The sequence below is a fragment of the Rhodococcus opacus B4 genome, assembly GCF_000010805.1.
GTDB classification, from domain to species: domain Bacteria; phylum Actinomycetota; class Actinomycetes; order Mycobacteriales; family Mycobacteriaceae; genus Rhodococcus_F; species Rhodococcus_F opacus_C.
In genome coordinates this window covers 4,403,894-4,461,226 of sequence record NC_012522.1, presented here as the reverse complement: position 1 = coordinate 4,461,226, position 57,333 = coordinate 4,403,894, and the positions used below count along the sequence as shown (strand labels likewise).

Here is a 57,333-nt window from a genome sequence, read left to right as displayed (position 1 = left end):
GTGAACCCAAGGGCACACCCTGGCATCCGCACCGCGGCTTCGAGACCGTCACCTACATGATCGACGGCATCATGGAGCACCAGGATTCGAACGGCGGCGGTGGAACCATCGGTGGCGGCGACACCCAGTGGATGACCGCGGGTGGCGGCATCCTGCACATCGAGACCCCGCCCGAGCATCTGGTGACGAGCGGCGGCCTGTTCCACGGCGTCCAGTTGTGGGTGAACCTGCCGCGCGACAACAAGATGGCCGCACCGCGCTACCAGGACATCACCGGCGCGAAGGTGGCCCTGCTGTCCTCGCCCGACGGCGGCGCCCTCGTTCGCGTGATCGCCGGCGACGTGGACGGTCACCACGGTCCCGGGTCCACCTACACGCCGATCAGCCTCGTCCACGCGACGGTCGCGCCGGGTGCGAGCCTGACGCTGCCGTGGAACCCCGAGTTCAACGCGCTCGCCTACGTCCTCGCGGGCGACGGCCTCGCCGGCTCGGAGCGCCGCCCGATCCGGATGGGCCAGACTGCCGTCTTCGGACGCGGTGACACCCTGACGATCGCCGCGGCCGACACGCAGGATTCGCGGACCAAGTCGTTCGAGGTGTTCGTCCTCGGCGGCAAGCCGATCCGCGAGCCCGTGGCGATGGCCGGACCGTTCGTGATGAACACCAGAGCCGAGGTGCTGCAGGCGTTCGAGGACTTCCAGGCCGGCCGGCTGGGTTCCGTTCCCGCAGCGCACGAAACGCTCGCCTGACCCCAGGTGAGTGGCAAAGCGTGCGCGAGCACACTTTGCCACTCACGTGCGGGAGAACCTGCGCGGCAGCGGGTTCGGTGCGCGATCAGGGCGGTCCGGTCAGGGCAGAGAGATCACGGGCGCCGAATCTTCGCGTCGATGCGGTGGATGCGCAGGTCGTGCGGCGGGATCCGGAACGTCTCGACCACCCGGACCGTCGCGAGGGTGCGGCCGAGGAGTCCGGCGTCCAAGAGGTAGTCGACGGTGACGTCGTCGCCGTCGACGGTCCACACGCAGTCGCGGATCGCCCGGATCACCCGGTACTGCGGACCGCCGGACAGGCTTCGGCGCAGGTGATTTCCGGAGAAAGCCGTCTTCAGCCCCATCTCGTACCGAACCGCCCGGGGTTCGATGGGCACCGAGTTGCCGTCGTGGCTGAGCAGCGCGTCCAGGTAGGCCCGGGCGACATCGACCTGTGTGTTCATCTCAGTAGTCGAACACTTCGGCCGCGGCGAGCACCAGCGTTTCGGCGTCGACGCAGCTCGGTGCGGACGCCGCCACCGACGCCGTCAGCCGGTTACCGATCTTGTCCCGTTCGCTCGCCGGGCTCGACGGCAGGTTCGTGTCGAACACCGCACCCGGATAGAAGTAGTAGTGGCACGACAGCGCGTCCCGGAAGAACGTGAACGGCTTGCCGTCGAGTTCGACTGTTTCGGGGCCGCCGGCCGGCGAGGGTTCCGGCGACAGCGCCAGTTGCACGGACGCCTCGGCGCCGCCGCCGAGGGTCAGGAGACACTCGTAGGGGCGGCTGCCCGGGGTGAACGTCTCGACGCCCCGCCCGGACAGTTTCTCGACCACCCGGCACGGGTCCTGTTGCGCGAGAGGAACATCCGACAGCCCGGACGTCGAGGACCTCAGCCTGCCCACGACCGAGCCGAGCACCGTGCGCGCTTCGGCGCAGTCGTCGCCGGCGGCGGAGTCGCCAGTTCCGCCCGCCCCGTCGAGGTACGACACGTGCCCCCAGCGCCTCGCTGCCACATCGTCTCGCACGTCTGGTACCGGCGGCAGCGCGAAGTAGAGGGTGCACGTGCCCGGGAGCGCGCCGACCGCGGGACGCACCTCGATCCCCGACGTCGCCTCCCCCGCACCGGTTTCTTCCGTGGGTTCGCGTTCACCCACCGTCACCTCGACCCAGACGGGATTGGTGGCGGTGCCGCGGGGAGGCACCAATTCGGCGTGGCACGTCGACAGGTCGCCGACGGGCCCGTACGCGGTGACCTGCCCGAACGAGGCGACCAGCTCCCGGTCGAGCAGTCCACACGGCGCGAGGTCGCGCGCCGCGGCGGCGACGGCCAATTCCGCGCGGGTGTGCTCGCTGACCGGCAGGCCGTAGATCGGCTCACCTGCCCCGGCGACGCTCGGCGCCCCCGCGACGACGCCGGAACATGCCGCCAGCAGCATCGCAAAACCCGCGGCCACCAGCGGTGATACCACCGTCGCGCTGCGGCCCACCGCTCTCTCCTCACTCGGACTTCGAACCCCGGCACGCGAACGACGGTGCCCGGAGTACAGTGCTGAGTATGCAGCGCGCACTCCTCCTTGGTTGCCGCGACGGGGTCTGATCCAGACTGGCTTCCCGTCGCGGGGTTTCTCGTGCGCCGGTCGACACAGCCGTTGGACTCCCGACAGTCCACATCGAACCTGGAGATCAATCCCATGTCCCCCGCTGACGCCTTCACCTCCGGAACGCGCACCATCACGCCGCCTTCCAAGCCTGCTCCCTCCGATCAGCCGATTTGGAACACGCAGAAGAATTCGTCGATGCCGACGTTCCGCTACCGCTCCTTCTCCGAGGAAGTGGAGCCGGTGTCGCTGCCGGACCGCACGTGGCCCGACAAGATCATCGACCGCGCGCCGCAGTGGTGCGCCGTCGATCTGCGTGACGGCAACCAGGCGCTGATCGACCCGATGAGCCCCGCCCGCAAGCGCCGCATGTTCGAACTGCTGGTGCGGATGGGATACAAGGAGATCGAGGTCGGCTTCCCGTCGGCGAGCCAGACGGACTTCGACTTCGTCCGCGAGATCATCGAGGACGGCGCGATTCCGGACGACGTCACCATCCAGGTGCTCACGCAGTCCCGGCCGGAACTGATCAAGCGCACGTTCGAGGCCTGTGAGGGCGCGAACAAGGTGATCGTCCACTTCTACAACTCGACGTCCGTGCTGCAGCGCCGGGTGGTGTTCAAGGCCGACCGCGAGGTGATCAAGAAGATCGCGACCGACGCGGCGACCCTGGCCCTCGAAGAGGCGAAGAAGTACCCGGACACGCAGTGGCGCTGGGAGTACTCCCCCGAGTCGTACACCGGCACGGAACTCGAGTACGCCAAGGAGGTGTGCGACGCCGTCACCGAGGTGCTGCAGCCGACGCCGCAGAACCCGGTGATCCTGAACCTGCCCGCCACCGTCGAGATGGCGACGCCGAACGTGTACGCCGACTCCATCGAGTGGATGCACCGCAACCTGGCCCGCCGCGACTCGGTCATCCTGTCGCTGCACCCCCACAACGACCGCGGCACCGGTGTGGCCGCCGCCGAGCTGGGCTACCAGGCCGGGGCCGACCGCATCGAGGGCTGCCTGTTCGGTAACGGCGAGCGCACCGGCAACGTCTGCCTGGTCACGCTCGGGCTCAACATGTTCACCCGCGGCGTCGACCCGCAGATCGACTTCTCGAACATCGACGAGATCCGCCGCACCGTCGAGTACTGCAACCAGCTGCCCGTCCACGAGCGTCACCCGTACGGCGGCGACCTCGTGTACACGGCGTTCTCCGGCAGCCACCAGGACGCGATCAACAAGGGCCTCGACGCGATGAAGTTCGACGCCGACTCGCAGGACGCGGACGTCGACGACATCCTGTGGGCGGTCCCCTACCTGCCCATCGACCCGAAGGACGTGGGCCGCACGTACGAGGCCGTGATCCGCGTCAACTCGCAGTCCGGCAAGGGCGGCGTCGCGTACATCATGAAGGCCGACCACGGGCTGGTGCTGCCGCGTCGCCTGCAGATCGAGTTCTCGCAGGCTGTCCAGCGGATCACCGACGGCGAGGGCGGCGAGGTGTCGCCCAAGGAGATGTGGGACGTCTTCCACGAGGAGTACCTGGCGCCGATCACGCCGCTCGAGCGGATGAAGCAGAAGGTCACCGCGGCCGAGGAGGACGGCGGCACCGACTCCATCACCGCGACGGTGAAGGTGAACGGCAAGGAGCACGAGATCTCGGGCTCGGGCAACGGCCCGCTCGCCGCGTTCGTCGACGCGCTCGCCACGATCGACTTCGACGTGCGCGTCCTCGACTACTCGGAGCACGCCATGTCGGCGGGCGACGACGCGCAGGCCGCCGCCTACGTCGAGTGCGCCGTGACCGCTCCCGACGGACGGAACACCGTGGTCTGGGGTGTCGGCATCGCGACGTCGATCACCACCGCGTCGCTGCGCGCCGTCGTCTCGGCGGTCAACCGGGCGCACTGACCGCTTCCGCACCACCGCTGCCGCAGGCGCGCCTCCCGCGCACCTGCGGCAGCGTCGTTTCCGGCCGCAAAAATCGGCTCCCTCGGGGTCTCGGGGAACTACCCTGGTAACGGAGTCCACACCGGACCCGAACCGCCTCGGACCCTTCGGGGGGCGTCGTGAATCTGGCATTTCAACAGCATCGTCCGGTCCGTCCGTATCCGGCCCGGCGCCGCCCCAAGGGCAGCTTCTTCTACAAGATGATCACGACGACGGATCCCAAGGACCTGGGGATCCTGTACCTGATCACGTCGTTCGCCTTCTTCATGGCCGGCGGTCTGATGGCGCTGCTGATCCGCGGCGAACTGGCCGTCCCGGGCCTGCAGTTCCTGTCGAACGAGCAGTACAACCAGCTGTTCACGATGCACGGCACGATCATGCTGCTGCTGTATGCGACACCGATCGTGTTCGGGTTCGCCAACTACATCCTGCCGCTGCAGATCGGCGCCCCCGACGTCGCGTTCCCCCGTCTCAACGCGTTCAGTTACTGGGCGTTCCTGTTCGGCGGGACCATCGCGATCGCGGGCTTCATCACTCCGGGAGGCGCCGCGGACTTCGGCTGGACCGCGTACTCGCCCCTGACGAGCACGCTGCACTCGCCGGGCGTCGGCGCCGACCTGTGGATCATGGGGCTCGCGCTGTCCGGTCTCGGCACCATCCTCGGCGGCGTCAACATGATCACGACGGTCATCTGCCTGCGGGCGCCGGGGATGATCATGTTCCGGATGCCGATCTTCACGTGGAACATCTTCGTCACCAGCATCCTGATCCTGGTGGCGTTCCCGATCCTCACCGCCGCGCTGATGGGGCTGTTCGTCGACCGGCACCTGGGCGGGAACCTCTACGACCCGGCGACCGGCGGCGTGCTGCTGTGGCAGCACCTGTTCTGGTTCTTCGGTCACCCGGAGGTCTATATCGTGGCGCTGCCGTTCTTCGGCATCGTCACCGAGGTCTTCCCGGTGTTCAGCCGCAAACCGGTGTTCGGGTACAGCGGGCTCGTCTACGCGACGATCGCCATCGCGGCCCTGTCGATCGCCGTGTGGGCGCACCACATGTACGCGACCGGCGCGGTGCTGCTGCCGTTCTTCTCGTTCATGACGTTCCTGATCGCGGTGCCCACCGGGGTGAAGATCTTCAACTGGGTCGGCACCATGTGGAAGGGTCAGCTGACGTTCGAGACACCCATGCTGTTCTCACTGGGCTTCCTCATCACGTTCATCTTCGGCGGCCTCACCGGCGTCATCCTCGCGAGCCCGCCGCTTGATTTCCACGTCACGGACAGCTACTTCGTGATCGCCCACTTCCACTACGTGCTGTTCGGGACGATCGTCTTCGCCACGTACGCCGGCATCTACTTCTGGTTCCCGAAGATGACCGGACGCATGCTCGACGAACGGCTCGGCAAGTGGCACTTCTGGACCACGTTCACCGGTTTCCACGGCACGTTCCTCGTCCAGCACTGGCTCGGCGCGGAGGGGATGCCGCGCCGCTACGCCGACTATCTGCCCTCCGACGGCTTCACCGTCCTCAACTCCGTGTCGACGGTGTTCGCGTTCGTCCTCGGGGCGTCGACGGTGCCGTTCGTCTGGAACGTCTTCAAGAGCTACCGGTACGGCGAGGTGGTGACGGTGGACGACCCGTGGGGTTTCGGCAACTCCCTCGAGTGGGCGACAAGCTGCCCGCCGCCGCGGCACAACTTCACCGAGTTGCCGCGCATCCGCTCCGAGCGGCCGGCGTTCGAGCTCCACTATCCGCACATGGTCGACCGGATGCACCGCGAGGCGCACGTGGGCCTGCGGGGCGCGGTGGCGCACGCGACCGAACCCGTGGCCGTCGAACCGAAGGTGAACCCCCAGTAACTTCCGTGTGAAAGTTCCCGTCTGCGAGAACATCTCGACAAACCGGACGAAACCGACTCCGTGACAACGAGTTGCAGGTAACTCGCCGAAGGATGCCCAGTTCGACGGAATTCCGGCTTCCTTACTCTCTCGTAGGGTCGACACGCAAGTCCTTGAAGACTTGACAAGCCCGATCGGGCCCTCGCAGAAGTTACGCGCGGGTACATATTTTCGACGTTATGCTCGCATTCCCCGAGCATCGGCCCCGCAATGACGCAGGGCCGACGATCGCGTTCGGGGGCGCCCCTGGAGGTAGTCAAGCGGGTTGTGCAGGGGTGCACGTGTCCGCGAAGGCGGCACCCAGTCCTCGGCGGACATGGCCTTGGCCATCGAAACACTCTGCGGATCAATGAGTTTTACGGAAACGGAGCGATAACAGATGTTCAAGCGAATAGCGATAGTGAACCGCGGCGAGGCCGCCGTCCGCCTGATTCGTGCGGTGCGCGAACTGAACGCCGAGCACAACTACGGCATCCGCACCATCGCCCTGCACACCGAGGCAGAACGTCGCGCGATGTTCGTCCGGCAGGCCGACGAAGGTGTGTGCTTGCGCACAGTCAAGACCGGCACCGCCTACCTCGATCACGCCGAGCTGGCCCGCGCGCTGCGCGAGAGCAAGGCCGACGCCGTGTGGGTCGGCTGGGGCTTCGTCGCCGAGGATCCCGCGTTCGTCGAGGTGTGCAACCAGCTCGGCATCACGTTCATCGGCCCGCCCGCCGAGTCGATGCGACTCCTGGGCGACAAGGTCGAGGCCAAGCTCCTCGCCGAGAAGGTGGACGTGCCGGTCGCGCCGTGGAGCGGTGGCCCCGTCGCCACCCGCGCCGACGCCCGCCGTCACGCCCAGGCCATCGGCTACCCCCTCATCATCAAGGCCCGCTCCGGTGGCGGTGGCCGCGGCATCCGCAAGGTGTGGTCGGAGGACGAGCTCGAGCTCGCCCTCGAGCGCACCCAGGGCGAGGCGCAGCGCTCGTTCGGTGACCCCGTCGTCTTCATCGAGCGGCTGGTCACCGATGCCCGCCACGTCGAGGTCCAGGTCATCGCCGACCAGCACGGCAACGTGTGGGCACCCGGTGTCCGCGACTGCTCGATCCAGCGGAAGAACCAGAAGGTGATCGAGGAGTCGAGCTCCCCGCTCCTCACCGCCGAGCAGTCGAACAACCTGCGCGCCGTCTCCGCCGACCTCGTGCGTGCTGCCGGATACCACGGCGCCGCCACGGTCGAGTACCTGTACCAGCCGGAGCAGAAGTCCTTCACCTTCCTCGAGGTCAACACCCGACTGCAGGTGGAGCACCCCATCACCGAGGCCACCACCGGCATCGACCTGGTGAAGCTGCAGATCCTCGTCGCGAACGGCGAGCGCCTGGTCGGCGATTGCCCGCCGGAGTTCGGTCACGCCGTCGAGGCACGGCTCAACGCCGAGGACGCCGCCAACGGGTTCGCTCCTGCCCCCGGCGCCGTGCAGCTGCTGAAGTTCCCGCTCGGCTCCGGTCTCCGTGTCGACACCGGCATCGCCCAGGGCGACGTCATCCCGCCCGACTACGACTCGATGGTCGCCAAGGTCATCGCCTGGGGCCGCGACCGGCCCGAGGCCCTCGCCCGGCTCCGCACCGCGCTCCGCGAGACCACCGTGGTCCTGCAGGGCGGCACCACCACCAAGTCGTTCCTTCTCGAACTGCTCGACCGCGACGAGGTCATCTCCGCGTCCGCGGACACCGGCTGGCTCGACCGCACCGGCGTCGGCAGCGTCAACACGCCCACCAAGGTGGCCGACGTCGCGCTGATCGCCGCCGCCATCGACGTCTACGACGCCGAGGAGAAGCTCGAGCGCGAGGCCTTCCTGTCGTCGGCCCGCGGTGGCCGCCCCCGCGCCGGCCACGCCATCGGCCGCAAGGTGGAGCTCAGCTACCAGGGTCAGGCCTACGGCCTCACCGTCACGCAGGTCGGTGCGCACCGCTACCGCGTCGACGGCGACAGCCCCGACGTCGAGGTCGAGGTCGACCGGCTCAGCGAGTTCGAGAGCCGCCTCGTCGTCGGCACCCGCCGCCACCACGTCGTCTCCGTCGCAGGCCGCGCCCAGTACCTCGTCGAGGTCGACGGCATCAGCCACCAGATCAGCCAGGACGAGGCCGGCGTCGTCCGCGCCCCCGCTCCCGCGGTCGTCGTCGCGGTCCCCGTGTCCGTCGGCGACGAGGTCGAGGCCGGCGACACGCTGGTCGTCCTCGAGAGCATGAAGATGGAGACCGCCGTCCGCGCACCCGTCGCGGGCCGGGTCCGTGAAGTTCTCGCGATGGTCAACTCGCAGGTCGATGCCGGCACCGCACTGCTGCGCGTCGAGGAGACCGCGGAAGAGTCCGCCGCTCCGAAGTCGCCGCGCGTCGAGTTCGAGGTCGCCGCGCCCGCTTCCAAGGGCGACGTCCGCACCGACGCCCTCGAGCAGATCGACGCCCTCGGCGCGCTGCTCACCGGTTACGACGTCAGCGCGAAGCGGGCCGGCGTGCTCCTCGCCGGGTACGAGAAGCTCCGCGCCGAGATCGCGGGTGACGCGGATCTGGTGCAGGCGGAACTCGCCCTGCTGAACACGTTCGCAGACATCTGCGAGATCGGCCGCAACCGGCCGACCGTGGCCGAGGAGGACGGTGACGAGCGCGTCCACAGCCCGCGCGAGCACTTCCACACCTACCTCCACACCCTCGACGTCGAACTCGAAGGTCTGCCGGAGTCGTTCACGACCCGGCTGTCGCGGGCGCTGCGTCACTACGACGTCACCGACCTCGAGCGCACCGGCGAGCTGGAGGAGGCGGTCTACCGCCTGTTCCTCGCGCAGCAGCGCATGGACAACCAGGTTCCCGTCATCGCCGCCCTGCTCGACCGGTGGCTGAACGACGGCAACGCTCCCGGCCGCGCACCCAGCGGACTCGGCGAGGTCCTGGACCGGCTGATCATCGCCACCCAGGTCCGTTACCCGGTGATCGGCAACGTCGCCCGCAACGTGCGGTTCCGGTTCTTCGACGAGCCGCAGATCCGCAAGGCCCGCGAGCAGGTGTACGACGGTGTCCGCGGCAGCCTCGAGTACCTCGCCGAGAACCCCGGCGCCCCGGACTACCAGGAACGCCTCGAGGCCCTGGTCGCCACCCCGCAGTCGCTGACCGAGCTCCTCGGACAGCGGATCGCGCGCAAGAGCACGACCGTCGGCCCGCTGCTCGAGGTCGTCACCCGGCGCTACTACGACATCCGCACGCTCGAGGACGTCACCGCCTTCGAACGTCACGGACGCCGTTTCGTCACCGGCAACTTCGACCTGCTCGGCGAGCGCCTGAACCTGGTCTCCGCCGTCGCCGAGTACGCCGAACTGCCCGGCGCGCTCGACGAGATCGGTGCCGTCGCCTCGGAGAACCCCGAGAACCTCGTCCTCGACCTCTACCTGTCGTGGACCGCGCCGCCCGCCGGCCCGGACACCATGTCCGAGGACCTGCGGAAGGCACTGACGGCGCTGCCGCTGGCCGCGACCTGCCGCCGCGTCACGGTGTCCGTCTTCGGCGGAACCGACGTGGACGTTCGCAAGTTCACCTACCGCCCGGACGCAGGCGTCCTCGCGGAGGAGAAGCTGATCCGGGACATGCACCCGCTCACCGGTCAGCGACTCGACCTGTGGCGCCTGAAGAACTTCGACGGCACGCGCCTCCCCGCGTCCGCCGAGACGTTCCTGTTCAACCTGGTCTCGCGCGAGAATCCCACCGACGAACGCCTCATCGCGCTCGCCGAGGTCCGCGACATCACGCCGGTCCGCAACGAGGACGGCCAGGTCATCGGTGTTCCCGCCGCGGAACGCGTGCTGCAGTCGTGCCTCGACGGCATCCGCCGGGCGCAGGCCACGCGCGGCAGCAAGCGCAAGCTCGACGCCAACCGCGTCGTGCTGTACGTGTGGCCGAAGATCGACGTCCCCGTCGAGGACCTCGAGGCGTTCGCCCGGGTCGCGGCACCGCTCACCGCGGGCGCCGGCCTCGAGGAGATCACCGTGATCGCCCGCCTCCAGGGCGAGCCCGGCACGGAGTCGCGGGAGAAGGCTCTGCGCTTCTCCTACCGCACCGGCGCCGGCGTGGTCGTCAAGGTCACCGAGCCGCCGACCGAGCCGCTGCAGCCGCTCGACGCGTACACGCAGAAGGTCCGCAGCTCCCGCGCCCGCGGCACCGTCTACCCGTACGAGCTGATCCCGCTGCTCACCGGCCGCGACGGCAGCTTCGTCGAGCACGACCTGGACGAGTCGGGACAGCTGGTGCCCGTGGAGCGTCCGTACGGGCAGAACAAGGCCGGCCTCGTCGTCGGTCTGGTCACCGCCCGCACCGACCGGCACCCCGAGGGCATGACCCGCGTCGCGCTGTTCGGTGACCCGACGAAGGCACTGGGCACCGTCGCGGAGGCCGAGTGCGCCCGCCTCGTCGCCGGTGTCGACCTGGCCGAGAAGCTGGGTGTCCCGGTCGAGTGGTTCGCGCTGTCGTCCGGCGCGACGATCTCCATGGACAGCGGCACCGAGAACATGGACTGGGTCTCCCGCGGTCTGCGTCGCCTCATCACGTTCACGCAGGACGGTGGCGAGGTCAACGTGATCGTGGCCGGCATCAACGTCGGCGCGCAGCCGTACTGGAACGCCGAAGCCACGATGCTGATGCACACCAAGGGCATCCTCGTCATGACGCCGGACAGCGCCATGGTGCTCACCGGCAAGAACTCGCTCGACTACTCGGGTGGCGTCTCGGCCGAGGACAACTTCGGCATCGGCGGCTACGACCGCGTGATGGGCCCCAACGGTGAGGCGCAATACTGGGCGCCGAACCTGCCCGCCGCGTGCGAGATCCTGTTCGCGCACTACGACCACGCGTACGTCGTTGCCGGAGAACGCTTCCCGCGCCGGGCACAGACCAGCGACCCGATCGGGCGCGACGTGCGGTCCTTCCCGCACATCCACCCGTCCAGCGACTTCACCACGGTCGGCGACATCTTCTCCGCGGAGACGAACCCGGAACGCAAGAAGCCGTTCGACATTCGCACGGTGATGCGTTCGCTCGTCGACCAGGACCACACGGTGCTGGAGCGGTGGGCTGACATGGCGGACGCCGACACGTCCGTCGTGTTCGACGCACACCTCGGCGGATACCCGGTGAGCGTCATCGGCATCGAGTCGCGGGCCATCGCCCGCAAGGGCTGGTCGCCGGCCAACGGTCCCGACCAGTGGACCGCGGGCACGCTGTTCCCGCAGTCGTCGAAGAAGACGGCCCGGGCGATCAACGCCGCCAGCGGCAGCCGGCCGCTCGTGGTGCTGGCCAACCTGTCCGGTTTCGACGGATCCCCGGACTCGCTGCGGCACATCCAGCTCGAGTACGGCGCCGAGATCGGCCGCGCCATCGTCAACTTCGACGGCCCGATCGTGTTCTGCGTCGTCTCCCGCTACCACGGTGGCGCGTTCGTGGTGTTCTCCGGAGCACTGAACGACAACATGGAGGTCCTCGCGGTCGAGGGCTCGTTCGCCTCGGTCCTCGGTGGCGCCCCCGCCGCAGCCGTCGTGTTCACCCGTGAGGTCAACTCGCGGGTGGCGGCCGACCCGTCGATCCGGGAACTCGAGGCCAACCTGGCGGGCGCCCAGAACGACGCCCAGCAGGCTCACCTGCGGGTCGAGCTGGCAGCCCAGCAGGCCGCGGTGCGCAACGAGAAGCTCGGTGAGGTCGCGGCCGAGTTCGAGGCCGTGCACAACATCCAGCGGGCACAGCGGGTCGGTTCCGTCGACGCCGTCATCCCCGCCGTGGAGCTGCGTCCGTACATCATCGGTGCGGTCGAGCGCGGCATGCGCCGGGCGGTCGAAGCCGGCAAGTAGTCCCCACCCGAACGGCCGCGGCACCTACCGGTGTCGCGGCCGTTCGGCGTTTCGCGGGGGTGCCGCGTTGTGGGGCTTTGGACGGCCCAATGTCACCGCGGTCTGGTCACACTGCACCGATGTCACATCGGGCGCCGCATTTCACCTGTTTCGGATGACGCGGACGCTCCGGCCCGGTGCGATAGTCAGCGCAGAGTGAATTCGACTGTGAATGGAGCGCTGCAATGGACTCTTTCTGGGACTTTCTCTGGGTGATCATCGTCACCTTCGGCTTCGTGGCGTACCTGATCCTGTTGTTCTCCATCATCACCGACCTGTTCCGCGACCATAAGACGTCGGGCTGGGTGAAGGCGATCTGGATCGTCTTCCTGTTCTTCGTCCCCCTGCTGACCGCGCTCGTGTACCTCATCACCCGGAGCAAGAGCATGGCCGAGCGGTCGATGGCGGCCGCGCAGGAGGCGAAGCAGGCGCAGGACAGCTACATCCGGTCCGTCGCGGGCAAGTCCTCGGCCGAGCAGATCGCCGACGCGAAGGCCCTCCTCGATGCCGGCACCATCACGCAGACGGAATACGAAACGCTGAAGGCGAAGGCGCTGAGCAGCTGAGCGTCCGTTTTCACCGGAAGGCCCGCCCACTCGGCGGGCCTTCTTCCGTTTCCGGCCCCTTCACTCCGCGATCCGGGCCGCGACGTCCCGGAACGCCTGCAGCACGGTGGCGACGGCGGGAACGTCGTCGGCTGCGGGCCTTCGCGCCAATTCGTAGATGCGGGCGGCGCGCACCCCCGCGAGGGGAAGCTGGACCACCGAGCGACTGGTCACCGCGTGCCGGGCCAGCAGGGCCACGCCGTGACCGCCGGCGACGAGTTCCTCGATGACCCGGAAGTCGTTGATGCGCATCGCCACGTGCGGCTGCACACCGGTCGCGGCGGCCACCGACATCAGCACGTCGTCGACGGGAAACCCGCCGCGCACGCTGATCCACCGCTCGTCCGCCAACTGGTCCGGGCGAACCGCATCCTGTCCGGCGAGCGGGTGGCCGGGCGGCAGGATCAGGTCGATGGGTTCGCGCATCAGCGGCTCGGCCGTCACTCGCGGGGAGGACGTGTCCGGGGCCCGCTCGTCGCGATGGGTCAGCACCACGTCGTAATCGGCGAGAAGGGCGGGGACCGCGGCGGCCGGGAGGTCCTCGTCGCGCGCCTGCACGTCCACCCCGCTGCCCGCGAGTGCGTCCAGCAGTCCCGGCAGCAGCAGCGCGGCGCCGGACGGGAACAGTGCGACCCGCACCCGCCCGCGCGGCGACCCGCGGTAGGCGCTCATCTCCGCCGCCGCGCGATCGAGGGCGGCCACGACGTCGTCGGCGCGGACGACGAGGGCCTGACCGGCGTCGGTGAGCCGCAGCCGGCGGCCCGCCGGTTCGAGCAGCGTCACCCCGGCCTCCCGCGAGAGGATCTTGAGCTGCTGCGACACCGCCGACGGCGTCATCGACAACGCCTGTGCGGTCGCCGCCACCGTCCCGCGGTCCGCCAGCTCGCGAAGCACACGCAGCCGGGTCGCGTCCATGTAGCAAAACTACATCGATGGTGCACTTTTATGCGCTTGTCCTGATTGTTTCCGGCCCTCACGATGGAATGCATGACCTCCCGCGACCGGCTGCTCGGACTCACCGTCGTCGTCCTCTGGGGGCTCAACTTCCTCGCCATCCGCGCCGGCCTCGACCACTTCCCGCCGTTCTTCTTCGCGGCGCTGCGATTCTTCGTCATCGCGATCCCGGTGATCCTGTTCGTTCCCCGTCCGCAGGTCCCGCTGAAGTGGCTGCTCGTGTACGGCCTCGGGTTCGGCGTCGGCCAGTTCGCGTTCCTGTTCTGGGCCATGCACGTCGGGATGCCGACCGGACTGGCGTCGCTGGTGCTGCAGTCCTCGGCACCGTTCACCGTGGTCCTCGGCGCGGTCCTGCTGCGAGAGCGCCTGCGGCCGACGCAGGTCGGCGGACTGCTCGTCGCGATGGCCGGGATGGCGCTCATCGGCTGGGACCGCGCCCAGCACGCCGCACTGCTACCGGTCGCCCTGACGCTGCTCGCGGGACTGTCGTGGGCGGTGGGCAACATCGGCAACCGCAAGGCCGCGTCCGACCAGCCGATGCGCCTGATGCTGTGGATGTGCGTCATTCCGCCGCTGCCGATGCTGGCGCTGTCGTTCGCGGTGGAGGGCCCGTCGGCCGGCTGGGACTCCCTGACGTCGTCGTCGGAGGGCACCGGCCCGCTCGCCCTCGCGGGCCTCGCCTACATCGTGATCCTCGGCACGGTCGCGGGCTCGGGTCTGTGGACGGCGCTGCTCAGCCGCTACCCCGTCGGCACGGTCGCGCCGTTCACCCTGCTGGTCCCCATCGTCGGGATCGGGGCGTCCTGGCTGGTGCTGCACGAGGAGCCGAGTGTCCTGTCGCTGATCGGCGGGGCCGTCGTCATCGCCGGTGCCGCCGCCACCCAGGTGAGTGCCAATGTGCGTCCGGGCACACTTTCGCACTCACCTCCGCCCGCGCGAGTCGGCGTCTGACCTGACCCTGTGCAAAACTCGCGGAGTGAGTACTGGAACTGGGATCACCACGCGCGGCAAGCTCGCCCTGCGCGCAGCGGCGGCCGCCTCCTGGGCGTCGCAGAAGGCAGGACGCGGCAAGGGATCGATGATCGGCGGCCTGATCGCCCTCAAGATCGACCCGACGCTGATGGAACAGCTCGGCGCCCGGCGACGCACCGCGGTGATCACCGGCACCAACGGCAAGTCCACCACCACCCGGATGACCGCGGCGGCGCTCTCCACGCTCGGTGAGGTCGCGACCCAGGCCGACGGCGCCAACATGGACGCCGGCATCGTCGCCGCACTGAGCACCCGCGTCCACGCGCCCCTCGCCGCCCTCGAGGTCGACGAACTCCACGTCCCGCATGTCAGCGACGCCGTCAACCCCGAAGCCCTCGTCCTGCTCAACCTCAGCCGCGACCAACTCGACCGCGTCGGCGAGATCAACATGATCGAACGCAAACTCCGCGCCTGCGTCGCCGCGCACCCGGAGTCCGTCGTGATCGCCAACTGCGACGACGTCCTCGTCACCTCGGTGGCCTACGACGCGAAAAACGTCGTCTGGGTCGCCGCGGGCGGCGGCTGGGCCAGCGACGCCGCCAGCTGTCCGCGCACCGGCGAACCCATCGTCTGGGAGGGCTCGCACTGGCGCAGCACCGGATCCGACTTCGCGCGCCCCACCCCCGACTGGTGGCTGGACGACGAAAACCTGTACGGGCCCGACGGTCTCAAGATCCCGATGACCCTCGCCCTGCCCGGGCGCGCGAACCGCGGCAACGCCGCGCAGGCCGTCGCGGCGGCCGTCGCGATGGGCGCCGAGGCGGAGGACGCGGTCGCCGCCGCGGCCACCGTGCAGGAGGTCGCGGGCCGGTACAGCACCGTGGAGGTCGGGTCGCACTCCGTGCACATGCTGCTCGCCAAGAACCCCGCCGGCTGGCAGGAAGCGCTGTCGATGATCGACCCCACCGTCGACGGACTCGTGATCGCCGTCAACGGGCAGGTCCCCGACGGCGAGGACCTGTCCTGGCTGTGGGACGTGCGGTTCGAGCACTTCGAGGGCGTCAAGGTGGTCGCGGCCGGCGAACGCGGCACCGACCTCGCCGTCCGCCTCACCTACGCCGGCGTCGAGCACACGCTCGACCCGAACCCGTTGCGGGCCATCGCGTCCTGCCCACCCGGACGCGTCGAGGTGCTCGCCAACTACACCGCGTTCCGCGACCTCAACACCGCCATCGCGAAGGAGGCGCGCAATGCCTGACTCGACCGTCCGCATCGGCCTGGTGCTGCCCGACGTGATGGGCACCTACGGCGACGGCGGCAACGCCCTGATCCTCCGGCAGCGACTGCGGATGCGCGGCTACGACGCGGAGATCGTCGAGATCACGCTGAACGACCCGGTCCCGGAGTCCCTCGACGTGTACACGCTCGGCGGCGCCGAGGACTCGGCGCAGCGCCTCGCCACCCGGCACCTCGCCAAGTACCCCGGCCTGCAGAAGGCCGCCGAACGCGGCGCCCCCGTCCTGGCGATCTGCGCCGCCATCCAGGTGCTCGGCAACTGGTACGAGACGTCGAGCGGCGAACGCGTCGACGGTGTGTCGATGCTCGACGTCACCACGTCCCCGCAGGCGACGCGGTCCATCGGCGAGGTGATCACGACCCCGCAGATCGACGGGTTGACGCAGCCGCTGTCGGGGTTCGAGAACCACCGCGGCGGAACCACACTCGGCGCCGGAGCCCGTGGCCTCGCCCGGGTCACGCACGGCGTCGGCAACGGTGTCGGGGACGGGCTCGAGGGCGTCGTCCAGGGTTCCGTGATCGGCACGTACATGCACGGACCCGCGCTCGCCCGCAACCCCGAACTCGCCGACCTGCTGCTGAAGCGGGCGCTGGGCGTCGACGAACTCGCCCCCCTCGACCTGCCCGAGGTCGAGCAGCTGCGCCGGGAGCGTCTGCGCGTCTAGGTACGTGAGCGGCAAAGTGTGGTCCCGCACTCTTTCCCACTCACCTGCGCAGGTGAGTGGGAAAGAGCCCCCGGACACGCTTTTTCACTCACGTGGGCAGGCGGGACAGCGGTGCGACGTGTCGGTCCAGCCCTCGCGGACCAGCACCCGGCGTACCTCCTCGAACACCCCGCAGGGGTCGCGGGTGGTCTCGTCCCACCCGTAGACCAACCGCGGACGGTCGGCGAGTTCCGCGGCATTGTCGCGGCGGCGGTCACGGAAGCGGGACTGCTGTCCGCTGTGGTACTGCTGCCCGTCGAGCCGGACGATCAGCGGGACGCCGGTCGGGCTGTAGTCGACGTCCTCGTACAGAATTCGGCCGTCCACGACGTGCGGCATCTGACGCTTTCCGGCCGGCAGTCCGTGCGACCTCTCGACGTCGAGGGCGTACCGGTGCTCGAGGACGGATTGGACGCCGTCGCCGAGCAGCGTCACGGCGCCGGCGATGTCCGTCGCGTGCCGGTACGGGCGCCGGAGCTCGAGTTTCCGGCGGAGGGCGTCGACGTGGACCTTGCCGTTGGTGGCCGCCTCGATCAATCGCGCGGCAGCGTCCTTGGGGGTTGCTTCCGACGCCGCGACGTCGATCACCGTGTCGGCCTTGGATGTTCGGGGTTGGCGGAACGGGACGGAGATGTGCCCGAACGCCCGCGACCGATGGACCACGACACCGCCGTGCACGAGAGCGTTGCCGGCGGAGGTCGGGCGGGGGCCGCCCGGTGCGCGTACCGTCGACCCCTGGTTCACCGCCGAGCACTTGTAGGGCACGGTGATGTGGACCGGTGCGGACGGGTCGTCGATGCGGAGCATCCCCCATTCCTCGGCCGCGGTCCGGTGACTGAGGATCGCGCGGTCGCCGCCGTAGAGCAGCGCGGCGGAGAGGGCCATCGGGCGGGTGAGCGGGCCGTTGGTCACCGCGATGACCCGGGGAAACACCCTCAGCCATTGGCCGGTGACCACCCGGTGCCGGAGGGCGGTGGCACTGACGCCGTGCGCCCGTAGCTGTGCCGTGGTGACGACGCCGTCCTGGGCGTCGAGAAGCGCCTGCCATGAGTCGTGTTCCATGCCGGAAACGGTGTCGGCCCTCCCCGACACGGATCGCCCCGTCAGGCCCAGTTATCCACAGGCTGTGCATAACCAGGTGAGTGATAAGGCGCCCGCGGGCACGCTTCGCCACTCACCTGGGGGTGCAACCGTACAGTTGCAGAATGTCGAAAAGGGTGCAACCATGGAGTTGCACATCATCCGTCGTCGAGAAGGTGGTCCACCATGGACGCGTCGAGCAGCATCACCCGGACCGTTGTCGTCAATGCCCCGAGATCGGCGGTGTGGGCGGCGATCACGGATCCCGACAAGATCAGCCAGTGGTTCGGGCAGCGCACGTCGCTCGACCTCACGGTCGGCGGGAAGGCCGCTTTCACGTGGGACGAGCACGGCACCGCCCGCGCCGTCGTCACTGAGGTCGACGAACCGAACACCTTCGGATTCCGCTGGGCCGCCGACATCGACGCCGACCCGGTGGTCGGCAACTCCACCCTGGTGCGGTTCACGCTGTCGGAGCACGACTCCGGCACCGAACTGACCGTCGTGGAGACCGGGTTCGACACCCTCGACCGCGACGTCGCCGACCAGATGCGGGCCCGCGAGGGCAACGTCCAGGGGTGGCAGGCGGAACTGGACGAACTGGTCGCGTACCTGCACGGCGTGAAGGCATGAGCACGTATTCCGAACTGGCCTCGGTGTTCGCGGCGCTGTCGGACGAGACTCGCTGGGAGATCCTGACCGAACTCGGACGGTCCGACCAGTCGGCGTCGTCGCTGGCCACCCGGCTTCCGGTGTCGCGGCAGGCCATCGCGAAGCATCTGACCGCGCTGCAGGCCTGCGGACTGGTGGAGTCGGTGAAGGTGGGCCGAGAGGTCCGCTACCGCGCGCTGGGCGCCGAACTGAACAAGACGGCACGGACGCTGGAACGGATCGGGGCCGAGTGGGACCGCCGTTTGGCCGCCATCAAGGAGATCGCGGAGTCGATGGAGGAGTGAAGACCCCCAGACAGGGGTTCGGCCGGGAATGCTTCTGCATTCTCGGCCGGATCTCTGCTTCTCGAGTTTTCTCTGCTCACAGGTACATTTCCTCGATCCGCATCACTGACGATACACGCGAGTGATCTACGTCACAAGAGGTTCCACCAGACTTTTCTTCGCCCGATCGTGCCCGGGCAGGGCCAGGGACACCGCGAACACCAGGACCGCCAGCACGGCGCACACCCCGTAGGCGATCGAGAATCCGGCGGCGGACGCGACGCCGCCGACCATGCTCGCCGCCAGGACCGTCGCGACGACCGCACTGCACATGGTCGTGCCCATCGTCCGCAGCAACACGTTGACGCCGTTGGCCGCGGCCATCTGCGTGGACGGCACGGCCCGGACGATCAGCATCGGCAGCGTGCTGTACACCAGAGCGGTGCCGACAGCCGCGACGCCGAGCGCGGCGATCACCATCCACAGCTCCTTGTGTGGCACGGTGTGCAGCGCGTAGCCGAGGACGAGGCAGATCGCGCCCGACAGGATCGTCACCTTGGACCCGTAGCGCTCGGACACCCGGGCGCCGACCTGCGCGAAGACGATCATCGACAGACTCGTCGGGAGCTGGCACACCGCGGCCTGAAGGATCGTCAGCCCGTAGCCGGCGTCGCCGCGGGGCGTCTGCAGCAACTGCGTGGTGATGAGGGCGTTGCCGTAGAACGCGAACCCGACGAGCAGCGCCGTGACGTGGGGCAGCAGCACCGACCGTCGCGCCGACACCCGCAGGTCGACGAGCGGGTTCCGGTTGCGCAGCTGCTGATATCCCCACAGCGCGAACAGGAACACCGCGGACCCGAACATGCCGAGCACCGCGGGACTTCCCCAGCCCCACGAGCTGCCCTGGGTGATCGGGACGAGCAGGCAGACGAGCGCGGCGGTGAGGCCGACGGCGCCGACGCCGTCGAACCGCCCGCCCGACCGCACCTGGGACTCGCGGATGAACAGCACCGCGGCCGTGGTGACGGCGAGTCCGATTCCCGCGATGACCCAGAAGAGGACGTGCCAGTTGGAGTACTCGGCGACGGCGGCCGCGAAGGGCAGTCCGAGCGCGGTGCCGATCCCGAGGGTCGAGCTCATCATGGCGATGGCGCCGTGGACCTTCTCGCGCGGCAGCTCGTCTCGGAGGATCGAGATTCCGACCGGGATGACGGCGGCGCCCGCACCCTGCAGTCCCCGCGCGAAGATCAGGAAGGCGATGTCGGCCGTCACGGCGCAGATCAACGCGCCGATCGTCATGAAGACGAACGCGACGACAAGCATCCGCTTCTTGCCGAACATGTCGGCGAGCCTGCCGAAGATCGGGGTGACGACCGCGCCGACCAGGAGGGTGGTGGTGATCAGCCAGGACACCGACGTCTGACTCGCGCCGGTGAACGCCGGCATGCTGGGCAGGAGGGGCACCATGACCGTCTGCAGGACGGCCTGGAAGACACCCGCGAACGCGAGAATCGGGAAGAGGTAACGCGATCCGTTGGCCGATGCGGGGGACGCGACGGGCTGATCCGCGAGCGCCGACAGTGGGCGCGGCAACGAGATCGTCAAGTGTCACCCCTCGCGCAGCTGGTAAATAGTTGTTCACCACATTAGGTGAACAATCATTTACCCCGCAAGCCGGACAATCCGCCCCTCAGCCGTCGAGCAACTCCTGCACCAGTGGGGCGTAGTGCGCCACCACCTCGTCCGGGGTGCCCGTCGCATGCTCCTGCATCATCTTGCGGCGCATGACCGCGAGACCCGTCAGCATCGACATCACCAGTTCCGCGCGCAGCCGGCCACCGCGCCCGGGCAGCCGTTCGGCCAGCGCGTCGATCATCTGCGCCGAATAGTTGGCGCGCAGCTTGCGGCTGCTCTCCTCGCTCGGCCCGCTCATGAACAGGATGTTCAGCGACAGCGGCTTGTACGGCTCGAGCGGCCGCGCGAACATCGACACCATCCGCTCCCCGAGACCGTCCAGCGGACCACTGAACAGCACCTCTGCGGCGGACCGGAAGTCGACGAGTGCGTCGAACAGCTGCTCCTTCGACCCGAAGTACTTGATGATCAGCGGTGCGCTGACCCCGGCATCCTCGGCGATGTCCTTGAGCGTGATCTCCCGGTACGGACGCGTCGCGAACGCCCGCCCGGCCGCGTCGACGATCAGCGAGCGCGACTGCTCGGCCGTCCGCTTCACGGGCGCCGCCGTGCCCGGATCCGACGTCACAGCGTGCGCCTCCCCGACAACGCCCGGCCCAGCGTGAGCTCGTCGGCGAACTCGAGGTCGCCGCCCATCGGCAGCCCCGACGCGAGCCGGCTGACCGTGAGACCGGGGAAGTCCCGCAGCATCCGCACCAGATACGTCGCGGTGGCCTCCCCCTCCGTGTTGGGGTCGGTCGCGATGATCACCTCGGAAACGTCGACGCCGTCCTCCTGATTACCGATGCGCGCGAGCAACTCCCGGATACGCAGCTGGTCCGGGCCCACCCCGGACAGCGGGTCCAGCGCGCCGCCGAGGACGTGGTAGCGGCCCTTGAACTCGCGGGTGCGCTCCACGGCCTGCACGTCCTTCGGCTCCTCGACCACACAGATCACCGTGCGGTCCCGGCGCGGATCGGCGCAGATGCGGCAGTGTTCCTTGTCGGACACCGTGCCGCACACCACGCAGAACTGGACGCCGTCACGCACCCGTTGCAGCGCGTTCTTGAGCCGGTCGATCTCCGGCGGCTCGACACTGAGCAGGTGAAACGCGATGCGCTGCGCGCTCTTCGGCCCGACGCCGGGCAGTTTGCCCAGCTCGTCGATCAGATCCTGAACCGGACCTTCGTACACGCCGCGCCTCTAGAAACCGGGGAGGCCGGGCAGGCCTCCCCCACCGAATCCACCCGCGAGCGGACCGAGCTTCTGCGCCGCGATCTCCTGCGCCTTGCTCGACGCGTCCTCGATCGCACCGATCACGAGGTCCTGCAGAGTCTCCACGTCGTCGGGATCGACGACCTTCGGATCGATCTTCAGACCGACCACCTCACCTGTCCCCTTGACCGTCGCGGTCACGAGTCCGCCACCGGCCTGCCCGGTGACCTCGGCCTCGGCCATCTCCTGCTGCGCGGCCATCAGCTGCTGCTGCATCTGCTGCGCCTGCGCGAGGAGCTGCGACATGTCGGGTTGTCCACCTGGTTGCACTGACGTGGTCCTTTCTGCTGTTTCCCCTGCCAGCGTAGACCGTGACCGTCCGCGCGGTCCGGCGCCGACGCCGCCCGGCGACTCGCGTCGACGGCGCCGGAGCGAACGGGACCGGGTCAGCCGAGTTCGCGCTCGAGATTCGCCAGCACCTGCCCCTGGATCTTCTTCAGGCCCAGCGGGGCGAACGTCTTCTCGAAGAAGCCGCCGATGCCGCCGGCACCCTTCCACTCGGTGGTCGTGGTGACGGTCGACCCGCTGCCGCTCGGCGCGACGACCCAGGTGGTGACGAGCGAAGAGTTCGCGTCCGTCTCGGTGATCGTGTTCCCCGCCACGGTGACCGTCGCCTTGATGTCGCGGGACCGCTTCTCGGTGGCCTTCAGCGTCCACTGCGCGACGGTGCCGCCGCCCTGCCCGCCCTCGAGGACGCGGTAGTCCAGGTACTGCTCCGAGAGGATGCGCGGACGCACCGTCTCGTAGTCCGTCAACGCCGCGAGCGTCTTCTCCGGTGTGGCTGCGACGGTGATCGAACTGCTCGCGCTGACCTGGCCCACTGTTCTGACTCCTCTTGTACGATTTGTACGAAACTGCTTCCTCCTCTCATCCTGCCTGCCGTCCTCGACTCCGGGCGATGACGTGGCAATCTATTGTGAGGTAGCTCACTTCGGCATGGTCGCGACCCGCACATTGATGAGACATTTGTGTGAATCTTGGGTCGCGCGCGCCGATATGCGTGGCTTGAACCCCCGGAGAGGGATAGCGTCAAGGTGTGGCTGCCTCTTCGGTTGAACTACTGAAAAGCATGCGGGAGGGTGGACGCCCCTTCCGTGCGCATCGCACTCTGCCCGTCACGGGAATCGACGCTCACCGCGCCGGCGTCCAGCGTCTCCTCGCGTCCTACCGTGCGATTCCCACGGACGCCACGGTGCGGCTCGCGAAGAAGACGTCCAACCTGTTCCGGGCCCGAGCGCAGACCAGCGCACCCGGCCTCGACGTCTCCGGCCTCGGCGGGGTCATCTCCGTCGACCCGCAGGCCCGGACCGCGGATGTCGCCGGGATGTGCACCTACGAGGACCTGGTGGACGCCACCCTGCCGTATGGGCTGGCGCCGCTGGTGGTTCCGCAGCTCAAGACCATCACCCTCGGTGGCGCGGTCACCGGCCTCGGCATCGAGTCGACGTCGTTCCGCAGCGGGCTGCCCCACGAATCGGTCCTCGAGATCGACGTCCTCACCGGCAACGGCGACATCGTCACCGCGACACCGGAAGGCGAGAACTCAGACCTGTTCTGGGGGTTCCCCAACTCCTACGGAACCCTCGGCTACTCGACCCGTCTGCGCATCCAGCTCGAGCCCGTCAAACGGTATGTGGCACTGCGGCATCTGCGTTTCGACTCCCTGAACGAGCTGCAGTCGGCGATGGATCGCATCGTCACCGACCGCGTCCACGACGGCGTCCCCGTCGACTACCTGGACGGCGTCGTCTTCACCGAGTCCGAGAGTTACCTGACACTGGGCCATCAGACCGACGAGGGCGGACCCGTCAGCGACTACACCGGGCGGAACATCTTCTACCGCTCCATCCAGCACAGCTCCGTGAACCACCCCAAAACGGACAAACTCAGCATCCGAGACTACCTGTGGCGCTGGGACACCGACTGGTTCTGGTGCTCGCGCGCCTTCGGCGCCCAGAACCCCACCATCCGCAGGCTGTGGCCGAAGAGGCTCCTCCGCAGCAGCTTCTACTGGAAGCTCATCGCCCTCGACCACAAGTACGACATCGGCGACCGACTCGAGCAGCGCAAGGGCAACCCGCCGCGGGAACGCGTCGTCCAGGACGTCGAAGTGCCCATCGAGCGCACCGCCGACTTCGTTCGCTGGTTCCTGGACGAGATCCCCATCGAGCCGCTGTGGCTGTGCCCGTTGCGGTTGCGGGAACCCGCCCCCGCCGGAGCGTCGTCGCAGCGCCCGTGGCCCCTGTACCCCCTCGAACCGAAACGCACGTACGTGAACATCGGCTTCTGGTCCTCGGTACCCATCGTCCCGGGCCGGCCCGAGGGGGCGGCGAATCGACTGATCGAGGACAAGGTCAGCGACTTCGACGGACACAAGTCCCTCTACTCCGATTCGTACTATTCACGAGAAGACTTCGAACGCCTCTACTACGGCGGCGATCGATACACGGAACTGAAAAAACGCTACGACCCCAAATCACGATTACTGGACCTTTTCTCCAAGGCGGTGCAACGTCGATGACAACTCTGAAAGCTTCACGCTCGCAAGACCACAAGCTGACCATCGCAGAGATTCTCGAAACTCTGTCCGACGGCATGCTCCCCCTGCGGTTCTCCGCCTACGACGGCAGCGCCGCAGGCCCGGAGGACGCCCCCTACGGCCTCCACCTCAAGACGACCCGCGGCACCACCTACCTGGCGACCGCCCCCGGCGACCTGGGCATGGCCCGGGCGTACGTGTCCGGCGACCTCGAGGCCCGCGGCGTCCACCCCGGCGACCCGTACGAGATCCTCCGCGTCATGGGCGACGAACTGCACTTCCGTCGTCCGTCGGCGCTGACGCTCGCCGCGATCACGCGCTCACTCGGCTGGGACCTGCTGCGCCCCATCGCCCCTCCGCCGCAGGAGCACCTCCCGCGGTGGCGGCGCGTCGCGGAAGGACTGCGGCACTCCAAGTCCCGCGACGCCGAGGTCATCCACCACCACTACGACGTCTCGAACACCTTCTACGAGTATGTCCTCGGCCCGTCCATGACCTACACGTGCGCGTGTTACGAGAACGCCGAGCAGACCCTCGAAGAGGCCCAGGAAAACAAATACCGTCTCGTCTTCGAGAAGCTCGGCCTCCAGCCCGGCGACCGCCTCCTCGACATCGGTTGCGGCTGGGGATCGATGGTCCGGTTCGCCGCACGCCGCGGCGTCAAGGTCATCGGCGTCACCCTGTCCCGCGAACAGGCCGAATGGGCGCAGAAGGCCATCGCAGAAGAAGGGCTGTCCGATCTCGCCGAGGTCCGGTTCTCCGACTACCGTGACGTCCCCGAAACCGGCTTCGACGCCATCTCCTCCATCGGCCTCACCGAGCACATCGGCGTCGGCAACTACCCCTCCTACTTCGGTCTGCTGCAGAGCAAACTCCGCGAAGGCGGCCGGCTGCTGAACCACTGCATCACCCGGCCTGACAACCAGAGTCAGGCCCGCGCGGGCGGCTTCATCGACCGGTACGTTTTCCCCGACGGCGAACTCACCGGCTCCGGGCGCATCATCACCGAGATCCAGAACGTCGGACTCGAGGTGCGGCACGAGGAGAACCTGCGCGAACACTACGCACTCACCCTCGCCGGATGGTGCCAGAACCTCGTCGACAACTGGGACGCCTGCGTCGAAGAGGTCGGGGAAGGCACCGCCCGCGTGTGGGGCCTCTACATGGCCGGGTCGCGACTCGGCTTCGAACGCAACGTCGTTCAGCTGCACCAGGTCCTCGCCGTCAAACTCGGCCCCAAGGGCGAGGCGCACGTCCCGCTCCGGCCGTGGTGGCAGTAGGCGCTTCGCGCCCGTGCGCCTTTTTGGTTGCTAGGACAACCAGAAAGGCGCACAGGCCGGGCACGGCATCTCCCCCGGCCTGACCCACCCCTCCCGCACCAGGACGGTCTCCACTTCACGGGCCACCACGCAGGGATTCTTCGTCACCTCGTCGAACCCGTAGACCAGTCGCGGCCGCCCCTGCAGTTCCGCGGCGTTGTCGCGTCGACGGTCCCGGAATGCGACCTCCGCCATGGCATGCGCGCGGCGACCGTCCAGTCGCACGATGAGCGGTACACCGTGATCGGAGTAGTCGCAGTCCTCGAAGAGGGTGCGTCCGTCCACGACCACGGGTGACTGCCGCCGCGCCCGGGGAAGCCCGTGCGCATCCTCGACGTCAGTGGCGTAGCGGTATTCGAGCACCGACTGGACTCCGTCGGCCAGCATGCGTACCGCGTCCACGAGCGCCTTGCGGTATCGACGCGGGCGTCGCTCCTCCATGCGTCGCCGGATGTCGCGCAGTGGGATCCGGGCATTGGTCACGAGGGCGATGAGCCGGGTGTAGGCGTCCCGGGCCGTGGGCTCGGCGATGGCGAGGTCGAGTGCGGTGTCGGCTCGCGACGTGCGTGGCGGGTCGGTGTCGACGGCAATGTATTCGTGTGCCCTGGATCGATGTACGACGACGCCGGGATGTAGTGGTGTGGACACCGCAATCGGATTGCCCGGCTTACGTGACGGACGCATGCCCGTCGCGTTCTGGCACCGCGATGACTTCCCGTACGGCACCGTGATGTGGATCGGCTCGCCGTCTCGGGGTACGACCATCCCCCATTCCTCGGCGGCGGTGACGTGGCTGAGCATCGAATGCCCGCCACCGTAGAGCAGAGCGGCGGACAGGATCATGTCGCGGGTCAACGGGCCGTTGGTGACGGCGTAGACGCCTTGGAGAACACGGCGCCACTGCCCCGTGTCCAGGAGATGACGAACCCTGCCCCGAGTGAAGCCGAAGGGCTCGAGTTGGGCCTGCGTGACGATTCCGAACTGGGTGTCGACGAGGCGCTGGAAGTCTGGGATATCGATGTCGGTCATACGGCGCATCGTGCGATGCGCATCCGACTCCGAAGCCGACAAAAACGCGGTTATCCACTTTGCCTGTGGATAACCGCGAAGTTGTGGATAACCCTCCCCGTGCGCCTTTTCGGTTGTTGCAGCTACCAAAAAGGCGCACGGGCGGCGGAGCCGCCTACTTCAGCGACGCCGGCGGGGTGAAGCGCTCGCCGTACTTGGCGGCGAGTTCTTCGGCGCGCTTGACGAAGCCGGCCCGGCCGCCGTCGTAGCCCTGGATGTACTGCGACACACCGCCGGTCCAGGCGGGGAAGCCGATACCCATGATGGAGCCGATGTTGGCGTCGGCAGTAGTGAGGAGCACGCCCTCGTCGAAGCACTTCTGCGTTTCGATGGCCTCGATGAACAGCATGCGTTCGATGAGGTCCTGGAACGGCACTTCGAGTTCCTTGGAACCGAAGTTCTCCCGCAGCCCGGGCCACAGGCCGGCGCGCTTGCCGTCGGCGTAGTCGTAGAAGCCGGCGCCGCCGAGTTTGCCCTTGCGGTCGAACTTGTCGACCATCGTGTTGATGACGTCGCCTGCCGGGTCGGCGGGCAGTTCCTTGCCTTCGGCCTTCGCGGCTTCCGCGGTTTCCTTGCGGATCTTCTGCATCAGCGTGAGGTTCAGCTCGTCGGACAGCTGCAGCGGTGCCGCCGGGTAGCCGGCCTGCATGCCTGCCTGTTCGATGGTGGCGGGCTCGATGCCCTCCGCCAGCATGGCGATGGCCTCGTTGATGAACGTGCCGATGACGCGGGAGGTGAAGAAGCCGCGCGAGTCGTTGACGACGATCGGCGTCTTGCGGATGGCCTGCACGTAGTCGAAGACACGGGCGAGGGCCTCGTCGGATGTCTTCTCGCCGCGGATGATCTCGACGAGCGGCATCTTGTCGACGGGCGAGAAGAAATGGATTCCGATGAAGTCCTCTTGGCGCTTCACACCCGTCGCGAGGCCGGTGATCGGCAGCGTCGACGTGTTCGAGCCGAGCAGCGCCTTCGGGTCGACGATGTCTTCGATCTCCTGGAACACCTTGTGCTTGAGGTCCTGCGACTCGAAGACGGCCTCGATGACGAAGTCGACACCGGCGAAGTCGGCGGGGTCGGCGGACGGCGTGATGCGGTCGAGGAGCGCCTTCGACTTCTCCTCGGTGGTCTTGCCCCGCGACAGCGCCTTGGCCTCGATGCCCTCGGAGTACGCCTTGCCCTTGTTGGCGGCCTCGATGGTGACATCCTTGAGGACGACGTCGAAGCCGGCTTTCGCGGAGACGTAGGCGATTCCGGCGCCCATCATGCCGGCGCCGAGCACACCGACCTTGGTGATCGGGGTCTTCTCGATGCCCTCGGGACGGGACGCCCCGGAGTTGATGGCCTGCAGGTCGAAGAAGAACGCCTGGATCATGTTCTTCGCGACCTGACCGGTGACCAGCGACGTGAAGTAGCGGGCCTCGATGAGGAGCGCGTTGTCGATGTCGACCTGCGACCCCTCGACGGCAGCGGCCATGATGGCGCGCGGCGCCGGCATGGGCGCGCCCTTCAGCTGCTTGCGCAGGTTCGCGGGGAACGCGGGCAGGTTCGCGGCGAACGCCGGGGTGGACGGGGTGCCGCCGGGGATCCGGTAGCCCTTCTTGTCCCACGGCTGGACGCCGCCCTCGGGGTTGGCCTTGATCCACGCCTTCGCGGCGGGCACCAGTTCCTCGACGGAGGCGACGACCTCGTCGACGAGTCCGACCTCCTTGGCCTGCACCGGTCCCCGCTGCTGGCCCTGGAGCAGCACCTGCATGAGGGCGTTCTGCAGACCGAGCATGCGGACGGTGCGGACGACGCCACCGCCGCCGGGCAGCAGGCCGAGGGTGACCTCGGGCAGGCCGATCTTGACGCCCTTCACATCCGCGGCGACGCGGTGGTGCGTGGCCAGCGCGATCTCGAGTCCGCCACCGAGCGCGGCACCGTTGATGGCGGCGACGACGGGCTTGCCGAGCGTCTCGAGGCGGCGCAGATCCGACTTGATCGCGACACTGTGGCTGTAGATCTCGTCGGCGTTCTCCGGGCCGACCTTGATCATGTTCTTCAGATCGCCGCCGGCGAAGAACGTCTTCTTGCCGGACGTGATCACGACACCGGTGATGGAGTCCTTCTCGTCGACGAGGCGGTCGACGGTCGCCTTCATCGAGGAGATGTAGGCGTCGTTCATGGTGTTCGCGCCCTGGTTGGGATCGTCGATGGTGAGCACGACGATGCCGTCGGCGTCCTGCTCCCAGTTGATGATGTTCTGCTCGCTCACTGCTTCAAGTCTCCTGATGGTCCGGGCGGTCAGACGCGCTCGATGATGGTGGCGACGCCCATACCGCCGCCGATGCACAGGGTGATGAGGGCGTACCGGGCATTCCGGCGCTCGAGCTCGTCGATCATGGTGCCGGTGATCATGGCGCCGGTGGCGCCGAGCGGATGCCCCATCGCGATGGCGCCGCCGTTGACGTTGAGCTTCTCGTCGGGGATGTTCAGATCCTTCTGGAACTTGAGCACCACGGACGCGAACGCCTCGTTGATCTCGAACAGGTCGATGTCGTCGACGGTCAGACCGGCGGCGGCGAGCACCTTCTTCGAGGCCGGGGTGGGGCCGGTGAGCATGATCGTGGAGTCGGCGCCGCTGGTGGCCGTGGCGACGACGCGGGCGCGCGGGGTCAGGCTCATGTCCTTGCCTGCCTGCTCCGACCCGACGAGCACCAGTGCGGCGCCGTCGACGATGCCGGAGCTGTTGCCGCCGTGGTGGACGTGGTTGATCTTCTCGACCCAGTGGTACTTCTGCAGCGACACCGCGTCGAAGCCGCCCATCTCGCCGACTCCGGCGAAGGACGGGTTGAGGCCCGCGAGGTTTTCGAGGGTGGTGCCGGGACGCATGTGCTCGTCCTGGTCGAGGACGACGAGGCCGTTGATGTCCTTGACCGGGACGACGGACTTGGCGAAGTAGCCGCCGGTCCACGCCTTCGCGGCGAGGTCCTGCGAGCGGACGGCATACGCGTCGACGTCCTCGCGGGAGAAGCCCTCGATGGTGGCGATCAGGTCGGCGCCCACGCCCTGGGGGACGAAGTAGTTGTCGTAGTTGGTGGCCGGGTCGAGCGCCCACGGTCCGCCGTCGGAGCCCATCGGCACGCGGGACATCGATTCGACGCCACCGGCGATGACCAGTTCGTCCCAGCCGGACCGCACCTTCTGCGCGGCGGTGTTGACGGCCTCGAGGCCGGACGCGCAGAACCGGTTCAGCTGGACGCCGCCGACGGTGTCGGGCAGTCCGGCGTCGTTGACCGCGACGCGGGCGATGTCCATGCCCTGGTCGCCGACGGGGGTGACGACGCCGAGAACCAGGTCCGAGATGCGATCCTCGTCCAGGTCGGGGAAGCGGGCGCGGAGCTCGTCGATCAGGCCGGTGACCAGCGAGATCGGCTTGACCGAGTGCAGCGAACCGGTCTTCTTTCCGCGGCCGCGCGGGGTCCGGATGGCTTCATAAATGAATGCCTCTGTGGTCACTGTGGAGTGTTCCTTCCTTATCTGCGTCGACGCCGACCGTGCACACGGCGCTCTGCACGGGGCATACCCCGGCACGTCCACCTTAGAACGTGTTGCAAAACAGTAGGAAGGACCGAAGCGATCCTGGATCGTGACCCAGGCGATCACGACCGGGCGACCTCGACCCTGCCCGGCCCACCGTTTCGTGCTGTAATGGCGCGGCGCTCGACGCGACCCGAGCGGAGGAGAAAACGCTGTGACCACCCGACTGTCCCGCCGGCAACTGTTCGGCGCCGCGACCGCGGGTGCGGTAACCGTTGCCGGGCTGGGGCGTGCCGGCGCGACCGCGAGCCCGGCCCGGCGCCTGCCCTCGCCCGCCTCGATTTCCGCGTCCGATCCGGCACTGCTGAGCGCCGTCGAGGCGGCGTCGCTGTTGCAGTCCCGGGCGCTGCATCCGCGCGAACTGCTCGACGCGTGCCTGTCGCGCAGCGCCGCGCACGACGGCGGCATCGAGGCGTGGATCCGGATCTACCCCGAGCAGGCCTACGAGGCCGCGGAGTCGGCCGCGCGGCGACTGGCGGCAGGGTCCGCGCCACTGGTCTGCGGGTTGCCGATCGCGCTGAAGGATCTGTACGCGGTGGCCGGGCTGCCCGTGACCGCGTCGAGTGGCGTCCTCGACGGCAACATCGCCGCCGGCGACGCCGGGGTGTGGCGGCAACTGCGCGACGCGGGCATGGTGCTGATGGGCCACGCGCACACCCACGAGTTCGCCATCGGAACCGCGACGCCGCAGGTCGGGAACCCGTGGGACGTCCGGTATTCGCCGGGCGGCTCGTCCGGTGGGAGCGCCGCGGCCCTCGCCGCCCGGTTCGCGCCCTGCGCGCTGGGGACGGACACCGGCGGGTCGTTGCGTATCCCCGCGAGCGCGTGCGGGATCACCTCGATCAAACCGACGTTCGGGCGGTGCAGCACCAGCGGGGTGATTCCGCTGACCTGGACGCGCGATCACACCGGTCCGATGGGCCGCAGTGTCGCCGACGCCTCGCTGCTCCTGAGCCACATGGCCGGCGTCGACGTCGACGATCCCAGCACGTCCGTAGGCCCCGACGTTCCCGCGGAGGGGTACCCGCTGACGGCTGTGGGCGGGACGCGTCCGCTGTCCGGCAAGCGCTTCGGGCTTCCGCACGGTGTCGCCGACGACCTGCCCGGCTCGATCGGGACCTTGTTCGCCGGGTTCCTCGACGGAGTCCGCGCATTGGGCGGCGAGATCGTCGACGTCACCGAGCCCGAGGTCCCGACGGGTCTGCTGAGCGGGGATTACGCCGAGTTCGGCTCGTATCACCGGCAGTTCGCGGACCGCCTCCCGGCGTACGACCCGGAGTCGGCGCTCGCGGCGACCGCGGCGATGGCGAGCCTCGTCCTGCCTGTCGCCGACTACTTCGCCCTCGAACGCGCGCGCCTGCGTTTCCAGCACGACTACAACCGGATGTTCGCCGACCACCGGCTGGATGCGATTCTGCGTCCCGGCGCGCCCACCGACGGGGTACGTCGCGACGCCCTCTCCGACTCGAGTGTGTTCGCCGGTGCGCGGGAGAACTATTTCTGGGCCAATTACACGGGTGCCCCGGTCGTCTGCACGCCGGTCGGCCGGTCCGCGGCCACCGGCATCCCGTTCGGCGTGCAACTGGGCGGGGTCCCGTGGTCCGAGGCGGCGCTGATCTCCATCGTGCTGGAACTGCAGGAGGCGCAGCCGGTGTGGCGGGATCAGCCGCCGCTCGCCGACGCGCCCCGGCAGATCCCCGAGGTGCGGGTCGCGGCCCCGGGCGCCGGGCCCACCGCGACCAACACGGACGACACCGGTCCGGGCATCCGATTCGTGCCGACCACCTCCACTGCGGCGGTGTGACTCCGACGCCTCAGGTGTCGAGTCCGAGGCCCGCGTCCCGCGCCCGCACGATGGCTGCGGGACGGTCGGGCACGCCCAGCTTGGCGAGCACGTTCGACACGTGGTTCCGCACCGTCTTCGGGCTCAGCACCAGTCGGCGCGAGATGCTCGCGTTGTCGTAGCCGCGGGCGACGAGGTCGAGGACCTCCCGTTCGCGGTCGGTGAGTTCGGGGAACACCGCGGGCTCCATCCGGCGCGAGGCGGCCATGAAACTCATCGCACGGGCCGCCACCGCGGCGCCGAGGATCATCTCGCCGTTGGCGACCGCCCGGACCGCCCGTTCGACCTCCCCCGGATCTGCGCCCTTGACCAGGTAACCGCGCGCCCCGGCCCGCACCGACGCGACCAGCGATTCGTCGTCCTCGTGCATGGTGACCACGAGCACGCGCAGCGCGGGGTGCCGCTCGAGGAGCCGCCGGGTGGCGTCCACCCCCGAACCGTCCCCGAGTTCGAGATCCATCAGCACCACGTCGACGTCCCCGTCCACGACGTCGAGCGCCTCGGCGACGGAACTGGCCTGCGCGGCCACCTCCATGCCGTCCAGCGTCGACAGCAACGCGGCCATCCCGAGCCGGAACACCGGGTGGTCGTCGACGACGGCTACCCGGATGGACGAGGTGGTGGAATGTGTCGTGCCCGCGCTCATGATGCGGTCAACGGTAGCCGGGCGGTGACCACCGTGCCTGTCGGACGGCCGGATTCGATGTGGAGGGTGCCGCCGAGTTCGTGGGCCCGCTCCCGCATCGACCGGGTTCCGACGCCGCCGCCCCCGGCCGGATCGAACCCGCAGCCGTCGTCGTGGATGACGACCGTCAGCACCTCCCGGGCGAACGTGGCGTCGACCCGGCAGCCGTCGGCACCGCTGTGACGGCGCGCGTTGGTGACGGCCTCGACGACGATCCCGTACGCCGCCGCGCTGATCTCCGCGCCCAGTCGCGGCGGCGGATCGGCCTGCACCCGCAGCTGGAATCCGCTGCGCGACTGGTTGGCCGCCAGTTCGTGCAGCGCCGGGACCAGTCCGAGTTCGTCGAGCACCGGCGGGAACATGCTGCGCGACAGCTGCCGGACGCCCTCCACTTGATGGTCGAGTTGCTCCTGCAGCGCGTCGATGAGTTCGGCGGCGGCGACCGGATCCGAGCCGAGCAGGTTCCGGGCGCCCTGCAGGCCGAGCCGGATGCCCGCGAGCGACGGACCCAGCCCGTCGTGGAGTTCGCGCCGGATCATCTGCCGCTCCTCCAGTCGCACGGACGCCAGCCGGCGTCGCGCCTCCTGCAGGTTCTCCGCCGACTGCAGCACGACGAGACCGGCCGTCACCACCGCCGACAGTTCGGTGAGCGACCGGCGGGTGCGCGTCCCCAGCGCTTCCCCCGGCGGCGCTGTCACGACCATCGTCCCCAGCGCCGCGCCGCGGTGGACCAACTCCACCGACTCGGCGGGCCCCGTCGCCGAACCCCATACCGCGGCAATCCCGCTGGTGCGCCGCACGGTCACGGATTCGAGCCGCAACGCGACGCCGACACCGGCAGCGAGACCCTCGAGGAGTTGTTCCGGGGTCTCGGCGCTGCCGAACTGCCTGCCGAGGGTGCGGACGGCCCGCGCAGGATCCTCGCCGTACACCAGGCGGTGAACCCTCCGCTGCAGCCACAAACGCACCGGCTGCACCGCGACCGCGACGACACCCGCCGCGACCACCTGCGCCCCGGCCGAATCACCGTCGGGCAGCAGCGCCGTCAGGGCCGTCGCCACCACCACGTACAGCACCAGCAGCAGGACGGTGAGAGTGCCCGCCACCGTCGCGCGGCTGACGGCCAGATTCAGCCCCCACATGCGCTGGCGCAGAATGCACACCAGGATCGCGACCGGATAGAACGCCTGAACAGCCAAGTGCACCAACGGGTTGAGCACCCACAGTCCCGGCATCGACGCGGGCAGCACCAACGGGATGTACGCGGCCGTCATCAGCGCCGTGCCCAGACACATCCACCCGAGACCCACACGCTCGGCGGGCGGGCCGTGACGCCACCTCCACCCGCAGTCCGCTGCCGCCGCGAAGCCGGCCACGAGCACCGGCGCGATCACCCAGACCGCCGGGATCCCCGTGAACGTGCGTGCCCAGAAGTACCAGACCGTCGCGGCGATACCCGCGAGGACACCGCATTTCGCGCCGACGCCGAGCGGGTGGTCGCGGATCAGCCACGGCACGATCAGGAACAGACTGAGCGTCCCGGGAATCCACGCGGTGTTCTGCAGCGGCGACAGCGCGTCGACCCACGGCAGCCCCGGACGCACGAGCGCGAGTTGCGTGTAGCTGTAGCTCAGCGCGGCGATACCCACGCCGATCGCGGTGAGGCCCAGAATGATCGGCACCGGGTGCACCCGGCGGGCGAGGACGACGCCGGCCACGGTCCCGTAGACCGCCGCCCCGACGACGTCCACCAGGAAGAACAGCTGATTCGAGCCGATTCCCGGATCTGCCCGGACGAACGCCACCACCGACAGAACGACCAGAACCCACGCGGACACCGCCATGACAGCAGCGGGTACGGGCGCACCGCCCGCACCCGCCGACCCCTCGGTCATTCGAGTGTCCTTCTGCTTCACCATGATGCGAACGAGTATCTCCCCTACTCGCGCACGGTGTCGGCGAAAGCGAATCCGATCGCGCTCACCAGCACCCACAGCGGTCCGGTGAACCCGGCGAGGTACTGCAGCGGTGAGACGCCGATGACGGCGGTCACCAGGCCCAGGACCAGGCTCACCCAGCCGATCCACCGCGGGCCCGCGTGTCCCCGGAGCAGTGCCGCGGCCACCGCCAGCGCGCTGACACCTGCGCCCGCCCACAGCCACGCAATCGTGCCCATCCAGTGGCCGCCGACCACCGCGAACTCCGGCACCAGCCGGCTCGTGTCACCGAGGCCGAACACCAGCTCGGTGGTCAGCCCGGTCCCCAGCAGGCACGCCGCCGACGTCAGGACCAGCCCGAACGCCGCGACCGACGGCAGGATGCTCTCGGCGGGCAACGCTGCCCGCAGGCGCTGGGACAGCCCGGCGGCGAAGACGAGGATCAGCAGCGCCGCGGTCATGATCGACACGTGCATCACGAGAATCCCGGTGCGCTGGCCGGCGAGGCCGTTCATGATGGCGACCGCGTCGCCGGCCGACGCCTCCACGTACACCGCGTCGACCGACATGCTCGCCTGGATGCCGACGATCCCGGCCACACCGGCCAGGATCCCGACGTACGCCCACCACCGGCCACTTCGCGGTCGCGCGGTCGCCGGGACCTCGTTCTGCACGCCGTCTGGAACATTCACTGTGCTCATGAGACGACGATCGGGCACCCGGCGTCCCGGGCACCAGGGGCGATTGTCCCGACGTGCCGGGACCGCGCCGCCCGGTTCAGCCCTCGAGCTTCTTCGCCCCGAGCATGTCCTTGAGCAGTTCGAACGCCACGTCCTCCGGGTCACGGCGTGTCGCGGGGTCGACGGGTTCCGCCGCCTCCTTGAACATCTCTTCCTCGTCCTCGGGTGTGGAGACGGGCGGCGTCGACGACACGGCCTCGTAATCGACCGGCCCGGGATCGTCCGGATAGTCGGGAGCTTCCGGCGGCGGGATGTCGTCGTCCGGCTCGGACGACGGTCGTGCCTGCGCCGCACCCGGACCCGCGTCGGAGTTCCGCGTGTCGGACTGCTGCTGCGGCGGGCGCTGCGCCGCCCTCTCCTGGCTGGGACGGGAGAACCGGGGAGCGCCTGCCGGCTTCGCCGGCGCCGCCGCGGCCTTCGCGACCGGTGGAGGCGGCGCCGTCGGGGCGCCGGCCTGATACTCCACTTCCCAGGTGCCGCCGAACATCTCGGACAGGACCTCGGCGATCACCTGCGCGTTGTGCGGCGACGCGATCCGGGCACCCAGGTTGGGGACCGGGTGCGCCAGGATCAGGCGGTTGCCTTGCACGTCGTGCACCGTCGCGGCCGACAACATCGCGGGCAGGATTTTGTTCCGCTGACTCACCTTCTCGCGCAGCGAATTCCAGGCCTCGCGCAGTGTGGCGGCATCCGGACCCGCCGATGCGGCAGGTGCAGCTTCCACCTCGGGTGCGAGCGGCGGCTCCGGTTCTGGAGTCGGCTCGGGTTCGGGAGCAGGCGTCGGCTCAGGCGCCGGTTCGGGCACGGGCCGCGGCGTCGGCTCGGGTTCCGGCATCGGCTCCGGAACGGGCGCCGGCTCGGGCTGTGGTGTCGGCTCCGGAACGGGAGTCGGCTCGGGCTGTGGCGTCGGCTCCGGTTCGGGAACGGGAGCCGGCGTCGGCTCCGGAACCGGCCGCGGCATCGGTTCGGGTTCCGGCTCGGGCGGCGGGGGCACGGTGGCCGCTGCGGCCTGGCGCATGGACGGTCGCTGGAACTTCGGCTCCGGTTCCGGCTCGGCGGGCCGTTCGGGCGCGCGAGCCGGCGCTGCCGCAGGGTGTTCCCCGTCGACAGCAGGCGCCGTCCCGGCGGGCGGAAGTCCGCGTTCGACGCGTTCGAGTCGCTGCAGCACGGCCGACTCCGCATCGGACGCCGACGGCAGCAGCATCCGGGCGCACATCACCTCGAGCAGCAGCCGGGGGGCGGTGGCGCCGCGCATCTCGCCGAGTCCGGCGTGCATCACCTCGGCGTACCGGGTGAGCGTGGCGGGACCGATCCGCTGGACCTGGGCGCGCATGTGCTCGAGCACGTCGCCGGGAGCGTCGACCAGGCCGCGCTCGGCGGCGTCGGGGACCGCCTGCATCAGGATGAGGTCGCGCAGGCGCTCGAGCAGGTCGACGGCGAACCGCCGCGGATCGTGCCCGGCGTCCATCACCCGGTCGACCGTCCCGAACAGCGCGGCACCGTCGCCGGTGGCCAGCGCGTCCACGGCGTCGTCGATCAGCGCGACGTCGGTGACACCGAGCAGCGCGAGCGCGCGCGGGTAGGTGACGCCCTCGTCGCCGGCGCCGGCGAGGAGCTGGTCGAGGATGCTCAGCGAGTCACGCGGGGATCCCCCGCCGGCCCGGATGACCAGCGGATACACCGGGTCGGCGACCGGAACGCTCTCCTGCTGGCAGATCTTCTCCAGCAGCCCCCGCATCGTCGTCGGCGCGAGCAGCCGGAACGGGTAGTGATGGGTGCGCGAACGGATGGTCGGCAGCACCTTCTCGGGTTCGGTGGTCGCGAAGATGAAGATGAGGTGCTCGGGCGGCTCCTCCACGATCTTGAGGAGGGCGTTGAAACCCGCCGTGGTGACCATGTGGGCCTCGTCGACGATGAACACCCGGTACCGCGACTCGGCGGGCGCGTAGAACGCGCGGTCGCGCAGTTCACGGGTGTCGTCGACGCCACCGTGGCTGGCCGCGTCGAGTTCGGTGACGTCGAGGTTGCCCGACCCGCCGGGTCCGAGCGCCACGCACGAGGGGCACGAGCCGCACGGCGTCGAGGTCGGGCCCTCCACGCAGTTCAGCGATCGGGCCAGGATGCGGGCAGACGACGTCTTGCCACAGCCGCGGGGACCGGAGAACAGATACGCGTGGTTGATCCGTCCGGCGTCGAGGGCGGTGCTCAGTGGTTCGGTGACGTGCTCCTGCCCCACCACCTCGGCGAAGGATGCGGGTCGGTACTTCCGGTACAGGGCCACGCGGAAAGACTACCGGCGGTCCCCGACAGCCCGGCCCGGGTGGTCGAAGCGCCTGCTCGGGGCCCAACTCACAGGTGGAAATCCGGACCCGACCGGATTGCGTAACACGTTCGCAACGCATCGGCATCACAGTTGAAACGGCCCGCGGTCATCGTGATTTTCCGCGCCTGGTTTCGTCCGGGTGTGTGAGGAGAATGTCGTGCCTGCAATCGACGCCGGAGCAACCGCCTGGCTTCTGATCAGTACCGCGCTGGTCCTGCTGATGACCCCGGGGCTCGCCCTGTTCTACGGCGGGATGGTCCGCTCCACCGGCGTACTGAACATGATCATGATGAGCTTCGTGTCGATCGCGCTCGTCACGGTCGCGTGGCTGGTGGCCGGGTACTCCCTCATCTTCGGCGACGACATCGGCGGCGGACTGATCGGCGGGCTCGAGCACCTGGGGATGGCGGGCATCGACCCGACCACCGTCCACGGGCAGGTCCCGGAGATCCTGTTCGCCACGTTCCAGCTGACGTTCGCGATCATCACCGCCGCGCTGATCAGCGGTGCGATCGCCGACCGGGCCAAGTTCTCGGCCTGGATGATCTTCGTGCCCGTCTGGGCCCTCGTCGTCTACGCGCCCGTCGCGCACTGGGTGTGGAACCCGCAGGGCTGGATCGCGCAGTTCGGCGCCCTCGACTACGCGGGCGGGCTGGTCGTCGAGATCGTGTCCGGCGCGTCCGGCCTCGCATTGGCTCTGGTCCTGGGCCCGCGGCTCGGATTCAAGTCCGAGTCGATGCGCCCTCACAACCTGCCGCTGGTGCTGCTCGGTGTCGGACTGCTGTGGTTCGGCTGGTTCGGTTTCAACGCGGGCTCGGCGCTCGCCGCCGACGGCACCGCGGCCGCGATCTTTCTGAACACCCTCGTCGCCGGCTGCACCGGCCTGCTCGGCTGGCTGCTCGTGGAGCAGAAGCGCGACGGTCACCCCACCACGTTCGGTGCGGCGTCCGGCGTCGTCGCGGGCCTGGTCGCGATCACCCCGTCCTGCGGCACCGTGAGCATGGTCGGCGCGGTGATCGTCGGCGCGGTCGCCGGTGTGGTCTGCTCGTTCGCCGTCGGCTGGAAATTCCGCCTCGGATACGACGACTCGCTCGACGTCGTGGGCGTACACCTCATGGGCGGCATCGTCGGCACGATCCTGATCGGGCTGCTCGCCACCGAGGTGATGACGGGCGGCGCCGAAGGCCTCCTCTACGGGGGCGGGTTCGCGCAACTCGGCAAGCAGGTGCTGGCCGTGGTGGTGGTCGCCCTGTACGCGTTCGGGGTGACGTTCGGGCTGGGCAAGCTGATCGACCGGATCTTCGGGTTCCGGGTGAGCGCCGAGGACGAATCCTCCGGCATCGACCTCGCACTGCACGCCGAATCGGCCTACGAACACGGCGTGCTCGGCCACGGACCGATCGGCGGCGGCCAGGGCAACAGCGTCTTCCCGTGGATGCACGACGCCGAACGCAGGCGGCAACTCGACGTGGAACGGAAGCAGAAGCCTGACGCCACGGAGTAGCAGTGCCTACTTCTTCTTCGCTGCCGCGGCCTTCTTCGCCTCGGCCTTCGCGGCCTTCTTGAACTCGCGGACCTCGTGGAGGCTCTTGTCGTCCACGACGTCCGCGATCGAACGCCGGGATCCCTCGGTGCCGTAGTCGCCTGCCGCTTCGCGCCAGCCCGTCGGCTCCACACCGATCTGCTTGCCGAGCAGCGCCAGGAAGATGCGGGCCTTCTGGTCGCCGTACCCCGGCAGTGCCTTCAGCCGCTTCAAGACTTCTTTGCCGTCGGGGTCGCCGCTGGTCCACAGCGCCTCGACGCTGCCGTCGTAGTTCTCGACGAGGTATGCGCAGAGCGACTGGATGCGGGTGGCCATCGATCCGGGAAACCGGTGGACGGCGGGAGTCTGTGAGCAGACGGCCGCGAACTCGTCCGGATCCATCTCCGCGATGCGGTGCACCTCGAGGCCGCCGATCCGGTCGTCGAGTTTCTTGGGGCCCGCGAACGCCGTCTCCATCGGAACCTGCTGATCGAGCAGCATCCCGATGAGCAACGCCAGCGGATCACTCGAGAGGAGTGCGTCGGCGTCCGGATCCCCTACCAGGTTCAGCGTGCGTGCCATGATTCGATCCTGCCATCCCACCATCGGGCCGGTGCGACCTTCACCGAGACGGGCGGTTTACTCACAGAGTTATCCACATCACTGCATTACTGCTGGGTAGGGCCCAGCATTGCCGCGATTCCGCCGATCAGTCCGTCTCGCCAGTGCAGCGCGTCGTGGCCTCCGCAGAACTCCCGGTACCGCACGTCGTGGCCGGCGTCTACCAGCAGGTCGCGGACTTCGCGGGCGGGTTCGACGAGCATCCATTCGAGTGTCCCCACCTCGATGCCGAACCGGCTGCGCGACGGGGCGGCGGCGCGGACGAGGTCCTGGAACGACACTCCCGGCCCGGATCCCGGCCACCAGAACGACCCGGACAGGCTGACGGCGCACCCGAACACGTGCGGCGCGGTCAGCGCGAGGTAGCAGGCGGTCAGACCGCCCAGGCTGCAACCGGCCACGATCGTCGATGCCGGGTCGTCGGTGACGGCCCATTCCCGTCGCAGCCACGGGAGCAGTTCTGCGGTGAGACCGGCGGCGAATGCGGGGCCGCAGCCGAGTTCCCCGGTTCGCAGTTCGGGTCCGACGCTGTCGACCATCACGACGAGCGGAACCCGGTGCCCCGCAGGTCCGAGCGCGTCGACGGCGCCCGCGATCGGCAGGTCGACCGCCCACGTCCGGCCGTCGAACAGCACCACCACCGGACGGGATCGAGCGGCGAGTCCCGGCGGTTCGTAGATCCACACCGACCGTCGCGTGCCCGACAGCGGGAACGTCGTCTCGTGGAGTTCGCCGCGGCCGGGCCGGTCGGTCCACCAGCGCTGCGCGGGCGCGGCGGGCATCGCTGCCTCGGAGCAGTCGCCGGCCTGCACCGGACGGGTGGGCAACGGGTTGAACGGGTCGGGTCGTGCGCCGGCGAGCACGTCCCGCCACCACTGCCAGCCCGGGGTGTCGCCCGGCCCCGACAGCTGATCCGCACGGGGAATGAACCGGTAGGCGCCACGCCAGTTCTCGGGGACCTCGATCGACAGCGACCACAGGTCGGTGCCGGCCAGCCGCGTCAGCGCGGCCCGTTCCGGCCGGGATCGGTCGGTGATCCCGTTGGCGTCGAGGTAGACGTGCCGCGTGCGCGAGCCGCGTGCGTCGCCTTCCGGGTCCCGCCAGCAGAACGTCGCGATCACACAACCGCGGTCGGCTCCGTCCCGTTCGACGAGGGGGCTGCCCGCGGCGGCGAGTCGGTCCCAGAACGCGGGGAGGTCGTCGGGCCCCAGGTCGTCGATCGCTCGTGTGCGCACGACGCGGCGCTCCGGTCCGGGCACCCGTTTCAGCATCCACTTCCCCATTCGAATGTAGGTAACGCTAGCCTAAATCAGATTCCTTACCCCTGCGAAAGAGAGTCCACTGTGAAACTTCGCCGCTCACTGGCAGCTGCCGCTGTCCTCGCCGTCGGGATCGGCGCAGCCGCGTGCTCGTCCGATCCCGCTCCCGAGTCCGCGACCACCGGCACCACCGCTGCGTCCGACCAGGGGTGGCCGCGCACCGTCACCGACGAGACGGGCAGCGTCACGATCGAGCTCGAGCCCGAGCGGATCGTCTCGACCAGCGTCACCCTCACCGGCTCGCTGCTCGCCCTCGACGCACCCCTGATCGGCACCGGCGCCCAGCGTCCGAGCGACGTGACCGACGAGAACGGCCTGTTCACGCAGTGGGCCGACATCGCCGCCGAGCGCGGCGTCGAGACGCTCTACCAGGGCGAACCCAACGTCGAGAAGATCACCGCCGCAGATCCGGACCTCATCTTCGTGTCCGCGACGGGCGGCGACTCGGCGGCCGATCAGGTGGACACGCTGAAGCAGATCGCGCCCGTCGTGGTGCTGCGGTACGACGACAAGTCGTGGCAGGACCTCAGCGATCAGATCGCGGCCGCCATCGGGGCCGAGGACCAGGCCGACGCCCTCGTCGCGAAGTTCGACCAGCAACTCGACGACGCCAAGGCAGCGCTCGGCGGCAAGGTCGCCGCGGCGAACCCGGTGAACGTGCTCGCCTACAACTCGCCCGAGGAGTCGCGGATGTTCACCGCCGAATCGGCGCAGGGCATTCTGCTGGAACGCCTCGGATTCTCGCTCGCCGAGCTGCCGGCCGACATCAACTCCGCCGACAAGGGCATCATGGCCGGCCGCAAGGACGTCGTGCCTGCCGGGCAGGAGAACCTGCCCCGGGCGGTGCCCGGCAACACCACGTTCATCGTGATCGGTGACGCGGCGGACGCCGAGCGGTTCCTCGCGGATCCGACTCTGCAGCAGACGCCGTCCGTGGAGAAGAAGCAGGTGACCGGACTCGGCAAGGACAGCTTCCGGCTCGACTACTACAGCGCATCCAACCTGATCGACCGCGTCACGAGCTCAGTGCAATAGCGCTCACCCGGTGTCGGCCCGGCCGATACCGGGTACGACTACGGTCAAGGGACTCCGGTCCGTCGCACGACCCGAAGGACACCCGATGGCCCAGAACGAAGCGAACCGAGCCAGCGGATTCAGCGGAGCCGTGGATCGCGCTACGGACAGCACCACGTTCGAGCGGGTGGCCCGCGCGGGACACGTGATGAGCGGTTTCGTGCATCTGCTGATCGCGTACATCATCCTCCAGCTCGCGTTCGGCAGCGGCGGCAACGCCGATCAGTCCGGGGCGCTGGGCACGCTGGCGTCGAAACCCGGGGGGCGGTTCGTGCTCTGGGTGGCGGCGATCGTGTTCGTCGCGATGGCGCTGTGGCGGCTCGCCGAGACGATCGTCGGCCCGCACCCCTCCGAACAGTCCGACGGGAACGACGGCGGGACGTCGGCGATGGATCGCGTCAAGGCGCTCAGCCTGGCCGTCGTCTACTTCGCGTTCGCGTTCTCGGCAGTCCAGTTCGCGCGGGGCGGCGGCAAGTCCAGCGGCGAGCAGAACGCCGGACTCAGCGCCCGGCTGATGCAGTCCGGCGGCGGAAAGTTCGTCCTGATCGTCGTCGCTCTGGTCGCCATCGGCGTCGGCGGCTACCACGTCTACAAGGGGGCGGCCAAGAACTTCCTGGACGATCTGAAGGGCACCCCGTCGAGGTTCGTAGAACCGCTCGGCGTGGTCGGGTACGTGGCCAAGGGGCTCGTCATCGCGGGTGCCGGCGTGCTGGTGATCGTGGCGGTCTTCAACTCCGACCCGTCCAAGGCCACCGGCATCGACGGCGCGGTGAAGACCCTCGGCTCGGCGCCGTTCGGGCAGTTCCTGCTGATCCTCGCGGCGCTGGGCATCGCCGCGTACGGGGTGTACAGCTTCGTGATGGCGCGCTACGCCAGGATGTAGAGACACGTCCGGCCGCTCACCCGGAACAGGTGAGCGGCCGGACGTGTGCTTCTAGGACTTCGGCAAATCCAGGCGGGACTCGGTGGCCGCGAGCAGCACGCACGTCGCGACCCCGTTCATCGACTTGTCCAGATCGTCCATCGACGGGAAGCTCGGCGCGAGCCGGATGTTCTTGTCCTCGGGGTCGACGCCGTAGGGAAACGCCGATCCGGCGGCGGTGAGCGCGATCCCCGCGTCCTTCGCCAGAGCGATGACGCGCTTCGCTGTGCCCTCGACGACGTCGAGGCTGATGAAGTATCCGCCCTTCGGCTCCGTCCACGACGCCACCTTCGACGCCCCGAGACGATCCTCGAGGATCTTCAGGACGAGCGCGAACTTCGGCGCCAGGATCTCGCGGTGCTTCTCCATGTGGGCGCGGACGCCGTCGGCGTCACCGAAGAAGCGCAGGTGACGCAGCTGGTTCAGCTTGTCGGGACCGATGCTCTTCTTACCGAGGTACTTCTGGTACCAGGCCAGGTTCGCGGTGGAGGAACCGAAGAAGCTGACACCGGCACCGGCGAACGTGATCTTCGAAGTCGACGCGAACACGAGCGGCCGGTTGGGGTGCCCCGCCTCCGCGGCCATCCCGAGGACGTCCAGCGACGGCGCCGTCTCGCCGACCAGCGGGTGCACCGCGTACGCGTTGTCCCAGAACAGCCGGAAGTCGGGGGCGGCGGTCGGCATCGACGCCAGCGCCCGGGTGACCTCTTCCGAGTACACCGCGCCCGTGGGATTGGAGTAGTTGGGAACAGCCCACAGACCCTTGATCTGCGGATCGTTCGCGACGAGTTCGGCGATGACACCGACGTCGGGGCCGTCCGGGCGCATCGGCACCGGGATCATCTCGATGCCGTACGTCTCGGTGATCCCGAAGTGGCGGTCGTAGCCGGGCGCCGGGCACAGGAACTTCACCTTCTCCTCCTGCGACCAGGGGCGCGGGGAGTCGGGGGTGCCGTGCAGAAGGGCGAACACGACGTTGTCGTGCATGATCTCGAGGCTGGCGTTGTTGCCGGCGAGCAGGTTCTCGACGGGGATGCCGAGCAGTTCACCGAAGATCGCGCGCAGTTCCGGCAGCCCGGTGAGCCCGCCGTAGTTGCGGGTATCGGTGCCGTTGCCGTCGCGGAAATCGCCGTCACCGGGCAGCGACAGCAGCGCCGCCGACAGATCCAGCTGCTCGGGCGAAGGTTTGCCGCGGGTGAGGTCGAGCGTGAGCTTCTCCGTCTTCAGCTGCGCGTAGCTCGCTGTCTGGCGCTCGTGCTCCGAAAGTAGTTCCTCATGGCTCATCAACCCGATCTGGGTCTGGTTGGTCATCAGGAGCGGCCTCTCACCGACATCGTGGGTCGGGTATGCGAAAGATAGGGGACCCCGCGCACCCGGCAGAGCCCGTTGACCCTTGCTGCCTTCCGGCCCTGGGGGAGTTCACAGGATGCGCGCCGCGCGGGATCCACCACAGAGTGTAGACGGCCCCGAGCCGCTGCCGGGATCCACCCCGGCCCCGGCCCGACACCGCACGTCGGACCGGGGCCAGTGCTACGGTCGCCCCCGCATTCGGCCACCGTCGGCAAAGGATCGGGATGAAACTCAGAAGGACAGCACACGTGGCGACCCTCGCCGCCGTCGTGGCAGCACTGTCGGCGTGCGGCGGGAGCAGCGAAGACGCAGCCACATCCGATGCCGTCAGCTGGGACGCGGCCGACGCGTGCTCGCTCGCGGACGACTCGACGCTCGCGCCGCTTCTGACCGCAGGCGCCGGCGAGGGCGTCGCCACCGACAGTCCGGAACGTCGCGCCTGCACGTGGGGCAAACCCGAGGCGCTGAACACTGTGACGGTCACCACTACCAGCGCGCCGGAACCGGTCGACCCGCTACGCACGGTCGGCGTCGGCGGGCTCGAAGGCCGGGCGCTCGCCGAGAGCAAATACCAGTGCATCCTCGAGGTCACCACCGACGCGGGCACCCTGTCGATCGAGACGAAGTTCGGTCTCGACGCGACCGCCAACCCGGACACGTCCTGCGACCGGTCCGCGCCGCTCGCCGAGCATGCCCTCAGCCAGTTGAAGTGGGGGTAGAACCGGCGGCCACCTGGTCGTTTAACGGTGAGCCGTGGTCGTTGGGTATGCTCCTCCACGGAGGATTCGCCTAGTGGCCTATGGCGCTCGCCTGGAACGCGGGTTGGGTTAACGCCCTCAGGGGTTCAAATCCCCTATCCTCCGCCACAGGAACCCCTGTGAACCGCTGCGAAGCGGTTCACAGGGGTTCTTTGCATCTCCGGGCAAACCGGTGGCGCCGCCCCGGACTGCCGCCCGCGAACCCTTCGGCGCCGAGAATCCCAGGCCACACCGGGCGCAACCCGTTATCTTCCTGTTATCGTCTCCGGTGCAGCGTTCGCTGTGCAGTGTCTGTTACGAGATAGAAGGACATTCGGATGGCGATACGTCGCACCCGCGCGCTGATCGTGGGCCTGGTCGCAGTGTTGGCATCGGGCCTCGTGTCCGTACTGGCCGGAACCGGCATCGCGCATGCCGACTCGGCCGTGATCTCGGTGTACTCACCGGCGATGAACAAGAACATTCCGGTCAAGGTGCTGAAGGCCGCGGGCGGCGGTCCCGCGCCGACGCTGTACCTGCTCGACGGTCTGCGCGCGCCGGACGACAACAACGGCTGGCTGATCGAGACCGACGTGGAGAACTTCTTCGCGGGCAAGCACGTCAACGTGGTCATCCCGTTCGGCGGCGGCGGCACCTTCTACTCCGACTGGCTGCGCGACGACCCGAAGCTGGGCCGCGTCAAGTGGGAGACCTTCCTGACCCAGGAACTGCCCCCGGTGATGGCTTCGCAGTTCGGCAGCGACGGCGTGAACAACGCGGTCGCCGGTCTGTCGATGAGCGGCACCTCCGCGCTGAACCTCGCGACCCACCACCCCGACTTCTACAAGGCCGTCGCGTCCTACAGCGGCTACCCGACGGCCAGCTCGCCCGGCTTCGCGCAGGGCATTCAGGTGTCCGTCGCCCAGATGGGCGGCAACGCGCTGAACATGTGGGGCTTCTGGCCGTCGGCTGCGTGGCTTCGCAACGATCCGCTGCTCAACGTCGGCGCACTGCGCGGCAAGTCCGTCTACATCTCGTCCGGTGCGGGTGCGGCGGCCGGCGACCCGACCGTCGACCCGGACAGCGACTCGTTCGACCCGGTGAAGTTCTCCCAGACGGTTCCCCTCGAGACCGCCTCCGGCCTGAGCAGCAGGTCCTTCGTCCCCGCGGCGAAGGCCGCAGGCGCCAACGTGCAGACGCACATCGCCGACGAGGGCCTCCACACGTGGCCCTACTGGCAGGACCGCCTGCACGAGTCCTGGGCCAGCACTCTCGCGCCCGCCCTCGGCACCGCCTGAGCATTCACGCCACAGCGGCCCCCGATCTCCGGATCGGGGGCCGCTGTCGTTTCCCGCGGTGTTTGATGTGTGATGTGCCGATCGACGACAGCAGGCGAATGCTCGCGCTGGCGGTGGTGCTGTCCGCGCTGGCCGGCTACGTCGACGCGCTCGGATTCATCACACTCGGCGGGTTCTTCGTCGCGTTCATGAGCGGCAATCTCACCCGGTTCAGCGTCGATTTCGCGGACGGAACGTGGGCGCCCGCGCTGACCGCCGCGGCGGTCATCGGCACGTTCGTCCTCGGTTGCGCCCTGGGTGCCGTCGTCGTGCACCTGTCCGATCGCACGCGGCTGCCCGCCCGGACGACGGTGCTCGCCGTGGTGTCGGGGCTCCTGATCGCAGGCGCCGTCGCCGCGACCTTCGGGGCGAGCACCGTGGCCGTCGGCGCGATGCTGCTCGCCATGGGCGCCGAAAACTCTTTCTTCCAGAAGGACGGCGAGGTCACCATCGGCCTCACCTACATGACGGGCGCCCTCGTGAAGATGGGCCACCGGCTGGCCGCGGCACTGTTCGGCGGACCGCGGTGGGCGTGGCTACGACATCTCGCGCTGTGGGCGGGCCTGGTGACAGGAGCGGTGACGGGCGCTCTCGCGCACCGCTGGATCGGGCTGGACGCCCTGTGGTTCGCTGCCGCGCTGTCCGCGGCGCTGACCGTCACCGTCCACCTGAGAATCGACCGCGCTACTCGCCGCCCGCAGTTGTCGTGACCGGGTTGCCCGCGGAGTCGAGGGTCCACCAGACGCTGCCGACCGCCTGCCCGTATGCGTCACCGGGTTCGTCGTCGTCTTTGTACCGGTACACGGGGCGGCCGTTCACGGTGAGCTGGTGGGTGCCGTCCGCCGCGGGAATGGTGTCGATGACGACTTCCTTCAGCCCCTGCACCGTCGGGTTCTCGGTCACGGAGGTGACCGGCGGCCACGACTGCAGGCAGGTGTCCCGGCAGGAACTGGCACCGGAGCCGACCTCGTCGTTGTCGTAGACGTAGACCGTCATCCCACCTTCGTCGACCATCACCTCGCCGAGCGTCGTGGGGCCCATCTTCAGGACGGGTGTTCCGGGCGCGGCGGGTGGAGACGTCGGCGTCGGGGACACCGGGGCGTTGCCGCCCGTGTCGCCGGAATCGGTGCTGTCGTAGGCGCAACTCGAGAAGGTCAGGCTGACGGCGGCGATCGCTGCCAGCGCCCATGTTCGTCTCATGGAGTCCTCGTTCTCTGTGACGGCGAAGTGGCGGGCCTCCGGGGAACCTCTGCGGACCCGTGCATACAGTTCACCTCGAGTTACGTGCCGGTGCGGGCACTTCGGGCGATGTGAGGGTCGCGCACGTGTCGGTATCCGGAATTACGCTTCTGTCCATGGGCTGGTACGCGCCGACCTCGCCGGCACCCGACCTCGCGCGCACCCTGGTGTGCGGGTGGTCCGCGCGCACGCAGGGCGAGCATCTGCTGGTGCCCGACGCCTGCATGGACATCCTGTGGATCCGGGGCGTGGGGATCCGGGTGTGCGGTCCCGAGACCACCGCCTGGTCGTTCACGCTGCCGCCGGGCACCGAATCCGTCGGTGTCCGTTTCCGTCCCGGTGCCGGCCCGCATCTGCTGCGGACGTCGGCGGCCGAGGTCCGCAACCTCCGGGTCGGTCTCGGCGACGTACTCGGGTCCACGTGGGAGCGGAAACTGACCGACCGGCTCGACAACGCGTCCGGCGACGCCGAACGAATCGCCCTGTTCGAGAGCGCCGTGCGCGCGTGGCGGAACCGCGGGCCGGAGGCCGACCCGCTCATCGGCACCGTGCGGCAGGCCCTGGCCCGGCACTCGTGGAACGTCGGCGCGCTCGCCGACGCCGCGTCCGTCACGGAACGGCAACTGCAGCGGCGATGCAACGACGCGTTCGGATACGGTCCCGCGACGCTCCGCGGAATCCTGCGGCTGCAACGGTTCATGGCGCTGGCGCAGTCGGGGCCGCGGTCCGGGCTCGCCGACCTGGCCGCCACCGCCGGCTACAGCGATCAGGCGCACCTGTCGCGGGAATGCCGGCGGATCTCCTCGCTCACGCCGTCCGACCTGCTCGCCAGTGAGGCCCCCGGCTGGCACGGGACGGAGTCCGTCGTCGATGTCGGAAATGTTCAAGCCCGGGGACGCCGGAAGGGAGAAGAATCGGCAGCATGACCTCGACAACCGAAACTCCCGCAGTCCATTACCGCGACCTCGCCGCGAAGTTCACGAAGCGCGTCGAATCCGTGCCCGCCGCACGCTGGGACGACGCGTCTCCGTGCGACGGCTGGACGGCCCGCGACGTCGTGCGGCACGTGATCGACACGCAGCGCTACATCGTCACCGTCGTCGATCTGGAACTGCCGGAGCCGCCGTCCGTCGACGACGACCCGGTTGCCGCGTGGGCGGCGACGCGCGACGGCATGCAGGAGATCCTCGACGATCCGGCCAAGGCGGGCCGCGAGTACGACGGGCACTTCGGCCGCACCGACCTCGGAAAGACGGTCGACAGCTTCTACTGCTTCGACCTGGTGATCCACGGCTGGGACCTGGCCCGGGCCACCGGTCTCGACGAGACCATTCCCGCCGAGGACCTGACGTGGGTCGGGGGCGTCGCCGAGGGACTGGGCGACAACATCCGCACGGCCGGGGTGTGCGGTCCGGCCGTGGACGTGCCCGCGGACGCCGACGAGCAGACCCGGGTCCTCGCGTTCCTCGGCCGCAAGGCCTGACGACCGGCACCTTCCCGGCCGCGCTTGTAACCTCGGGTCATGAGCGTGCCGGGAAGGTTTGCCGCGCTGACTGCGGTGTCACTCGCCGCGGCACTGCTCGGCGGCGACATGGTGGCGCTGGCCGATCCCGAGCCCCGCGGCGCGTCGGGACTGCCTGCCCGTGGCCTCACCACGTCGGCGCCGCTGGCGTCGGCGGTGATGTTCGCCGGGACCACCGGTGAGGCCACCCCCTCGCAGCGGGTTCCGGGCGAGGAGTCGAACGGCACGTCGGCCACCAGCCACGGCTTCGGCGAGTACCCGTACATGCGATACGAGGTCCGGTTTCCCCCGGACACCGCCGACACCGACGTCACCTGGCAGGGGCATTCGGTGAATCTCGACGACCTCGCGATGCACGTGTGGGACGAGGAAGCCGGCAGCTGGAGTGAACCGGTCGCGACGGCGCAGCCGTCCGAACCGGGCGGCCCGGTCACCCTGTCCACCCGGATCGAGGACGCGGACTCCGCGCAGATCCTCGTCATCGACGGCCCGCGGCGGGACCGGAGTTTCCGCGAGTCCAACGCGACAGCCGATCAGCAGTTCGCCGACCCGGACACGTACGACTTCGCGTTGCAGCACCTCTCCGACACCCAGTACGTGTCCCGGGACCGGCCGGAGGTGTATTTCGACATGACCCGCTGGACCGCCGACAACGCCGCCGAACGCAAGATCGCGTATTCGATGCACACCGGCGACCTCGTCCAGAGCTGGATCCGCCCGGGGGCGCCCGAGTCCCGCGCGCGGCCCGAGTTCGAGGTGGCGGACCGGGCGATGGCAACGCTCGAGGACGCGGGCGTCCCGTACGGCGTCCTGCCCGGCAACCACGACAACCTGTGGAACGTCGGCGGACGGCTCATTCCCGGCGAACACGAGAAGAACCACGCCCTGTACAACGAGTTCTTCGGGCCGTGGCGGTTCCGCGACCAGCCGTACTGGGGTGAATCCGTTACGGACACGGACAATTCGGCGCACTACGACCTACTCGACATCGCCGGCGCGAAATTCCTGATGCTCTACATCGGCTACAACCCGCCCGAGCACGTCCTGCAATGGGCCGAGGACGTGCTCGCCGACCATCCGGACCGCAACGTGGTGGTCGGCAGCCACTACTACCTGGACGAGGACGGCTCGCTGCGGATGAGCGGGTTCGGCGACATCGGCACCAGTGCGGGACAGCAGATCTGGAACCGGCTCGTCGTCCCGTTCGACAGTGTCTTCCTGGTCCTCGCGGGACACGTCGACGGGCAGACGACGGTCACCGACCGGAAGGTGGGCGACACCGACCGGAAGGTCGTGGAGTTGCTGGCCGACTACCAGTACTTCACGGTGAACGGCCTCCGCGAGACCGGGTTCCAGCGCCTGCTGCAGTTCGACGTCGACGGCGGAACCCTCGCCGTCACGACGCACTCTCCCACCCTGGACAGCTTCCGGGTGGAGGACTTCGATCCGCAGCGGCGCTACGAGCCCGGCGACGGGGACTTCGTCACCGATGTGGAGTTGCGGGCCGACCTGCCGCGCGCCGTCATACCCGTCCCCTGAGATGTAGGTCGATCAGCTGCGCCACGAAGGCGTCCACGTCGACGTCGCCGGCGATCACCTCGATGCTGCGGGTGGCGCGAAGGGTCGCCACCCCGTGCAGCTGGGTCCACAGGTTCAACGCGACCACGTCCGGCTTCGCGGCGCCGGCGTCTGCGGCGAGCGCGACGACCGTCTCGAACAGGGGCTTCGAGTGCTGCCGCAGGTCCTCGCCCGAGCCCTCGAGCAGGTCGTGACGGAACATCAACTCGAACAGCGTGCGGTGGGTGCCTGCGAACGCGAGGTACCGGTGCGCGGTCTGCCGCAGCCGCGCGACCGGGTCCGTCTCGGACGCGACCGCCGACCGGAGGTCTTCGGACAGGTCCGCGAATCCCGACGCCGCGATCGCGGCGAGCAGGGCCTTGTGGGTCGGGAAGTACCGCCGCGGCGCACCGTGCGAGACCCCCGCGTGCCGGGCAACGGCGCGCAGCCCGACGGCGTCGATGCCGCCCTCGTCCAGTAGTTCCCGCCCGCAGCCGATCAGTCGCACCCGCAGGGGTTGCACTTCTCCACCCATGTAGACAGTGTCTATCATGTCGTCCGTAGACAATGTCTACTCCCTTCGGCGCGCGAGTCAGGAGTCCACCGTGTGGTACTGGATCTTCAAACATGTGTTGATCGGACCGGTGTTGCGGATCTTCGGTCGGCCCGCGATCCACGGCGCACACCACATCCCGGCGTCGGGGCCGGTGATCCTGGCGAGCAACCACCTCACCGTCGTCGACTCGTTCTTCCTCGTCCTGATGGTGCGCCGCCGCATCACGTTCGTCGCCAAGAGCGAGTACTTCACCGAGGGCGGCGTGAAGGGGCGGGCGAAACGCTGGTTCTTCACCGCGGCCGGGCAATTGCCGATCGACCGATCCGGGGCCTCGGCCGCCGAATCCGCCCTGAACACCGCACGGAAGATCCTGGACGACGGCAGGGTCTGGGGAATCTACCCGGAGGGCACCCGGTCGCCCGACGGCCGGCTCCACAAGGGCAAGACCGGAATCGCCCGGGTCGCGCTCGCCACGGGCGCCCCGGTCGTGCCGATCGCCATGCACGGCACCCGGCGGGTCAACCCCGCCGGATCGAGGATGTGGCGGTTCGGCAGGGTGACGGTGACCGTCGGTGAGCCGCTCGACTTCTCCCGATTCGCCGAACTGCGCGACAACCGGCACGTCGTCCGGGCCGCGACGGACGAACTGATGCACGCCCTCATGACGCTGTCCGGCCAGGAGTACGTGGACGACTACGCGCTCAGGCGTCCGGCGTAGCGACGGCTCGGGTCACGAGATCGGCGATGAGCCGCTCGGTGTCGACGCCCTCGAGCACCCCGGGCAGCGTCAGGTGCTCGACGATGAGCCCACTCATCGCGAGATAGAGCATGACGACGGTGCCGCGGTCACCGGGAAGCCCCGAGCCGAGGTGAAACCCGATGTCGCGCTCCAGGTTCTCGGAGATCGTGCGGGTCAGCGTGGTACGCAGTTCGGGGCGGCGGACCGCCTCGAGCCGCAATTCCTGCAGGGCGAGATAGCCCGTGCGGTCACGGGTGATCCGGCCGAACAATCCCTGCATGCACTCGATCACGAGGTCGAGATCCTGCGGCTTGCGGACGCTGTCCTCGATCACCGACGGGTCGGGTCCCATCCGCTCGTGAATCCGTTTGCCGACCTGGTCGAACAGGTCGTCGCGGTTGGCGAAGTAGTTGGACGCCGTACCCTTCGGCACCTCGGCCTCCGCGTCGACCGCACGGAAGGTGAGTCCGCGGGCGCCCTCCCGCGCAAGCACTTCGATCGCCGCGTTCACGAGGGCCGCACGTCGTTCCGGATTCTGTGCCATCGACACTCCTCGAAAAAAGAGCTTGCAACCACTTCGGTCATAGTACTACAAATGGAGTAGTTGCCGGACTGCGGGAGGCCTTCCATGCGAAAACTCGTCTACTACGTCGCCACCACCATCGACGGATTCATCGCCGGCGCCGACGGCACGGACCCCAGCGGCACCGTCTTCGAACTCGAGGGTGATCACATGCCCGTGATGATCGCCGAGTACCCCGAGACGGTCCCCACCCATGTGCGGGCAGCGATGGGAATCGATGCCCCCAACCGGCATTTCGACACGCTGCTCATGGGCCGCGCCACCTACCAGCCCAGCCTCGACCTCGGCGTGACCAGCCCGTACGCACATCTGCGGCAGTACGTGTTCTCGACGACACTCACGGCGTCGCCCGACCCGGACGTCGAGATCGTGTCGGGCGATCCGATCGAGAAGGTGCGCGAACTCGAGAAGGAGGACGGCAAGGACATCTGGCTGTGCGGCGGCGGGAAGTTGGCCGCCGCGCTGCAACCGGAGGTCGACGAACTCCGGATCAAGCTCAACCCCGTCGCGATCGGCACCGGCATTCCACTGTTCGACGGCGAATTCGACCCCCAGCGATTCCGGCTGACCTCGACCCGCGCGTTCGAGAGCGGGATGATTTTCCTGACGTACGTCCGCCGATAACCGGCATCACACCCGCCACTCGCGGCGACACGGGCGCCTGACGCGTGTATTGATTCAATACGCAAGTAATGTTCGAGCCATGCGCGAACGCCGATACTCGTCCACCAGCCCCGAACACCTGGCTGCGGCCCTGTTCGACGTCGCGGCCGAGTCGGGACTCGAGGGTGCCAGCGTGCGCGAGGTCGCCAAGAAGGCGGGTGTGTCCATCGGCGCCGTGCAGCACCACTTCTCCACGAAGGACGAGATGTTCGCGTTCGCGCTGCGAACCCTCGTCGACAAGCTCCTCACCCGGCTGTCGGAGATCGACCGCGGCGGCGACCCCGCCCAGGCCCTGTTCGCCGCGATGTCGCAGTTGCTCCCCCTCGACGAGTCACGGTCGCGGGAGGCGCACGTCAGGGCGGCGTTCGCCGTGCGGGCGGCCACCTCCCCGTCGCTCGCCGAGATCCGGCGCACGACCCTCTTCACGATCCGCACCGGGCTGTCCGCGGTGCTCATCGGGATCGGCACCCCGGAAGCGGAAACCCGTGCGGCGCTTCTCCTCGCCACCGTCGACGGCCTCGCCGTCGAGGCGATCGGCAGTCCGGATCTGTACCCGGCCGAGTACCTCGAGCACGCCCTGCACGTCCAGATCGGCATGATTCTGCAGGGCGCCGATGTCGTGCCGTCGTCGTCGATCGAACTGGCCAGCTGACCCCTCGGCCCGATGTCACATCCGTCTCGTCAAAGTGCACCGCTGTCACATCCGGCGAAGGGTGCGGGACGGTTCGCGCCCAGCCCGTCCGGCGACCTGCACCTCGGCAACCTGCGGACGGCCCTGCTGGCTTGGCTGTTCGCCCGGTCCACCGGCCGGCGGTTCCTGCTGCGCGTCGAGGACCTCGACCGCGTCCGCGACGGCGCCCGGGACCGGCAATTGGCCGACCTCGCGGAACTCGGGCTCGATTGGGACGGCGACGTCGTGTCGCAGTCGCACCGGCTGCCGCGGTACGACGCCGCCATCGCCGAACTCCACGCCGCCGGACTCACATACGAGTGCTTCTGCACGAGAAGGGAAATCCTGAAGGCGGCGTCGGCCCCGCACGCACCGCAGGGCGCCTACCCGGGGACCTGCCGCAACCTGACACCGGACGAGCGCGCCGACCGCCTCGCCGGCGGACGACCACCGGCCCTGCGACTGCGCGCGACCGTCACGTCGTTCACCATCGACGACGTCCTGCACGGAAGCTACTCCGGAATGGTGGACGACCTCGTGCTACGCCGCGGCGACGGAACCCCCGCGTACAACCTCGCGGTGGTCGTCGACGACGCCGCCCAGGGGATCGATCAGGTGGTGCGCGGCGACGACCTGCTCTCCTCCGCGCCCCGTCAGGCGTATCTCGCGGGACTGCTCGGGCTCGCCGCCCCCGCCTACGCACACGTGGCGCTCGCCCTCAACGGGGACGGCAAACGGCTCGCGAAACGCGACGGCGCCGTCACCCTCACCGATCAGAAAGCGTTGGGACGCACACCGAGCGACGTCCTCGGGGTGCTGGCGGCGTCACTCGGACTCGCGGCCCCGGGCGAGGTCGTGGATCTCGGGACCCTCCTCGCCCGGTTCGACCCGGCCCGCCTGCACCGCGAACCGTGGGTGGTCAGGCCCCCGACGCCGCCGCGATCAGCATGATCACGAAGAACAGGATCCATCCGACGACGTAGGCGCCGCCGATGGCGATTCCGGCGATCGCGAGCCCCCGGCCTTCCTGGCCGGACTGCTTGATCTGGCCCAGCGCCACGATGCCGAGGATGATGCCGACGATCGAGCCGACGCCGTAGAAGCATCCGCCGACGATCGACGTGATCAGCGAGGCGATCGCGAGTCCGTTGGTCCCGCGCGACTGCGGGTAGGGCGCGCCGTACGGGCTCGGGGCGCCGTACTGCGGAGCGGGACCGCCGTACTGGCCGTACTGGTTGGGGGCACCGTACTGATTCGGGGCGGCATACGGGTTGGGTGCGCCGTACTGCTGCCCGCTGGGGGCGCCGTACTGGTCGCCGCCGTACTGATGAGGCGCGGCATACGGATTCGGCGAAGTCCCGTACGCGCCCGGCTGCTGATAGTCGGGGTACTTCTCGGTGGGCGCCGAATAGGTGGGATAACCGGATTCGTCGACCCCGTATCCGTCGCGCGGCAAGGGCGGAACCTCGCCGTAAGTCGGCGGCGTTTGCCCGTTGTACGGATTCGAATCGTCCGATCCCCCAGAATTAGTCACGATAACCAGCGTAAAGCATCAAAACCGCAGGAGAGGAAGCAGACCAAAGGGAGGCGAGTAAAGGATTGTCCACGTAGTGTTTATTCGCACTGTCACGCGCGAGCATTCAACACTTGCTGAGGGGATCACATGACGACTGGTGGATACGACCCTAACGACAAACCCGAAGGTGGTGACCAGGGCGGATACCCCCCGCAGGGCAATCCTCCACCGCCGCCCGGCGGATATCCACCGCCCCCCGGAAATTACCCTCCGCCGCCGCAGGGACCGCCGCCCGGCGGATATCCGCCACCGCCTCCCAGCGGAAACTACCCACCGCCGGGCGGTGGTAACTACCCGCCGCCTCCCGGTAATTACCCGCCGCCGCCCCAAGGACCGCCGCCCGGCGGAAATTACCCGCCGCCGCAGGGAAATTACCCGCCCCCTCCGCAGGGACCGCCGCCCGGCGGATATCCGCCGCCCCCGCCGATGTCGGACTACGGCGCCCCCGGGCGGACGCCGGGACAGTTCTCCGTGGGCGACGCGATCGGCTACGGCTGGAACAAGTTCAAGGACAACGCGCTCATCTGGATCGGCATCCTGCTGATCGCCGCCGTCATCCAGGTGGTGCTGAACCTCGTCTTCGGCGGCTTCAGCACGTCGTCCGACATGAGCGCGGCGTTCTCGGTGTGGCGCATCATCGGCACGATCGTCACCACCATCGTCGGCTACCTGATCAACGCGGCGCTCGTGCGGGGCGCGCTGCACGAGGTGGACGGCAACAAGCCGGCGTTCGGTTCGTTCTTCCAGTTCACCAACGTCGGGGCGATCATCATCGCCAGCGTCATCATCGGTGTCGCCACCACCATCGGTTTCGTCCTGCTCATCATCCCCGGTCTCATCGTCATCTTCCTGACCTGGTGGACGCTGCAGTTCGTCATCGACCAGAACGAGGACGCGATCACCGGCATCAAGTCGAGTTTCCGCGTGATCTCGCAGAACGTAGGGCCGGTCCTGCTGCTGGCCCTGGCCCTCGTCGGCATCAACATCGTCGGTGCAATCCTCTGCGGTGTCGGACTTCTCGTCTCGATCCCGATCACGATCATCGCGTCGACCTACGCATACCGCGTGCTCACCGGCCGTTACGTCTCGGCCTGACCGTTCGCTCCCCACGGGTGAGCGTGCTCCCGCCCCTCTGGGCGGTAGCACGCTCACCCGTTTTGCTACTCCCGTCACTCGAGCCACTCCCACCCCTTGCGTAAGGTGCTCAGGCGTCATCCGAGACGATTCGAGGGGGAACACATGACTACTGGCGGATTCGATCCCAATCAGGGGCAGCCGCACTACAACGGGGCGGGGCAGCAGCAGTACGGGCAGCAGTTCGGCGCGCCGCCGCAGTTCGACTCGGCGCAGCAGTTCGGCACCCAGCCGTTCGCGCAGCCCGATTTCGGATTCAACCCGTCCCGGCCGGGCGAACTCCTTCCCCGCCTGGGGGCGCGGGTGATCGACGGCCTGATCGTGGGCATTCCGACGGCCGTGGTCACCATCGTCATCTCGCTGGTGCTGGGCACCTTCCTGGGCAGTGTCCTGGGCGCGATCCTCACCGCGGCCGCCGCCGTGGGCTACTTCGTGTTCCTCGAGACGACGCGGGTGCAGACCGTCGGCAAGCAGGTTCTGGGGCTGCGCGTCGAGGGCCCGAACGGCGGACTGCCCACCCAGCAGCAGTCGCTGACCCGGAACGGCTTCTACGTCCTCGCCGCACTCGGCGGGTTCCCGTTTCTCGGGT

Annotated in this window: 51 protein-coding genes, 1 tRNA gene and 1 other RNA gene (2 of these 53 only partly in view); 29 read left to right on the top strand and 24 right to left on the bottom strand. The window is 68.8% G+C overall.

All coding sequences use genetic code 11. From position 1 onward, the window contains the following. On the top strand, positions 1-749 hold the 3' portion of the coding sequence (locus tag ROP_RS20560; RefSeq protein ID WP_012691334.1) for a pirin family protein. The gene continues 217 nt to the left of window position 1, outside the view; only the last 749 of its 966 coding nucleotides appear in the window; the start codon falls outside the window, past its left edge; the stop codon is at positions 747-749. 113 nt (positions 750-862) lie between these two features. Here ROP_RS20560 and ROP_RS20555 read toward each other — a convergent pair whose 3' ends face one another. Together ROP_RS20555 and ROP_RS20550 are read right to left on the bottom strand one after the other, a co-directional pair. Beyond that, positions 863-1,213: a hypothetical protein gene (locus ROP_RS20555; RefSeq protein WP_012691333.1), complete on the bottom strand. Its 351-nt coding sequence runs from the start codon at positions 1,211-1,213 to the stop codon at positions 863-865. 1 nt (position 1,214) lies between these two features. Beyond that, complete coding sequence (locus tag ROP_RS20550) at positions 1,215-2,240, bottom strand: hypothetical protein (protein WP_043825064.1); 1,026 nt, start codon at positions 2,238-2,240, stop codon at positions 1,215-1,217. 204 nt (positions 2,241-2,444) lie between these two features. Here ROP_RS20550 and leuA point away from each other — a divergent pair, with 204 nt between their 5' ends. The 4 genes from leuA to ROP_RS20530 all read left to right on the top strand — a co-directional run bounded on the left by leuA (position 2,445) and on the right by ROP_RS20530 (position 12,661). Beyond that, positions 2,445-4,253: a 2-isopropylmalate synthase gene (leuA, locus tag ROP_RS20545; RefSeq protein WP_012691332.1), complete on the top strand. Its 1,809-nt coding sequence runs from the start codon at positions 2,445-2,447 to the stop codon at positions 4,251-4,253. A gap of 158 nt (positions 4,254-4,411) precedes the next feature. After that, positions 4,412-6,151 carry an aa3-type cytochrome oxidase subunit I gene (gene ctaD / locus ROP_RS20540; RefSeq protein WP_012691331.1) on the top strand — a complete coding sequence of 580 codons (1,740 nt, stop codon included), beginning with the start codon at positions 4,412-4,414 and terminating at the stop codon, positions 6,149-6,151. A 418-nt stretch (positions 6,152-6,569) separates the two neighbouring features. Beyond that, positions 6,570-12,056 (top strand): biotin carboxylase N-terminal domain-containing protein, encoded by a 5,487-nt coding sequence (locus ROP_RS20535; protein WP_012691330.1) that lies wholly within the window; start codon positions 6,570-6,572, stop codon positions 12,054-12,056. A 224-nt stretch (positions 12,057-12,280) separates the two neighbouring features. Further along, positions 12,281-12,661 (top strand): SHOCT domain-containing protein, encoded by a 381-nt coding sequence (locus tag ROP_RS20530; protein ID WP_012691329.1) that lies wholly within the window; start codon positions 12,281-12,283, stop codon positions 12,659-12,661. Positions 12,662-12,721: 60 nt separating this feature from the next. Here the strand turns inward: ROP_RS20530 and ROP_RS20525 are convergent, their stop codons facing one another. Then, a complete protein-coding gene (locus ROP_RS20525; RefSeq protein ID WP_012691328.1) occupies positions 12,722-13,615 on the bottom strand; it encodes a LysR family transcriptional regulator in 894 nt (297 codons plus the stop codon). A gap of 72 nt (positions 13,616-13,687) precedes the next feature. Here ROP_RS20525 and ROP_RS20520 point away from each other — a divergent pair, with 72 nt between their 5' ends. From ROP_RS20520 to ROP_RS20510, 3 genes are read left to right on the top strand one after another with little or no spacing between them, the layout of a single operon-like run. Then, positions 13,688-14,605, top strand: coding sequence for an EamA family transporter (locus tag ROP_RS20520; protein WP_012691327.1), 918 nt, complete (start codon positions 13,688-13,690; stop codon positions 14,603-14,605). A gap of 25 nt (positions 14,606-14,630) precedes the next feature. After that, on the top strand, positions 14,631-15,884 hold the full coding sequence (locus tag ROP_RS20515; protein WP_012691326.1) for a Mur ligase family protein: 1,254 nt from the start codon (positions 14,631-14,633) through the stop codon (positions 15,882-15,884). Then, entirely contained in the window at positions 15,877-16,587 is a 711-nt protein-coding gene (locus tag ROP_RS20510) for a type 1 glutamine amidotransferase (RefSeq protein WP_012691325.1), read from the top strand. Before ROP_RS20515 ends, ROP_RS20510 begins: the two co-directional genes overlap by 8 nt. 84 nt (positions 16,588-16,671) lie before the next feature. On the opposite strand, the gene ROP_RS20505 is transcribed toward ROP_RS20510, so the two are convergent. Then, positions 16,672-17,688 carry a type IV toxin-antitoxin system AbiEi family antitoxin domain-containing protein gene (locus ROP_RS20505; protein WP_012691324.1) on the bottom strand — a complete coding sequence of 339 codons (1,017 nt, stop codon included), beginning with the start codon at positions 17,686-17,688 and terminating at the stop codon, positions 16,672-16,674. 204 nt (positions 17,689-17,892) lie between these two features. Between ROP_RS20505 and ROP_RS20500 the strand changes: the two genes are divergently transcribed. Further along, positions 17,893-18,339 (top strand): SRPBCC family protein, encoded by a 447-nt coding sequence (locus tag ROP_RS20500; RefSeq protein ID WP_012691323.1) that lies wholly within the window; start codon positions 17,893-17,895, stop codon positions 18,337-18,339. Beyond that, positions 18,336-18,662 carry an ArsR/SmtB family transcription factor gene (locus ROP_RS20495; protein WP_012691322.1) on the top strand — a complete coding sequence of 109 codons (327 nt, stop codon included), beginning with the start codon at positions 18,336-18,338 and terminating at the stop codon, positions 18,660-18,662. The genes ROP_RS20500 and ROP_RS20495 overlap by 4 nt, the downstream gene beginning before the upstream one ends. 126 nt (positions 18,663-18,788) lie before the next feature. Here ROP_RS20495 and ROP_RS20490 read toward each other — a convergent pair whose 3' ends face one another. The 5 genes from ROP_RS20490 to ROP_RS20470 all read right to left on the bottom strand — a co-directional run bounded on the left by ROP_RS20490 (position 18,789) and on the right by ROP_RS20470 (position 22,411). Then, entirely contained in the window at positions 18,789-20,246 is a 1,458-nt protein-coding gene (locus ROP_RS20490) for an MFS transporter (protein WP_012691321.1), read from the bottom strand. An 85-nt stretch (positions 20,247-20,331) separates the two neighbouring features. Then, positions 20,332-20,904, bottom strand: a complete 573-nt coding sequence (locus ROP_RS20485; RefSeq protein WP_012691320.1) for a TetR/AcrR family transcriptional regulator — start codon at positions 20,902-20,904, stop codon at positions 20,332-20,334. Next, positions 20,901-21,509, bottom strand: a complete 609-nt coding sequence (recR, locus tag ROP_RS20480) for a recombination mediator RecR (RefSeq protein WP_005248644.1) — start codon at positions 21,507-21,509, stop codon at positions 20,901-20,903. Before recR ends, ROP_RS20485 begins: the two co-directional genes overlap by 4 nt. A 9-nt stretch (positions 21,510-21,518) precedes the next feature. Beyond that, positions 21,519-21,860: a YbaB/EbfC family nucleoid-associated protein gene (locus tag ROP_RS20475; protein ID WP_012691319.1), complete on the bottom strand. Its 342-nt coding sequence runs from the start codon at positions 21,858-21,860 to the stop codon at positions 21,519-21,521. Between the two features lie 116 nt (positions 21,861-21,976). Beyond that, on the bottom strand, positions 21,977-22,411 hold the full coding sequence (locus tag ROP_RS20470) for an SRPBCC family protein (RefSeq protein WP_012691318.1): 435 nt from the start codon (positions 22,409-22,411) through the stop codon (positions 21,977-21,979). A gap of 248 nt (positions 22,412-22,659) precedes the next feature. On the opposite strand from ROP_RS20470, the gene ROP_RS20465 reads away from it, so the two are divergent. Next, positions 22,660-24,111, top strand: a complete 1,452-nt coding sequence (locus tag ROP_RS20465; protein ID WP_012691317.1) for an FAD-binding oxidoreductase — start codon at positions 22,660-22,662, stop codon at positions 24,109-24,111. Continuing rightward, positions 24,108-25,409, top strand: a complete 1,302-nt coding sequence (locus tag ROP_RS20460; RefSeq protein ID WP_012691316.1) for a class I SAM-dependent methyltransferase — start codon at positions 24,108-24,110, stop codon at positions 25,407-25,409. Before ROP_RS20465 ends, ROP_RS20460 begins: the two co-directional genes overlap by 4 nt. Before the next feature lie 30 nt (positions 25,410-25,439). On the opposite strand, the gene ROP_RS20455 is transcribed toward ROP_RS20460, so the two are convergent. The 3 genes from ROP_RS20455 to ROP_RS20445 form a co-directional block, all read right to left on the bottom strand. Next, complete coding sequence (locus ROP_RS20455) at positions 25,440-26,477, bottom strand: type IV toxin-antitoxin system AbiEi family antitoxin domain-containing protein (protein WP_012691315.1); 1,038 nt, start codon at positions 26,475-26,477, stop codon at positions 25,440-25,442. Between the two features lie 154 nt (positions 26,478-26,631). Then, positions 26,632-28,770 carry a 3-hydroxyacyl-CoA dehydrogenase NAD-binding domain-containing protein gene (locus tag ROP_RS20450; protein WP_012691314.1) on the bottom strand — a complete coding sequence of 713 codons (2,139 nt, stop codon included), beginning with the start codon at positions 28,768-28,770 and terminating at the stop codon, positions 26,632-26,634. 29 nt (positions 28,771-28,799) lie between these two features. Further along, positions 28,800-30,014, bottom strand: coding sequence for an acetyl-CoA C-acetyltransferase (locus ROP_RS20445; RefSeq protein ID WP_012691313.1), 1,215 nt, complete (start codon positions 30,012-30,014; stop codon positions 28,800-28,802). Positions 30,015-30,249: 235 nt separating this feature from the next. On the opposite strand from ROP_RS20445, the gene ROP_RS20440 reads away from it, so the two are divergent. Further along, positions 30,250-31,899: an amidase gene (locus tag ROP_RS20440; RefSeq protein WP_012691312.1), complete on the top strand. Its 1,650-nt coding sequence runs from the start codon at positions 30,250-30,252 to the stop codon at positions 31,897-31,899. Positions 31,900-31,909: 10 nt separating this feature from the next. Here ROP_RS20440 and ROP_RS20435 read toward each other — a convergent pair whose 3' ends face one another. From ROP_RS20435 to ROP_RS20420, 4 genes are all read right to left on the bottom strand, one after another. Then, positions 31,910-32,584: a response regulator gene (locus ROP_RS20435; RefSeq protein ID WP_012691311.1), complete on the bottom strand. Its 675-nt coding sequence runs from the start codon at positions 32,582-32,584 to the stop codon at positions 31,910-31,912. After that, the gene (locus tag ROP_RS20430; protein ID WP_043825057.1) at positions 32,581-34,518 is read right to left on the bottom strand and encodes a sensor histidine kinase; all 1,938 of its coding nucleotides are present in this window, start codon (positions 34,516-34,518) and stop codon (positions 32,581-32,583) included. Before ROP_RS20430 ends, ROP_RS20435 begins: the two co-directional genes overlap by 4 nt. A 44-nt stretch (positions 34,519-34,562) precedes the next feature. Further along, positions 34,563-35,261, bottom strand: a complete 699-nt coding sequence (locus ROP_RS20425; protein ID WP_012691309.1) for a hypothetical protein — start codon at positions 35,259-35,261, stop codon at positions 34,563-34,565. 76 nt (positions 35,262-35,337) lie between these two features. After that, positions 35,338-37,581, bottom strand: coding sequence for a DNA polymerase III subunit gamma and tau (locus ROP_RS20420; protein WP_012691308.1), 2,244 nt, complete (start codon positions 37,579-37,581; stop codon positions 35,338-35,340). 199 nt (positions 37,582-37,780) lie between these two features. Between ROP_RS20420 and ROP_RS20415 the strand changes: the two genes are divergently transcribed. Beyond that, positions 37,781-39,127, top strand: a complete 1,347-nt coding sequence (locus tag ROP_RS20415) for an ammonium transporter (RefSeq protein WP_043825052.1) — start codon at positions 37,781-37,783, stop codon at positions 39,125-39,127. Between the two features lie 6 nt (positions 39,128-39,133). Here ROP_RS20415 and ROP_RS20410 read toward each other — a convergent pair whose 3' ends face one another. Further along, positions 39,134-39,727 (bottom strand): HhH-GPD-type base excision DNA repair protein, encoded by a 594-nt coding sequence (locus ROP_RS20410; protein ID WP_012691306.1) that lies wholly within the window; start codon positions 39,725-39,727, stop codon positions 39,134-39,136. An 86-nt stretch (positions 39,728-39,813) separates the two neighbouring features. Further along, a complete protein-coding gene (fes, locus tag ROP_RS20405; protein WP_043826715.1) occupies positions 39,814-41,037 on the bottom strand; it encodes an enterochelin esterase in 1,224 nt (407 codons plus the stop codon). A gap of 72 nt (positions 41,038-41,109) precedes the next feature. Here fes and fepB point away from each other — a divergent pair, with 72 nt between their 5' ends. Next, positions 41,110-42,120, top strand: coding sequence for a Fe2+-enterobactin ABC transporter substrate-binding protein (gene fepB, locus ROP_RS20400; protein WP_012691304.1), 1,011 nt, complete (start codon positions 41,110-41,112; stop codon positions 42,118-42,120). Positions 42,121-42,205: 85 nt separating this feature from the next. Further along, entirely contained in the window at positions 42,206-43,042 is an 837-nt protein-coding gene (locus ROP_RS20395; RefSeq protein WP_012691303.1) for a DUF1206 domain-containing protein, read from the top strand. 51 nt (positions 43,043-43,093) lie between these two features. Here the strand turns inward: ROP_RS20395 and ROP_RS20390 are convergent, their stop codons facing one another. Both ROP_RS20390 and ffs read right to left on the bottom strand, forming a co-directional pair. Next, positions 43,094-44,392: an aminotransferase class I/II-fold pyridoxal phosphate-dependent enzyme gene (locus ROP_RS20390; RefSeq protein ID WP_012691302.1), complete on the bottom strand. Its 1,299-nt coding sequence runs from the start codon at positions 44,390-44,392 to the stop codon at positions 43,094-43,096. Positions 44,393-44,435: 43 nt separating this feature from the next. Then, positions 44,436-44,530: signal recognition particle sRNA small type (gene ffs / locus ROP_RS40740), an RNA gene on the bottom strand. Between the two features lie 149 nt (positions 44,531-44,679). On the opposite strand from ffs, the gene ROP_RS20385 reads away from it, so the two are divergent. The 4 genes from ROP_RS20385 to ROP_RS20370 all read left to right on the top strand — a co-directional run bounded on the left by ROP_RS20385 (position 44,680) and on the right by ROP_RS20370 (position 47,215). Next, the gene (locus ROP_RS20385; RefSeq protein WP_231868958.1) at positions 44,680-45,150 is read left to right on the top strand and encodes a hypothetical protein; all 471 of its coding nucleotides are present in this window, start codon (positions 44,680-44,682) and stop codon (positions 45,148-45,150) included. Positions 45,151-45,209: 59 nt separating this feature from the next. Beyond that, positions 45,210-45,297 (top strand) — tRNA-Ser (locus tag ROP_RS20380). Positions 45,298-45,506: 209 nt separating this feature from the next. Beyond that, complete coding sequence (locus tag ROP_RS20375; protein WP_012691300.1) at positions 45,507-46,466, top strand: alpha/beta hydrolase; 960 nt, start codon at positions 45,507-45,509, stop codon at positions 46,464-46,466. A gap of 65 nt (positions 46,467-46,531) precedes the next feature. Next, positions 46,532-47,215, top strand: coding sequence for a YoaK family protein (locus ROP_RS20370; protein ID WP_012691299.1), 684 nt, complete (start codon positions 46,532-46,534; stop codon positions 47,213-47,215). On the opposite strand, the gene ROP_RS20365 is transcribed toward ROP_RS20370, so the two are convergent. Then, on the bottom strand, positions 47,190-47,705 hold the full coding sequence (locus tag ROP_RS20365; protein WP_012691298.1) for a COG4315 family predicted lipoprotein: 516 nt from the start codon (positions 47,703-47,705) through the stop codon (positions 47,190-47,192). The genes ROP_RS20370 and ROP_RS20365 overlap by 26 nt on opposite strands. 155 nt (positions 47,706-47,860) lie before the next feature. Between ROP_RS20365 and ROP_RS20360 the strand changes: the two genes are divergently transcribed. Genes ROP_RS20360 through ROP_RS20350 form a run of 3 tightly spaced genes read left to right on the top strand, consistent with a single transcriptional unit; the run spans position 47,861 to position 50,805 of the window. After that, the gene (locus ROP_RS20360; protein WP_043825049.1) at positions 47,861-48,670 is read left to right on the top strand and encodes a helix-turn-helix transcriptional regulator; all 810 of its coding nucleotides are present in this window, start codon (positions 47,861-47,863) and stop codon (positions 48,668-48,670) included. Further along, entirely contained in the window at positions 48,667-49,227 is a 561-nt protein-coding gene (locus ROP_RS20355; RefSeq protein ID WP_012691296.1) for a TIGR03086 family metal-binding protein, read from the top strand. The genes ROP_RS20360 and ROP_RS20355 overlap by 4 nt, the downstream gene beginning before the upstream one ends. Positions 49,228-49,266: 39 nt before the next feature. Continuing rightward, entirely contained in the window at positions 49,267-50,805 is a 1,539-nt protein-coding gene (locus ROP_RS20350; RefSeq protein ID WP_012691295.1) for a metallophosphoesterase, read from the top strand. Here ROP_RS20350 and ROP_RS20345 read toward each other — a convergent pair. Further along, the gene (locus tag ROP_RS20345; RefSeq protein ID WP_050785112.1) at positions 50,789-51,376 is read right to left on the bottom strand and encodes a TetR/AcrR family transcriptional regulator; all 588 of its coding nucleotides are present in this window, start codon (positions 51,374-51,376) and stop codon (positions 50,789-50,791) included. The two genes, ROP_RS20350 and ROP_RS20345, sit on opposite strands and share 17 nt — an antisense overlap. Positions 51,377-51,428: 52 nt before the next feature. On the opposite strand from ROP_RS20345, the gene ROP_RS20340 reads away from it, so the two are divergent. Further along, complete coding sequence (locus tag ROP_RS20340; protein WP_012691293.1) at positions 51,429-52,097, top strand: lysophospholipid acyltransferase family protein; 669 nt, start codon at positions 51,429-51,431, stop codon at positions 52,095-52,097. On the opposite strand, the gene ROP_RS20335 is transcribed toward ROP_RS20340, so the two are convergent. Beyond that, positions 52,081-52,662 (bottom strand): TetR/AcrR family transcriptional regulator, encoded by a 582-nt coding sequence (locus ROP_RS20335; RefSeq protein WP_012691292.1) that lies wholly within the window; start codon positions 52,660-52,662, stop codon positions 52,081-52,083. The genes ROP_RS20340 and ROP_RS20335 overlap by 17 nt on opposite strands. Positions 52,663-52,746: 84 nt before the next feature. Here ROP_RS20335 and ROP_RS20330 point away from each other — a divergent pair, with 84 nt between their 5' ends. From ROP_RS20330 to gluQRS, 3 genes are all read left to right on the top strand, one after another. Next, positions 52,747-53,325 carry a dihydrofolate reductase family protein gene (locus ROP_RS20330; protein ID WP_012691291.1) on the top strand — a complete coding sequence of 193 codons (579 nt, stop codon included), beginning with the start codon at positions 52,747-52,749 and terminating at the stop codon, positions 53,323-53,325. A 79-nt stretch (positions 53,326-53,404) separates the two neighbouring features. After that, complete coding sequence (locus ROP_RS20325; protein WP_012691290.1) at positions 53,405-54,016, top strand: TetR/AcrR family transcriptional regulator; 612 nt, start codon at positions 53,405-53,407, stop codon at positions 54,014-54,016. Positions 54,017-54,028: 12 nt separating this feature from the next. Beyond that, a complete protein-coding gene (gluQRS, locus tag ROP_RS20320; RefSeq protein WP_012691289.1) occupies positions 54,029-54,985 on the top strand; it encodes a tRNA glutamyl-Q(34) synthetase GluQRS in 957 nt (318 codons plus the stop codon). On the opposite strand, the gene ROP_RS20315 is transcribed toward gluQRS, so the two are convergent. Next, positions 54,954-55,490: a DUF4190 domain-containing protein gene (locus ROP_RS20315; protein ID WP_043825047.1), complete on the bottom strand. Its 537-nt coding sequence runs from the start codon at positions 55,488-55,490 to the stop codon at positions 54,954-54,956. The two genes, gluQRS and ROP_RS20315, sit on opposite strands and share 32 nt — an antisense overlap. A 207-nt stretch (positions 55,491-55,697) precedes the next feature. Here ROP_RS20315 and ROP_RS20310 point away from each other — a divergent pair, with 207 nt between their 5' ends. After that, a complete protein-coding gene (locus ROP_RS20310; RefSeq protein ID WP_231868957.1) occupies positions 55,698-56,705 on the top strand; it encodes a hypothetical protein in 1,008 nt (335 codons plus the stop codon). A 144-nt stretch (positions 56,706-56,849) separates the two neighbouring features. After that, on the top strand, positions 56,850-57,333 hold the 5' portion of the coding sequence (locus ROP_RS20305) for an RDD family protein (RefSeq protein ID WP_012691286.1). 122 nt of this gene lie beyond the right edge of the window; 484 of the gene's 606 nt are visible here — the first part of the coding sequence; its start codon is at positions 56,850-56,852; its stop codon lies off the right edge, out of view.

What these genes read in the sequence shown, in the direction of transcription:
- ROP_RS20555 (WP_012691333.1), bottom strand. Translation starts at nt 1,213, where the DNA reads ATGAACACACAGGTCGATGTCGCCCGGGCCTACCTGGACGCGCTGCTC.
- leuA (WP_012691332.1), top strand. Translation starts at nt 2,445, where the DNA reads ATGTCCCCCGCTGACGCCTTCACCTCCGGAACGCGCACCATCACGCCG.
- ROP_RS20535 (WP_012691330.1), top strand. Translation starts at nt 6,570, where the DNA reads ATGTTCAAGCGAATAGCGATAGTGAACCGCGGCGAGGCCGCCGTCCGC.
- ROP_RS20530 (WP_012691329.1), top strand. Translation starts at nt 12,281, where the DNA reads ATGGACTCTTTCTGGGACTTTCTCTGGGTGATCATCGTCACCTTCGGC.
- ROP_RS20525 (WP_012691328.1), bottom strand. Translation starts at nt 13,615, where the DNA reads ATGGACGCGACCCGGCTGCGTGTGCTTCGCGAGCTGGCGGACCGCGGG.
- ROP_RS20520 (WP_012691327.1), top strand. Translation starts at nt 13,688, where the DNA reads ATGACCTCCCGCGACCGGCTGCTCGGACTCACCGTCGTCGTCCTCTGG.
- ROP_RS20510 (WP_012691325.1), top strand. Translation starts at nt 15,877, where the DNA reads ATGCCTGACTCGACCGTCCGCATCGGCCTGGTGCTGCCCGACGTGATG.
- ROP_RS20505 (WP_012691324.1), bottom strand. Translation starts at nt 17,688, where the DNA reads ATGGAACACGACTCATGGCAGGCGCTTCTCGACGCCCAGGACGGCGTC.
- ROP_RS20500 (WP_012691323.1), top strand. Translation starts at nt 17,893, where the DNA reads ATGGACGCGTCGAGCAGCATCACCCGGACCGTTGTCGTCAATGCCCCG.
- ROP_RS20495 (WP_012691322.1), top strand. Translation starts at nt 18,336, where the DNA reads ATGAGCACGTATTCCGAACTGGCCTCGGTGTTCGCGGCGCTGTCGGAC.
- ROP_RS20465 (WP_012691317.1), top strand. Translation starts at nt 22,660, where the DNA reads ATGCGGGAGGGTGGACGCCCCTTCCGTGCGCATCGCACTCTGCCCGTC.
- ROP_RS20460 (WP_012691316.1), top strand. Translation starts at nt 24,108, where the DNA reads ATGACAACTCTGAAAGCTTCACGCTCGCAAGACCACAAGCTGACCATC.
- ROP_RS20455 (WP_012691315.1), bottom strand. Translation starts at nt 26,477, where the DNA reads ATGACCGACATCGATATCCCAGACTTCCAGCGCCTCGTCGACACCCAG.
- ROP_RS20435 (WP_012691311.1), bottom strand. Translation starts at nt 32,584, where the DNA reads ATGAGCGCGGGCACGACACATTCCACCACCTCGTCCATCCGGGTAGCC.
- ROP_RS20430 (WP_043825057.1), bottom strand. Translation starts at nt 34,518, where the DNA reads ATGACCGAGGGGTCGGCGGGTGCGGGCGGTGCGCCCGTACCCGCTGCT.
- ROP_RS20425 (WP_012691309.1), bottom strand. Translation starts at nt 35,261, where the DNA reads ATGAGCACAGTGAATGTTCCAGACGGCGTGCAGAACGAGGTCCCGGCG.
- ROP_RS20410 (WP_012691306.1), bottom strand. Translation starts at nt 39,727, where the DNA reads ATGGCACGCACGCTGAACCTGGTAGGGGATCCGGACGCCGACGCACTC.
- fes (WP_043826715.1), bottom strand. Translation starts at nt 41,037, where the DNA reads ATGCTGAAACGGGTGCCCGGACCGGAGCGCCGCGTCGTGCGCACACGA.
- ROP_RS20395 (WP_012691303.1), top strand. Translation starts at nt 42,206, where the DNA reads ATGGCCCAGAACGAAGCGAACCGAGCCAGCGGATTCAGCGGAGCCGTG.
- ROP_RS20390 (WP_012691302.1), bottom strand. Translation starts at nt 44,392, where the DNA reads ATGACCAACCAGACCCAGATCGGGTTGATGAGCCATGAGGAACTACTT.
- ROP_RS20375 (WP_012691300.1), top strand. Translation starts at nt 45,507, where the DNA reads ATGGCGATACGTCGCACCCGCGCGCTGATCGTGGGCCTGGTCGCAGTG.
- ROP_RS20370 (WP_012691299.1), top strand. Translation starts at nt 46,532, where the DNA reads ATGTGTGATGTGCCGATCGACGACAGCAGGCGAATGCTCGCGCTGGCG.
- ROP_RS20365 (WP_012691298.1), bottom strand. Translation starts at nt 47,705, where the DNA reads ATGAGACGAACATGGGCGCTGGCAGCGATCGCCGCCGTCAGCCTGACC.
- ROP_RS20360 (WP_043825049.1), top strand. Translation starts at nt 47,861, where the DNA reads ATGGGCTGGTACGCGCCGACCTCGCCGGCACCCGACCTCGCGCGCACC.
- ROP_RS20355 (WP_012691296.1), top strand. Translation starts at nt 48,667, where the DNA reads ATGACCTCGACAACCGAAACTCCCGCAGTCCATTACCGCGACCTCGCC.
- ROP_RS20350 (WP_012691295.1), top strand. Translation starts at nt 49,267, where the DNA reads ATGAGCGTGCCGGGAAGGTTTGCCGCGCTGACTGCGGTGTCACTCGCC.
- ROP_RS20345 (WP_050785112.1), bottom strand. Translation starts at nt 51,376, where the DNA reads ATGATAGACACTGTCTACATGGGTGGAGAAGTGCAACCCCTGCGGGTG.
- ROP_RS20335 (WP_012691292.1), bottom strand. Translation starts at nt 52,662, where the DNA reads ATGGCACAGAATCCGGAACGACGTGCGGCCCTCGTGAACGCGGCGATC.
- ROP_RS20330 (WP_012691291.1), top strand. Translation starts at nt 52,747, where the DNA reads ATGCGAAAACTCGTCTACTACGTCGCCACCACCATCGACGGATTCATC.
- ROP_RS20325 (WP_012691290.1), top strand. Translation starts at nt 53,405, where the DNA reads ATGCGCGAACGCCGATACTCGTCCACCAGCCCCGAACACCTGGCTGCG.
- gluQRS (WP_012691289.1), top strand. Translation starts at nt 54,029, where the DNA reads ATGTCACATCCGTCTCGTCAAAGTGCACCGCTGTCACATCCGGCGAAG.
- ROP_RS20310 (WP_231868957.1), top strand. Translation starts at nt 55,698, where the DNA reads ATGACGACTGGTGGATACGACCCTAACGACAAACCCGAAGGTGGTGAC.